56 protein-coding genes and 2 rRNA genes (2 of these 58 only partly in view) are annotated in these 57,671 nt (G+C 50.4%); 50 read left to right on the plus strand and 8 right to left on the minus strand.

Annotated elements, in window-relative coordinates; translation table 11 throughout:
* The 3 genes from SNR34_RS03195 to ybaK all read left to right on the plus strand — a co-directional run.
* Window positions 1-2,539 (plus strand): 23S ribosomal RNA (locus SNR34_RS03195) (it extends 387 nt beyond the left edge of the window).
* Between the two features lie 122 nt (window positions 2,540-2,661).
* Window positions 2,662-2,778, plus strand: a 5S ribosomal RNA gene (gene rrf, locus SNR34_RS03200).
* Between the two features lie 197 nt (window positions 2,779-2,975).
* Window positions 2,976-3,458, plus strand: coding sequence for a Cys-tRNA(Pro) deacylase (gene ybaK, locus SNR34_RS03205; protein WP_486181122.1), 483 nt, complete (start codon window positions 2,976-2,978; stop codon window positions 3,456-3,458).
* A 112-nt stretch (window positions 3,459-3,570) separates the two neighbouring features.
* On the opposite strand, the gene SNR34_RS03210 is transcribed toward ybaK, so the two are convergent.
* A complete protein-coding gene (locus SNR34_RS03210) occupies window positions 3,571-3,756 on the minus strand; it encodes a hypothetical protein (protein WP_486181123.1) in 186 nt (61 codons plus the stop codon).
* Between the two features lie 78 nt (window positions 3,757-3,834).
* On the opposite strand from SNR34_RS03210, the gene SNR34_RS03215 reads away from it, so the two are divergent.
* The 18 genes from SNR34_RS03215 to SNR34_RS03300 all read left to right on the plus strand — a co-directional run bounded on the left by SNR34_RS03215 (window position 3,835) and on the right by SNR34_RS03300 (window position 24,477).
* Window positions 3,835-4,824: a LacI family DNA-binding transcriptional regulator gene (locus SNR34_RS03215; protein ID WP_339275930.1), complete on the plus strand. Its 990-nt coding sequence runs from the start codon at window positions 3,835-3,837 to the stop codon at window positions 4,822-4,824.
* The gene (rbsK, locus tag SNR34_RS03220; RefSeq protein ID WP_486181124.1) at window positions 4,817-5,698 is read left to right on the plus strand and encodes a ribokinase; all 882 of its coding nucleotides are present in this window, start codon (window positions 4,817-4,819) and stop codon (window positions 5,696-5,698) included. The genes SNR34_RS03215 and rbsK overlap by 8 nt, the downstream gene beginning before the upstream one ends.
* On the plus strand, window positions 5,695-6,096 hold the full coding sequence (gene rbsD, locus SNR34_RS03225; protein WP_236420729.1) for a D-ribose pyranase: 402 nt from the start codon (window positions 5,695-5,697) through the stop codon (window positions 6,094-6,096). Before rbsK ends, rbsD begins: the two co-directional genes overlap by 4 nt.
* Window positions 6,097-6,110: 14 nt before the next feature.
* A complete protein-coding gene (locus tag SNR34_RS03230) occupies window positions 6,111-7,592 on the plus strand; it encodes a sugar ABC transporter ATP-binding protein (RefSeq protein ID WP_236420730.1) in 1,482 nt (493 codons plus the stop codon).
* Between the two features lie 10 nt (window positions 7,593-7,602).
* Entirely contained in the window at window positions 7,603-8,565 is a 963-nt protein-coding gene (locus tag SNR34_RS03235) for an ABC transporter permease subunit (RefSeq protein WP_438286900.1), read from the plus strand.
* Between the two features lie 14 nt (window positions 8,566-8,579).
* A complete protein-coding gene (rbsB, locus tag SNR34_RS03240) occupies window positions 8,580-9,509 on the plus strand; it encodes a ribose ABC transporter substrate-binding protein RbsB (RefSeq protein WP_486181125.1) in 930 nt (309 codons plus the stop codon).
* Between the two features lie 176 nt (window positions 9,510-9,685).
* Window positions 9,686-11,194 carry a spore germination protein gene (locus tag SNR34_RS03245; protein WP_486181126.1) on the plus strand — a complete coding sequence of 503 codons (1,509 nt, stop codon included), beginning with the start codon at window positions 9,686-9,688 and terminating at the stop codon, window positions 11,192-11,194.
* Between the two features lie 64 nt (window positions 11,195-11,258).
* A complete protein-coding gene (locus SNR34_RS03250; RefSeq protein ID WP_339275935.1) occupies window positions 11,259-12,374 on the plus strand; it encodes a GerAB/ArcD/ProY family transporter in 1,116 nt (371 codons plus the stop codon).
* Window positions 12,371-13,570, plus strand: coding sequence for a Ger(x)C family spore germination protein (locus SNR34_RS03255; protein WP_339275936.1), 1,200 nt, complete (start codon window positions 12,371-12,373; stop codon window positions 13,568-13,570). Before SNR34_RS03250 ends, SNR34_RS03255 begins: the two co-directional genes overlap by 4 nt.
* 35 nt (window positions 13,571-13,605) lie before the next feature.
* Window positions 13,606-13,824, plus strand: a complete 219-nt coding sequence (locus SNR34_RS03260; protein ID WP_486181127.1) for a hypothetical protein — start codon at window positions 13,606-13,608, stop codon at window positions 13,822-13,824.
* A gap of 609 nt (window positions 13,825-14,433) precedes the next feature.
* Window positions 14,434-15,672, plus strand: a complete 1,239-nt coding sequence (locus tag SNR34_RS03265) for a saccharopine dehydrogenase family protein (RefSeq protein WP_236420737.1) — start codon at window positions 14,434-14,436, stop codon at window positions 15,670-15,672.
* 1 nt (window position 15,673) lies between these two features.
* Window positions 15,674-16,801, plus strand: coding sequence for a carboxynorspermidine decarboxylase (gene nspC / locus SNR34_RS03270; protein WP_486182389.1), 1,128 nt, complete (start codon window positions 15,674-15,676; stop codon window positions 16,799-16,801).
* Between the two features lie 335 nt (window positions 16,802-17,136).
* Window positions 17,137-20,256, plus strand: a complete 3,120-nt coding sequence (locus SNR34_RS03275; RefSeq protein WP_486181128.1) for a GNAT family N-acetyltransferase — start codon at window positions 17,137-17,139, stop codon at window positions 20,254-20,256.
* Window positions 20,257-20,271: 15 nt separating this feature from the next.
* Window positions 20,272-21,141 (plus strand): amidohydrolase family protein, encoded by an 870-nt coding sequence (locus SNR34_RS03280; RefSeq protein ID WP_486181129.1) that lies wholly within the window; start codon window positions 20,272-20,274, stop codon window positions 21,139-21,141.
* A gap of 157 nt (window positions 21,142-21,298) precedes the next feature.
* Window positions 21,299-22,138 carry a helix-turn-helix domain-containing protein gene (locus tag SNR34_RS03285; protein WP_486181130.1) on the plus strand — a complete coding sequence of 280 codons (840 nt, stop codon included), beginning with the start codon at window positions 21,299-21,301 and terminating at the stop codon, window positions 22,136-22,138.
* A gap of 45 nt (window positions 22,139-22,183) precedes the next feature.
* Window positions 22,184-22,315 (plus strand): hypothetical protein, encoded by a 132-nt coding sequence (locus SNR34_RS03290; protein WP_486181131.1) that lies wholly within the window; start codon window positions 22,184-22,186, stop codon window positions 22,313-22,315.
* 43 nt (window positions 22,316-22,358) lie between these two features.
* Window positions 22,359-23,447 (plus strand): DUF418 domain-containing protein, encoded by a 1,089-nt coding sequence (locus SNR34_RS03295; protein ID WP_486181132.1) that lies wholly within the window; start codon window positions 22,359-22,361, stop codon window positions 23,445-23,447.
* A 178-nt stretch (window positions 23,448-23,625) separates the two neighbouring features.
* Complete coding sequence (locus SNR34_RS03300; protein WP_486181133.1) at window positions 23,626-24,477, plus strand: Cof-type HAD-IIB family hydrolase; 852 nt, start codon at window positions 23,626-23,628, stop codon at window positions 24,475-24,477.
* Between the two features lie 89 nt (window positions 24,478-24,566).
* Here the strand turns inward: SNR34_RS03300 and SNR34_RS03305 are convergent, their stop codons facing one another.
* Window positions 24,567-25,925: an MATE family efflux transporter gene (locus SNR34_RS03305; RefSeq protein WP_343262432.1), complete on the minus strand. Its 1,359-nt coding sequence runs from the start codon at window positions 25,923-25,925 to the stop codon at window positions 24,567-24,569.
* Between the two features lie 167 nt (window positions 25,926-26,092).
* Here SNR34_RS03305 and SNR34_RS03310 point away from each other — a divergent pair, with 167 nt between their 5' ends.
* From SNR34_RS03310 to SNR34_RS03370, 13 genes are all read left to right on the plus strand, one after another.
* Complete coding sequence (locus SNR34_RS03310) at window positions 26,093-26,827, plus strand: class I SAM-dependent methyltransferase (RefSeq protein ID WP_486181134.1); 735 nt, start codon at window positions 26,093-26,095, stop codon at window positions 26,825-26,827.
* A gap of 334 nt (window positions 26,828-27,161) precedes the next feature.
* A complete protein-coding gene (locus tag SNR34_RS03315) occupies window positions 27,162-27,836 on the plus strand; it encodes a response regulator transcription factor (protein ID WP_236420744.1) in 675 nt (224 codons plus the stop codon).
* Window positions 27,824-29,008 carry a HAMP domain-containing sensor histidine kinase gene (locus SNR34_RS03320; RefSeq protein WP_486181135.1) on the plus strand — a complete coding sequence of 395 codons (1,185 nt, stop codon included), beginning with the start codon at window positions 27,824-27,826 and terminating at the stop codon, window positions 29,006-29,008. Before SNR34_RS03315 ends, SNR34_RS03320 begins: the two co-directional genes overlap by 13 nt.
* 82 nt (window positions 29,009-29,090) lie before the next feature.
* Window positions 29,091-29,759, plus strand: a complete 669-nt coding sequence (locus tag SNR34_RS03325; protein WP_438286897.1) for an ABC transporter ATP-binding protein — start codon at window positions 29,091-29,093, stop codon at window positions 29,757-29,759.
* A 1-nt stretch (window position 29,760) separates the two neighbouring features.
* Window positions 29,761-32,187, plus strand: a complete 2,427-nt coding sequence (locus SNR34_RS03330; protein ID WP_486181136.1) for an ABC transporter permease — start codon at window positions 29,761-29,763, stop codon at window positions 32,185-32,187.
* A gap of 35 nt (window positions 32,188-32,222) precedes the next feature.
* Window positions 32,223-32,669, plus strand: a complete 447-nt coding sequence (locus tag SNR34_RS03335; protein ID WP_486181137.1) for a hypothetical protein — start codon at window positions 32,223-32,225, stop codon at window positions 32,667-32,669.
* A 130-nt stretch (window positions 32,670-32,799) separates the two neighbouring features.
* A complete protein-coding gene (locus SNR34_RS03340; protein WP_486181138.1) occupies window positions 32,800-33,378 on the plus strand; it encodes an RNA polymerase sigma factor in 579 nt (192 codons plus the stop codon).
* Window positions 33,375-34,673 carry a hypothetical protein gene (locus SNR34_RS03345; protein WP_486181139.1) on the plus strand — a complete coding sequence of 433 codons (1,299 nt, stop codon included), beginning with the start codon at window positions 33,375-33,377 and terminating at the stop codon, window positions 34,671-34,673. The genes SNR34_RS03340 and SNR34_RS03345 overlap by 4 nt, the downstream gene beginning before the upstream one ends.
* Before the next feature lie 66 nt (window positions 34,674-34,739).
* The gene (locus SNR34_RS03350) at window positions 34,740-35,198 is read left to right on the plus strand and encodes a 2-thiouracil desulfurase family protein (protein ID WP_486181140.1); all 459 of its coding nucleotides are present in this window, start codon (window positions 34,740-34,742) and stop codon (window positions 35,196-35,198) included.
* A 106-nt stretch (window positions 35,199-35,304) separates the two neighbouring features.
* On the plus strand, window positions 35,305-36,021 hold the full coding sequence (locus SNR34_RS03355) for an NAD(P)H-dependent oxidoreductase (protein ID WP_486181141.1): 717 nt from the start codon (window positions 35,305-35,307) through the stop codon (window positions 36,019-36,021).
* 131 nt (window positions 36,022-36,152) lie between these two features.
* A complete protein-coding gene (locus tag SNR34_RS03360) occupies window positions 36,153-36,575 on the plus strand; it encodes a MarR family winged helix-turn-helix transcriptional regulator (protein ID WP_236420752.1) in 423 nt (140 codons plus the stop codon).
* A gap of 137 nt (window positions 36,576-36,712) precedes the next feature.
* Window positions 36,713-37,294, plus strand: coding sequence for an NAD(P)H-dependent oxidoreductase (locus tag SNR34_RS03365; RefSeq protein ID WP_343262425.1), 582 nt, complete (start codon window positions 36,713-36,715; stop codon window positions 37,292-37,294).
* A gap of 946 nt (window positions 37,295-38,240) precedes the next feature.
* Complete coding sequence (locus SNR34_RS03370) at window positions 38,241-38,624, plus strand: hypothetical protein (RefSeq protein ID WP_486181142.1); 384 nt, start codon at window positions 38,241-38,243, stop codon at window positions 38,622-38,624.
* 45 nt (window positions 38,625-38,669) lie between these two features.
* Here the strand turns inward: SNR34_RS03370 and SNR34_RS03375 are convergent, their stop codons facing one another.
* On the minus strand, window positions 38,670-39,470 hold the full coding sequence (locus SNR34_RS03375) for a hypothetical protein (RefSeq protein ID WP_486181143.1): 801 nt from the start codon (window positions 39,468-39,470) through the stop codon (window positions 38,670-38,672).
* Window positions 39,471-39,581: 111 nt separating this feature from the next.
* Between SNR34_RS03375 and SNR34_RS03380 the strand changes: the two genes are divergently transcribed.
* The 3 genes from SNR34_RS03380 to SNR34_RS03390 all read left to right on the plus strand — a co-directional run bounded on the left by SNR34_RS03380 (window position 39,582) and on the right by SNR34_RS03390 (window position 40,874).
* Window positions 39,582-39,923, plus strand: a complete 342-nt coding sequence (locus SNR34_RS03380; RefSeq protein ID WP_486181144.1) for a hypothetical protein — start codon at window positions 39,582-39,584, stop codon at window positions 39,921-39,923.
* A 330-nt stretch (window positions 39,924-40,253) separates the two neighbouring features.
* Window positions 40,254-40,508, plus strand: coding sequence for a transposase (locus tag SNR34_RS03385; protein WP_486181145.1), 255 nt, complete (start codon window positions 40,254-40,256; stop codon window positions 40,506-40,508).
* Window positions 40,509-40,625: 117 nt separating this feature from the next.
* The gene (locus SNR34_RS03390) at window positions 40,626-40,874 is read left to right on the plus strand and encodes an IS3 family transposase (RefSeq protein WP_486181146.1); all 249 of its coding nucleotides are present in this window, start codon (window positions 40,626-40,628) and stop codon (window positions 40,872-40,874) included.
* 507 nt (window positions 40,875-41,381) lie between these two features.
* Here the strand turns inward: SNR34_RS03390 and SNR34_RS03395 are convergent.
* Window positions 41,382-41,636, minus strand: a complete 255-nt coding sequence (locus SNR34_RS03395) for a hypothetical protein (protein WP_486181147.1) — start codon at window positions 41,634-41,636, stop codon at window positions 41,382-41,384.
* 370 nt (window positions 41,637-42,006) lie between these two features.
* Here SNR34_RS03395 and SNR34_RS03400 point away from each other — a divergent pair, with 370 nt between their 5' ends.
* The 3 genes from SNR34_RS03400 (at window position 42,007) to SNR34_RS03410 (ending at window position 44,973) form a co-directional block, all read left to right on the plus strand.
* On the plus strand, window positions 42,007-42,318 hold the full coding sequence (locus SNR34_RS03400) for an ArsR/SmtB family transcription factor (protein ID WP_236420754.1): 312 nt from the start codon (window positions 42,007-42,009) through the stop codon (window positions 42,316-42,318).
* A gap of 168 nt (window positions 42,319-42,486) precedes the next feature.
* Window positions 42,487-43,521 carry an LLM class flavin-dependent oxidoreductase gene (locus SNR34_RS03405; protein WP_236420755.1) on the plus strand — a complete coding sequence of 345 codons (1,035 nt, stop codon included), beginning with the start codon at window positions 42,487-42,489 and terminating at the stop codon, window positions 43,519-43,521.
* Window positions 43,522-43,821: 300 nt separating this feature from the next.
* On the plus strand, window positions 43,822-44,973 hold the full coding sequence (locus SNR34_RS03410; RefSeq protein ID WP_339275960.1) for an AI-2E family transporter: 1,152 nt from the start codon (window positions 43,822-43,824) through the stop codon (window positions 44,971-44,973).
* A 94-nt stretch (window positions 44,974-45,067) separates the two neighbouring features.
* Here SNR34_RS03410 and SNR34_RS03415 read toward each other — a convergent pair whose 3' ends face one another.
* Window positions 45,068-45,439, minus strand: coding sequence for an ArsR/SmtB family transcription factor (locus tag SNR34_RS03415; protein ID WP_236420757.1), 372 nt, complete (start codon window positions 45,437-45,439; stop codon window positions 45,068-45,070).
* A gap of 226 nt (window positions 45,440-45,665) precedes the next feature.
* Here SNR34_RS03415 and SNR34_RS03420 point away from each other — a divergent pair, with 226 nt between their 5' ends.
* Both SNR34_RS03420 and SNR34_RS03425 read left to right on the plus strand, forming a co-directional pair.
* Window positions 45,666-48,002, plus strand: coding sequence for a heavy metal translocating P-type ATPase (locus tag SNR34_RS03420; RefSeq protein ID WP_486181148.1), 2,337 nt, complete (start codon window positions 45,666-45,668; stop codon window positions 48,000-48,002).
* 159 nt (window positions 48,003-48,161) lie between these two features.
* Window positions 48,162-48,452, plus strand: coding sequence for an SdpI family protein (locus SNR34_RS03425; protein WP_486182390.1), 291 nt, complete (start codon window positions 48,162-48,164; stop codon window positions 48,450-48,452).
* 65 nt (window positions 48,453-48,517) lie between these two features.
* On the opposite strand, the gene SNR34_RS03430 is transcribed toward SNR34_RS03425, so the two are convergent.
* Window positions 48,518-48,895, minus strand: coding sequence for a VOC family protein (locus SNR34_RS03430; RefSeq protein ID WP_486181149.1), 378 nt, complete (start codon window positions 48,893-48,895; stop codon window positions 48,518-48,520).
* A gap of 324 nt (window positions 48,896-49,219) precedes the next feature.
* Between SNR34_RS03430 and SNR34_RS03435 the strand changes: the two genes are divergently transcribed.
* The 4 genes from SNR34_RS03435 (at window position 49,220) to SNR34_RS03450 (ending at window position 52,952) form a co-directional block, all read left to right on the plus strand.
* Window positions 49,220-49,669, plus strand: coding sequence for a MerR family transcriptional regulator (locus tag SNR34_RS03435; RefSeq protein WP_486181150.1), 450 nt, complete (start codon window positions 49,220-49,222; stop codon window positions 49,667-49,669).
* Between the two features lie 117 nt (window positions 49,670-49,786).
* Window positions 49,787-51,007, plus strand: a complete 1,221-nt coding sequence (locus SNR34_RS03440) for an MFS transporter (RefSeq protein ID WP_236420762.1) — start codon at window positions 49,787-49,789, stop codon at window positions 51,005-51,007.
* Between the two features lie 18 nt (window positions 51,008-51,025).
* Window positions 51,026-51,448, plus strand: a complete 423-nt coding sequence (locus SNR34_RS03445) for a universal stress protein (protein WP_486181151.1) — start codon at window positions 51,026-51,028, stop codon at window positions 51,446-51,448.
* Between the two features lie 79 nt (window positions 51,449-51,527).
* A complete protein-coding gene (locus tag SNR34_RS03450; RefSeq protein WP_486181152.1) occupies window positions 51,528-52,952 on the plus strand; it encodes an aldehyde dehydrogenase family protein in 1,425 nt (474 codons plus the stop codon).
* Between the two features lie 197 nt (window positions 52,953-53,149).
* Here the strand turns inward: SNR34_RS03450 and SNR34_RS03455 are convergent, their stop codons facing one another.
* Entirely contained in the window at window positions 53,150-53,632 is a 483-nt protein-coding gene (locus SNR34_RS03455; protein WP_236420765.1) for a GAF domain-containing protein, read from the minus strand.
* Window positions 53,633-53,823: 191 nt separating this feature from the next.
* Here SNR34_RS03455 and SNR34_RS03460 point away from each other — a divergent pair, with 191 nt between their 5' ends.
* From SNR34_RS03460 to SNR34_RS03470, 3 genes are all read left to right on the plus strand, one after another.
* Entirely contained in the window at window positions 53,824-54,120 is a 297-nt protein-coding gene (locus SNR34_RS03460; protein WP_339275966.1) for a hypothetical protein, read from the plus strand.
* A 184-nt stretch (window positions 54,121-54,304) separates the two neighbouring features.
* Window positions 54,305-54,880, plus strand: a complete 576-nt coding sequence (locus SNR34_RS03465; protein ID WP_343262420.1) for a GNAT family N-acetyltransferase — start codon at window positions 54,305-54,307, stop codon at window positions 54,878-54,880.
* Window positions 54,881-54,929: 49 nt separating this feature from the next.
* On the plus strand, window positions 54,930-56,441 hold the full coding sequence (locus SNR34_RS03470) for an MDR family MFS transporter (protein ID WP_339278315.1): 1,512 nt from the start codon (window positions 54,930-54,932) through the stop codon (window positions 56,439-56,441).
* A gap of 165 nt (window positions 56,442-56,606) precedes the next feature.
* Here SNR34_RS03470 and SNR34_RS03475 read toward each other — a convergent pair whose 3' ends face one another.
* Window positions 56,607-57,074, minus strand: coding sequence for a MarR family winged helix-turn-helix transcriptional regulator (locus SNR34_RS03475; RefSeq protein WP_339275969.1), 468 nt, complete (start codon window positions 57,072-57,074; stop codon window positions 56,607-56,609).
* Between the two features lie 341 nt (window positions 57,075-57,415).
* Here SNR34_RS03475 and SNR34_RS03480 point away from each other — a divergent pair, with 341 nt between their 5' ends.
* Window positions 57,416-57,671 carry the beginning of an ABC transporter ATP-binding protein gene (locus SNR34_RS03480; protein WP_486181153.1) on the plus strand. Its footprint extends 473 nt past the window's final position, so 256 of the gene's 729 nt are visible here — the first part of the coding sequence; the start codon lies at window positions 57,416-57,418; the stop codon falls past the right edge of the window.

A 57,671-nucleotide genomic window follows, 5' to 3' on the forward strand; every position in this document is an offset into this window, starting at 1 on the left:
GAAAGTCGGCTCTCTCCGAGACGGATCCCGAGTAGTGCGGGGCACGTGAAACCCCGTATGAATCCGGCAGGACCATCTGCCAAGGCTAAATACTTCCTAGCGACCGATAGTGAAGCAGTACCGTGAGGGAAAGGTGAAAAGCACCCCGGAAGGGGAGTGAAATAGAACCTGAAACCGTGTGCTTACAAGAAGTCAGAGCCCATTTTAGGGGTGATGGCGTGCCTTTTGTAGAATGAACCGGCGAGTTACGTTCCCGTGCAAGGTTAAGGTGAGAAGCCGGAGCCGCAGCGAAAGCGAGTCTGAATAGGGCGACATAGTACGTGGACGTAGACCCGAAACCGGGTGATCTACCCCTGTCCAGGGTGAAGGTGCGGTAACACGCACTGGAGGCCCGAACCCACGCACGTTGAAAAGTGCGGGGATGAGGTGGGGGTAGCGGAGAAATTCCAATCGAACTCGGAGATAGCTGGTTCTCCCCGAAATAGCTTTAGGGCTAGCCTCGGAAAACAGAGTCGTGGAGGTAGAGCACTGATTGGGTGCGGGGCCCGCAAGGGTTACCAAGCTCAGTCAAACTCCGAATGCCATAGACTTACTTCCGGGAGTCAGACAGTGAGTGCTAAGATCCATTGTCAAAAGGGAAACAGCCCAGACCATCAGCTAAGGTCCCCAAGTGTGTGTTAAGTGGGAAAGGATGTGGAGTTGCACAGACAACCAGGATGTTGGCTTAGAAGCAGCCACCATTGAAAGAGTGCGTAATAGCTCACTGGTCGAGTGACTCTGCGCCGAAAATGTAACGGGGCTAAACACACCACCGAAGCTATGGCTTGATCTTATGATCAGGGGTAGGGGAGCGTTGTATAAGGGTTGAAGGTGTACCGTAAGGAGCGCTGGACATTATACAAGTGAGAATGCCGGTATGAGTAACGAAAAGATCAGTGAGAATCTGATCCGCCGAAAGCCTAAGGGTTCCTGAGGAAGGCTCGTCCGCTCAGGGTAAGTCGGGACCTAAGGCGAGGCCGAAAGGCGTAGTCGAAGGACAACAGGTCGAAATTCCTGTACCACCGTAAATCGTTATGAGCGATGGGGGGACGCAGTAGGGTAGTGACGCAGGCTGATGGATGCCTGTCCAAGCAGTGAGGCTGGTTAGTAGGCAAATCCGCTAACCATAAGGCTGAGCTGTGATGGGGAGTGAAAATTACAGTAGCGAAGGTCATGATCTCACACTGCCAAGAAAAGCCTCTAGCCAGATGAAGGTGCCCGTACCGCAAACCGACACAGGTAGGCGAGAAGAGAATTCTAAGGCGCGCGGAAGAACTCTCGTTAAGGAACTCGGCAAAATGACCCCGTAACTTCGGGAGAAGGGGTGCCCCGGTAGTGTGAATAGCACGAGGGGGCCGCAGTGAAAAGGCCCAAGCGACTGTTTAGCAAAAACACAGGTCTGTGCGAAGCCGTAAGGCGAAGTATACGGGCTGACGCCTGCCCGGTGCTGGAAGGTTAAGGGGAGCGGTTAGGGATTTATCCCGAAGCTGTGAACCGAAGCCCCAGTAAACGGCGGCCGTAACTATAACGGTCCTAAGGTAGCGAAATTCCTTGTCAGGTAAATTCTGACCCGCACGAATGGCGTAACGACTTGGGCGCTGTCTCAACGAGAGATCCGGTGAAATTTTAATACCTGTGAAGATGCAGGTTACCCGCGACAAGACGGAAAGACCCCATGGAGCTTTACTGCAGCTTGATATTGAATTTGGGTACGATCTGTACAGGATAGGTGGGAGCCTGAGAAGCATGAGCGCCAGCTTGTGTGGAGGCACCGTTGGGATACCACCCTGATCGTATCTAGGTTCTAACCTGGTGCCCTAATCGGGTACGGGGACAGTGTCAGGTGGGCAGTTTGACTGGGGCGGTCGCCTCCTAAAGAGTAACGGAGGCGCCCAAAGGTTCCCTCAGAATGGTTGGAAATCATTCGAAGAGTGCAAAGGCATAAGGGAGCTTGACTGCGAGACCTACAAGTCGAGCAGGGACGAAAGTCGGGCTTAGTGATCCGGTGGTACCGCATGGAAGGGCCATCGCTCAACGGATAAAAGCTACCCTGGGGATAACAGGCTTATCTCCCCCAAGAGTCCACATCGACGGGGAGGTTTGGCACCTCGATGTCGGCTCATCGCATCCTGGGGCTGAAGTAGGTCCCAAGGGTTGGGCTGTTCGCCCATTAAAGCGGTACGCGAGCTGGGTTCAGAACGTCGTGAGACAGTTCGGTCCCTATCTGTCGTGGGCGTAGGAAATTTGAGAGGAGCTGTCCTTAGTACGAGAGGACCGGGATGGACGTACCGCTGGTGTACCAGTTGTTCCGCCAGGAGCACCGCTGGGTAGCTATGTACGGACGGGATAAGCGCTGAAAGCATCTAAGCGTGAAGCCCCCCTCAAGATGAGATTTCCCAGTATGTAAGACCCCTTGAAGACGACGAGGTAGATAGGCTGGGGGTGGAAGTGCAGCAATGCATGGAGCTGACCAGTACTAATCGGTCGAGGGCTTATCCAAAAAAATGCAGGTTCTAAGATCGCAAGTTTCGTTTCGAATCCAGTTTTCAGAGAGCAATCTCTGAGTGAAAAACGGGTACATCACTTGATGTGCGGATCGTTTTTCAATCCAAAGCAAAATCGTTTGGTGGCGATGGCGGAGGGGTTCCACACGTTCCCATCCCGAACACGACCGTTAAGCCCTCTAGCGCCGATGGTACTTGGACCGCAGGGTCCTGGGAGAGTAGGAAGCCGCCAAGCACTTCAAAAACACACTCGAATAATTTCGAGTGTGTTTTTTTATGTTCATTTGAGCGTGTTCATTTCCATACGATGAGGACAGCGATGTGGAGACCTGCTTCAAATTGGTCTAGATTTGTCTGGGTCCGTGAATTTTGAATGCCGGGGATGTGGAATACCGACGGCGATGTCCTATATAATAGGCTTTGGTGATGAAAATGGCTAAAAAAACGGACAAAACGAACGTAATGCGTATCCTCGACCAAATGAAGATCCCATACGAATATAACGTCTTCGACAACGAAACGCAGGATGTCTTTGAAGTGTCCCAATCTCTCGGTAGAGATCCTGCTTGCGTATTCAAAACGCTCGTGACCTCCAATCGTTCGAAGGAATACTATGTCTTCATGGTACCAATTGAGAAGGAACTGGATCTGAAGAAGGCCGCCAAAGTGGCCGGGGAGAAGGCTTTGGAGATGATTGCCCAGAAGGAACTGCTGCCTCTCACGGGTTATGTACACGGCGGCTGCTCGCCGATCGGCATGAAGAAGCCGTTCAAGACATATATCGACCAGACCGCAGCAGACGCGGAGCGCATTTATTTTTCGGGTGGGCGGGTTGGATATCAGCTTGGATTGCCGTTAGGCGACCTGCAAAAGGTCATCGACGTGTTTCCAGCCGATATTACTAAGGACTCCTAAACGCTGGCCTTAAGAAGATCTCCTTTTCACGTATAAGTTTCTGCAATCTCATAAAAGTCTTGTTTTGCTCAAGCGGCCACGATCAGTACTTCATTGAACAGTGGCCGCTTATTTATGATGAATAGTTTTCAGCCAGAAGGCTTCCAGTTGTTTCATACCTTAGAGGCCAGGTGATGAGGTGTACCCCTTCATTTAATCGTGGTTTATTCGGCTTTTCAGCTAATATTCTTACGCCGGTCATTCCTTCTGCATTTCCTATTTCAGGGAAAGGATTAGTGTTATCAATCGGTTTCTTCAAAAAAGGGGTTGTCACAGTAAACAAAGTGTGATATTTTTATGTCTGTAACCGGTTACACATTCAGAGGTGAAAAGTTCAATGACAACGATCAAAGACGTAGCGAATTTGGCTGGCGTTTCGGTAGCCACCGTATCAAGGGTCATTAATGAAAGAGGTTATGTTCATGCGGACACTCGCAAGAAAGTGGAGGATGCCATCAAGCAGCTTAACTTTTCTCCAAACGAGGTGGCCCGTTCTTTATACAAGCGCAAGTCCAAACTGATTGGCCTGCTGCTTCCGGATATTGCAAACCCTTACTTTCCGCAGCTTGCACGCGGGGTGGAGGACCGGATGCAGGAACAGGAATTCAGATTGATTTTCGGAAATAGCGATGAGGATGAACAGAAGGAGCAGGATTACATCCAAACCTTTATTCAGAATAACGTCGTCGGCGTCATTTCTTCAACGAATTATCCTCATTCTCACATATATGAAAGCTTGAAGATCCCTGTTGTCTTCCTGGACAGGACGCCGTTGGACAGTCCGTCCGTATTTGCAGATGGCAGAGAGGGCGGCCGGCTGGCCGCCAGGGAAATCATCAAGCGAGGAAGCCGCCGAATCACGGTCATGCAGGGACCGGCACATATCAAACCTGCACAGGACCGCTTCAAGGGCGCGATCGAGAGCATCCGCGAAGCCGGTTTGGATTATCGTGTAGTCCAGACCACCTCCTTTTCGATTAACGATGTGGGATTATGGGCGGAAGAGCTTTTTAGCAAGCATGGCGATACGGACGGGGTCATTGCCAGCAATGACATCGCGGCGATGGCAGTACTTCATGAGGCGCTGCGAATCGGAAAAAAAGTACCGGAAGACTTGCAGATTATCGGCTTCGACGATATCCCGATGAGCAGCCTGCTGTCACCGGCTCTATCGACCATTCGCCAACCGGCGTACGAGATGGGAAGGGAAGCGGCCGGTCTGCTGATCAATCTGGTAGAACAAGCGCCCATCGATACAAAACATATACAGCTGCCCGTCAGCTTCATTGAGCGGGGCACGACAAGAAAGGTGAATTCAAATGGCTAAAGTATGCGTAATCGGAAGCAGCTCCATGGATCTGGTCGTTACTTCCTCAAGACGGCCGGGGGCGGGGGAAACCGTCCTTGGCGACAGCTTCAAAACCGTCCCTGGCGGCAAAGGTGCTAACCAAGCGGTTGCTGCGGCAAGGCTGGGTGCCGAAGTGTCCATGATCGGCCGGGTAGGCGATGATGCGTTTGGTACAGACATTTTGAACAACTTCAAAGGAAACGGTGTCGATGTGCAAAATGTGAAACCGGTTACACATATGGAGAGCGGAACGGCTCATATCATATTGGCCGAAGGTGATAATAGTATCGTGTTCGTGGAGGCGGCAAATCGCGAAGTGACGCCAGAATATGTCGATGAAGCTGCGGACGTGATCCGCAATGCCGATATCGTGCTCATCCAACAGGAGATCCCGGAAGAAACCGTTGTTCGGGTCAGCAAGATTTGTGCGGAAAGCGGGACTCCGCTGCTGCTTAATCCGGCCCCGGCGAGACCATTACCCGATGAGGTCATCAACAATGCAGCTTACATCACGCCGAATGAGCATGAAGCCGAAATCCTGTTTAAGGGCATGACGCCTGCGGAAGCGCTGCGGAAATATCCGAACAAATTGTTTATTACGGAAGGCAGCAACGGGGTTCGCTACTTTGACGGGGAACAAGAAATCGTCGTGCCGACGTACAAGGTGGAGGCAGTCGATACGACGGGGGCAGGCGATACGTTCAATGCCGCATTTGCGGTCGCTTTGGCGGAAGGCAAGCCGCTCCAAGACAGCGTTAGATTCGCGAACCGGGCTGCATCGCTATCCGTGACAAAGTTCGGGGCACAAGGCGGCATGCCGATGCGACACGAAGTGGAGGAAGGCCTGAAATGAAAAAGCAAGGAATGCTGAACAGCCATATTTCCAAAATACTGTCGGATTTGGGCCATACGGACATGATTGTGATCGCGGATGCGGGCCTTCCGGTTCCTGAGGGGGTTGCCAAAATCGATTTGGCGCTCAAGCTCGGAACGCCGAGCTTTCGGGAGGTCGTCGAATTGATCGCAGACGATATGGTCGTTGAAAAAGTGGTTTTGGCGCAAGAAATCAAGGAGGGCAACCCGGCGGCATTGCAGCTCGTTACGGAGACGTTCGGAAGCGAAGCCGTCGACGTGTCGGTCAGCCATGAACAATTCAAAGCGCTGACCAGGCAAGCCAAAGCGGTCATCCGCACGGGTGAAGCCACGCCGTATGCCAATTGCATTTTGCAATCGGGCGTCATATTCGGTTAAAGGGGGACGGCATCATGCATATTCGGATGCAAGGCATATATAAGGCGTTCGGCACCAATCAGGTGCTGAGCGGAGTGGATTTCGAACTGAAGGAAGGCGAGGTTCATGCTCTTATGGGCGAGAACGGGGCCGGCAAATCCACGTTAATGAACATTCTGATCGGCCTTCATCAACGGGATCAGGGAACGATCGCCATCGACGGCAAGGAAACGTATTTTTCCAGCCCGAAGGAGGCCGAGAAAGCGGGAGTTGCTTTTATTCATCAGGAGTTGAACGTTTGGCCGGAAATGACGGTGCTCGATAATCTTTTCATCGGCAAGGAGCTTACATCGTCAATGGGATTGCTGAATACGCGACAAATGAAAGCGCTTGCCAATGAGCAGTTTGCCAAACTGTCCGTGCAAATCCCATTGGAGCGTCCGGCAGGAGAGTGCTCTGTAGGTCAGCAGCAAATGATTGAAATCGCCAAAGCGCTAATGACCGACGCCAAAGTCATCATTATGGACGAGCCGACGGCGGCGCTTACGGAGCGCGAAATCCAGAAGCTGTTCGGCGTGATCGCTTCGTTGAAGAAAAACGGGGTGTCTATCGTTTACATCTCGCACCGGATGGAGGAGATTTTCACGATCTGCGACCGAATTACGGTGATGCGGGACGGCAAAACGGTCGATACCAAGCCGATCCCGGAGACGAGCTTTGACGAGGTGGTCCGGAAGATGGTTGGCCGGGAGCTTACCGAGCGATATCCGTCCCGTCATCCTTCGTACGGCGAAGTGGTCCTCGAAGTGCGGAATGCCAGCAGTAAAGGTTTGTTCCAAAACATCAGCTTTACGGTGAGAGCAGGAGAGATCCTTGGATTTTCGGGGCTGATGGGCTCAGGGCGAACCGAAATCATGCGGGCGATCTTCGGACTGGACGGGATGGACAGCGGAGACATCATGATGCGCGGCAAAAAAGTGAACATCCGGAAGCCGGCAGACGCAGTCAAACACGGCATCGGTTTTATTACGGAAGACCGGAAGGACGAAGGTTTAGTGCTTGATTTCTCCATCCGCGAAAATATGGCCTTGCCGAACTTGTTCAGCTTCTCGAGCAAAGGATTCATTTCCGGGCAAAAGGAACAGGATTTCGTCGACACGCTGATCAAGCGTTTGCAAATCAAGACACAATCTTCGGAGACGGCAGCACGTAACCTGTCCGGGGGCAACCAGCAAAAGGTGGTCATCGCCAAATGGGTCGGCATCGGGCCGAGCGTACTGATTCTGGATGAGCCGACGCGCGGGGTTGATGTGGGCGCGAAACGCGAAATTTATCAGCTGATGAACGAGCTGACGGATCGCGGCGTCGCCATCATCATGGTATCGTCAGAGTTGCCCGAGGTGCTGGGCATGAGCGACCGGATTGCGGTCGTGCATGAAGGACGCATCAGCGGCGAGCTGGCAAGGGAAGAGGCAACGCAGGAAAGCATTATGACATTGGCTACAGGGGGAAAGTAACATGACAACCATGCAAGAAAACCAACCCGCCAAAAGCGGTTTCCGCTTGACGAATGTGACACAGAAACTGGGTCCGCTGCTCGGACTGATCATTCTTATTTTTATCGTATCGGTATTGAATCCAAGCTTTTTGGAACCGCTTAACATTTTGAACCTGCTGCGTCAAGTCTCGATCAACGCGCTGATTGCCTTTGGCATGACGTTCGTCATCCTGACCGGCGGCATCGACTTGTCGGTAGGCTCTATTCTGGCTTTATCCAGCGCGTTCGTGGCCAACTTGATGTTGTCCGGTCTTGATCCGATCCTGTCGATCATTATCGGGGTAGCGCTCGGCGGCGTGATGGGTATGGTGAACGGGCTGATGATTACGAAAGGCAAGATGGCTCCGTTTATCGCCACATTGGCAACGATGACGGTATTCCGCGGATTGACGCTGGTGTACACGGACGGAAACCCGATCACGGGATTGGGCGACAGCATGCTGTTCCAACTGTTCGGCCGGGGTTATATGTTCGGTATTCCCGTACCGGCCATTACGATGCTGATTACGTTTGTCATTCTGTGGACGATTTTGCACAAAACGGCCTTTGGCCGCAAAACGTACGCCATCGGCGGCAACGAGAAAGCGTCCATCATTTCAGGCATCAAAGTGCATCGCGTGAAAATCATGATTTATTCGTTGGCAGGCATGCTGTCCGCACTGGCAGGCGCAATCCTGACTTCCCGCCTGAATTCCGCGCAGCCGACGGCCGGCACATCGTATGAGCTGGACGCCATCGCTGCCGTCGTTCTCGGCGGAACAAGCCTCTCGGGCGGCAGAGGACGGATCGTCGGCACATTGATCGGGGTACTGATCATCGGCGTGTTGAACAACGGTTTGAACTTGCTCGGCGTCAACTCGTTTTATCAAATGGTTGTCAAAGGCGTCGTCATTGCCATTGCCGTCCTGCTGGATCGCAAGAAAACGGCTTAAGGAGAGAAACGAACATGAAAAAATTGACCATATTGCTTGTAAGCGTAATGATGATCGTTCTGGCAGGATGCTCCCTGGAGCCTCCGGGTTGGGCCAAGCCTGATGCTGCCGGGGGCAATGATCAGAAAAAAATCGGACTGTCCATTTCCACCTTGAACAACCCGTTCTTCGTTTCCCTGAAGGACGGCGTGGTAGCGGAGGCGGCAAAGCAGGGGATTCAAGTCATCGTAGTTGACGCACAGAACGATTCGGCCAAACAAACCAATGACGTCGATGATCTGATTCAACAGGGCGTAGATGCCTTGCTGATTAACCCTGCGGACTCCGCGGCAATCTCCACGGCGGTGCAATCGGCCAATAGTGTCGGCATTCCCGTAATTACGCTGGACCGTTCCGCAGACAAAGGCGACGTAGCAGCACTCGTTGCGTCCGATAACGTCAAAGGTGGACGAATGGCCGCAGAGTATTTTGTGGAGAACTTGGGCGAGGGTGCAAAAGTTATCGAGCTTGAAGGTGTACCGGGAGCTTCGGCAACGAGAGAACGCGGAAAAGGGTTCCATGAAGTGGCCGACCAGAAGCTTAATGTAATCGCCAAACAGTCTGCCGACTTTGACCGCTCCAAAGGGTTGAATGTCATGGAGAACCTGCTGCAAGGAAATCCGGACGTACAGGCGGTATTTGCCCACAACGACGAGATGGCGCTTGGTGCCATTGAAGCGATCCAAAGCTCGGGCAAGGATATTCCGGTCATCGGGTTCGACGGCAACGATGACGCGATCAAGTCCATCAAGGACGGCAAGCTGACCGCAACGGTTGCCCAACAGCCTGCACTGATCGGCCAATTGTCGGTACAGGCAGCGATGGATGTGTTGAACGGCAAACAGGTGGAGAAATCCATCCCTGCCGAATTGAAGCTGGTAACCAGAGAAAACGCAGGCGAATAACAGCCCGACGATCCCGTTTTGGACCCCGTGTCCGAAACGGGATTTTTGCATTTCGTGAGTGAGAAGCTATTCCTTTCATTCCCTGAAATGAATAATTCGTGGATGGAACGCAAAAGATAGCGACACCTATAAATATCTCAACGACATCAGATAATGCATAACAGGGGGGCATGAGGATGAGCACAACCATGGATTTGCTGTTGAATGAACCGTTTACGGGCAGCATGTCGGCCGACGAGGCGAGGCTAAGATCCATTTTCACAGGCTGTTCGGACATGGTGTTTCATGCGTTTACAACGGCAGCTCACACTTCTGTGTTATGCATTTATTGCGTTGGGCTGTGCGATACGGAAAGGCTCGAGCGCCAGGTATTGGCTCCGCTGCAGCAATCGGCGGCAAATGTCAGGATCACGGTTGGTGCTTCACATGAAACGACACATGGCACGACACATGGAACGCCCTCCGCTCTGGAGCATGATGAGACGATGAGGGGCACCAGCACTTCCGAAGCACCCATGTCGTCCGTGGAAATGGTGCATACCATGGGTCAGGCGGTACAGGCTCTTATGGACGGAGGGGTATTGCTTCTCATGGATGGGGAAACCTCGGGAACCGTATATCCGCTATACAAAACACCGAATCGAACGCCGCAGGAACCTGCCGCCGAATCGACGGTTCGCGGAGCACGGGATGGATTCACGGAATCGTTGGACGTAAACTTGTCTTTGGTGCGGAAACGAATCAAAACACCTTCGCTAAAGCTGAAAAAAATGACAGTGGGGGAATATACGAGTACGCAGGCAGCCTTGGTGTACGTGGAAGGCATTATCGATCCTTCCTTATTGAAGGAAGCGGAGTCCAGATTAAATCGCCTGAATCTCAAGGAGGTTCTTGAGAGCCAGTACATCGAAGAGGCGATCATTGACCAGAAACACTCGCCTTTTCCCCAAATGATGTCCACGGAACGTCCGGATGTGGTTGCATCGAATGTGCTGGAAGGCCGCTTTGCGCTGATTGTGGACGGCACGCCCTTCAGCCTGATCGCACCTGTCACATTATTCTCCATGCTGCAATCTCCGGAGGACTATTATCAAGATCAGTACATGAGCGTGTTTATCCGCTGGCTGCGGTATTTATTTTATGTCCTGTCGCTGCTGCTGCCCTCGGCGTACGTGGCCATCACGACCTTCCATCAAGAGATGATTCCAACGGTATTGATGCTGAGCATCGCAAAGGCAAGGGAGGAGATTCCATTTCCGGCACTGGTGGAGGCATTCATTATGGAAATTTCCTTCGAAGCTTTGCGCGAGGCAGGCGTCAGGCTGCCCAAACAGGTCGGTTCCGCAGTCAGCATCGTCGGGGCGCTGATCATCGGTCAGGCTGCGACGTCAGCAGGCATCGTGTCCGCCCCCATGATCATTATCGTAGCCATAACGGGCATCGCGTCCTTCATGATTCCGCGATATGCGGCCAGCATCGTTACGCGTCTGCTTCGTTTTCCGATGATGCTGCTGGCGGGCACACTGGGCCTTACGGGTGTGATGCTCGGCCTGATCCTCATCGTTATCCATTTAAGCAGTCTGCGTTCCTTCGGTGTGCCATATCTGTCTCCAGCAACGCCGACCTCAGTCCGCAGCCTCAAGGATGTCTGGTGGCGCCCTTCGCCCAAAGGTAGTCCGAAATGAATCGGCAGTCGCAGCGGTTTATACAGTTTAATTGCATACAGCATTCATGAAAGGGGCATTTGTTATGCTGACAGACAAAGGCAAAATATCGTCGGCACAATTGGCTTTCATGATTTTCCCGGCGATTCTGGCGACATCCATTTTGTCCGTGCCAAGCATGACGATGCATTTTGCCGGGCATGACATGTGGATTTCCCCGCTGATCGGAGCTGTGGTCGGACTTGCCGTCATCGGCATTTCCTTTGGTCTTCACCGGCTCTATCCCGGGCAAACCATCATGCGGTCAAGCACGCAAATTGCAGGATGGTGGGGCGGTAAAGCAATAGGCTTTATTTTTCTGCTCTATTTGCCGCACTTGACCGGCTTGATCATTCGCGAATACGGCGAGTTCATAGCAAGCAATGCGCTTCCTCGAACTCCGCTGTTTGTCGTGATGGGCACGATGGTTCTGGTGTGCGCGATCAATGTGCGGCTGGGCATCGAAGTGGTTGGGCGAACTTCGCAGGTGTTTGTGTCGATTCTGGTTATTCTGATGTGCCTGATCTTCATCTTGTTAATTGGAGAGCTTCATCTGGGCGAATTGCTGCCTTTCCTGGAGAACGGGATTGTTCCCATATTTAAAGGAGCCGTTGCTCCGGCCGCCTGGTTTAGCGAGTACATCGTGCTTGCCTTCCTGCTTCCCTATCTTGACGGGAAGAAGAATCCGGCCAGAACGATGATGTTTTCGCTTGTTTTGACAACAGGGGCCATGATTGTTACCAATTTGTTCTGCTTGTTCCTGTTGGGGGATTTGACGGACAGCTTTGCCTTTCCGTTTATGATTGCTGCGCGTTACATCACGATTGCCGATTTCCTGCAGCATATCGAGGCGGTTGTCATCGGCATTTGGATTTTCGGCATCTTCGTTAAAATCTCCGTGTTTCTGTACATATTCGCGACGTCCACGGCGGAATGGTTCGGCTTGGATAATTACAAACCGCTCGTATTCCCTCTTGCATTTTTATGCATGGTATTTGCATACTGGTTAGCCTCGGATGGCCTTGGAGTCGCTGGCCTCGTAAGCGCATCGGCCAATGTGTACACGATGTCTGTCCTATTGGTCCTCCCGGCCATGATTTACGGACTTGCACTGCTAAAGAACATGTTCAAGCGGACTCCAAGGGATGGCAAAAAAGCATGAAAAATAACGGGAGATTAAAACGATATGCAATCGTTCTAGTCGGTTTAGGCCTGTTGTTGGCCGGTTGCTGGGACCGGAAGGAGATCAACGATTTGGCGATCGTTCTTGCCACAGGCATTGACTATGAAGATGGCAGAGTGGAGCTGACGGCCCAGATTTTCATTCCCCGCAAAGCGAGTGGAGGAGCGGGCGGAGGCACAGGCGGAGCTGGAGAGAGCAGCCCGAGCGGGGTTACCATGGTGCGGACAGCCGAAGGAAGCACCATTGCCGAAGCATTGAACCGGCTGCAGCGAAAGGTCCCCCGAAACATGTTTTGGGGCCACTGCGAGGTTGTTGTCATCAGCGAAGAGGCTGGAAAACAGGGACTGCGGGAATATATCGATTTTTTGCTGCGATATCCGCAGTTCCGCGAGCACGCTTACGTTTTTTCCAGCGCAGAGCCGACCAAGGAATTGCTGGCCCTGCTGGACCCGCTCGAAAGAAGCTCTGCCGAATCCTTGCGGGAGATGGCAAACATGGGGCTGGGCACGCGAGTGACCGTGCTGGATTTGGCCCAGTCCATCGAGGGCCCGAGCCGGTCAGCCATTTTGTCCCGGATGCTCATTCTTCCACCTGATCCGGGGCAAAGCAAACAAACGACGACGCCTTACATCAAAGGCCTGAGCATATACAAGAACGGCCGCTATGTCCGGACCGCCAAAGAGCCGCTTAGCATAGGGATGCTGCTGCTGTCCAACGAATTGAATAATATCATCATGCCGGTTGAATTGGAGCGGGAGAAGGGGGCATTTTCCATCCGTCCTTTCGAAATGAAAACAGAACTGATCCCGCACGTCAAGGGAAAGGACTGGTCCATGGAGATCAAAGTCCGGTCAAAAGGAGAAGTCGTATTGAACACGACCAACGCCAACTTGACCGACCCTTCCAAGATGAAGGAACTCGAAAAGGCTTGGTCAGACAGGCTGAAGGCATTGGCGGAGGAAGCGCTTGAACTTGCCCAGCACGAGCTGCAAGCCGATCTGTATAAATTTTCGGTCGAATTTCGCAGGCACTATCCCGAGCAATGGAAAGAACGACATCGGCAATGGGACGCCGTTTTCTCGAATCTTGACGTGAAGGTCGACGTCCGCGCTCGCATTGCCCGCACCGGGAAATCGACCGATCCTCAAGGAATTACGGAACAAAGTGCCGACTGAGCACATATCCATATTGGGATGAAGGAGAAGATGCAATGAAATCAGCCTCGATAGTCGGCATCGTGCTGCTGGCAGCGGCCATAGTATATGGGGAGTGGAAAAACACCCCGCAGCGGCGGGAGAGATGGGTGGTTGCAGGCATTATGGCCGGAGCCGTAATTCTGTCCATCGTGCTTCTGCTGCTGCCGGGCATTCCCGGTCCCAGCCAGTTCGTAAAGTTGGTGTTCGGGCAAGTGGACCAATACATGAAATGAACATCGGTGCTACATTCGGCGTGATTATGTCATATGCGTCTAAGAATGACGTCTTCGCTGGATAAAAATGTTTTTATAAAAATGACTTGTTTTTTTCTTCAGCGTCTGATATTGTATAACCTGTGATTTTGGAAAGCGGATATATCAACATTGAATCGGAACTTTCCAGCAGATAATTTTTGACCACTCCTCAAGAGTCAAGGCCATACGGACAGCCGGGTCAAATGCCGATTGGCAACGAAATGTTGCCTTATTGATTGAGTTAAAAGCTCAAATTTTATAAGTTGGTTACTTTACAACCAGTGCATCTGCACATCAACTTGTGAAACGGTCAATAAGAGTGGTAAAGGCGAATTATTTGCTATATAGACTCTGATCCAATATTGATATACATGAAGGAGCTTTCCGCCAGGAACATTCTACGGAATTTCTGTGGTCATGGAACGTGACGCCTTTTTAATGATGTATATCGACAAGCAAGTGTGATGATGCGCGATTAGGCCATTTTGCACTTGCTTTTTTTGTTGTGTTAGAAACGGAACTGGGAAAGCTAAATGAACTGAGTTCAAAACAAATCAAAAAAATTCACTTGGGTTAGGAGAATGGAAAATGGGTAAAGCACTAATCATCGGCGCGGGCGGCGTAGCTTCCGTAGCAGTTCACAAATGCGTTCAAAACAGCGAAGTTTTCGAGGAAATCTGCATCGCAAGCCGCACGAAATCCAAATGCGACGATCTTAAAGCCAAACTGGATGGCGGCAAAACAAAAATCACGACTGCACAAGTGGATGCAGACAACGTTGAAGAGCTGATCGCCCTGATCAATGAATTCAAACCGGATATCGTCATGAACCTGGCTTTGCCTTACCAGGATTTGACGATCATGGATGCATGCTTGGCAACCAAAACACATTACATGGATACAGCCAACTACGAGCCGGAAGATACGGCGAAATTCGAATACAAATGGCAATGGGAATACAAGGAGCGTTTCGAAAAAGCCGGCATCACGGCACTGCTGGGCAGCGGCTTTGACCCAGGCGTAACTGGCGTATTCTCCGCATACGCGCTGAAACACTACTTCGACGAAATCGAGTACATCGACATTCTCGACTGCAACGGCGGCGACCACGGTTACCCGTTTGCGACCAATTTCAACCCTGAGATTAACATTCGCGAGGTTTCGGCGAACGGAAGATATTGGGAGAACGGCGAATGGATCGAGACCAAACCTATGGAAATCAAACGTGTCTACGACTTCAAAGAAGTGGGCGAAAAAGACATGTACCTGCTGTACCATGAGGAGCTCGAGTCCCTGGCGAAAAACATTCCTGGCCTGAAACGCATCCGTTTCTTCATGACTTTTGGCCAAAGTTACCTGACTCACCTCAAAGCTTTGGAAAACGTGGGCATGACTTCGATCGAACCGATCGAGTTCGAAGGCAAACAAATCATTCCTTTGCAATTCCTGAAGGCGGTACTGCCTGATCCTGCGTCCCTCGGTCCTCGCACCGTGGGCAAAACGAACATCGGCTGCATTTTCAAAGGCAAAAAAGACGGCAAAGACAAAACGTACTACGTGTACAACGTATGTGATCACCAAGAGTGCTACAAAGAGGTTGGCTCCCAAGCGATTTCTTATACAACTGGCGTTCCGGCCATGATCGGTGCTGCCATGGTCATCACTGGCAAATGGAATAAACCGGGCGTATACAACGTGGAAGAGTTCAACCCGGATCCATTCATGGAAGAACTGAACAAATGGGGCCTTCCTTGGGTAGAAGACTTCAACCCGGTTCTCGTTGACGAACTGCCGGAAGAAGCAAAAGAATCGGAGCTTGTACGTTAAGATGCGGTTCGAGCAATTACCGACACCATGTTTTGTTGTTGACGAAGCACTGATTGAGAAAAACCTGAAAATCCTGAACGGTGTCATGCAGCGTACTGGCGCGAAAATCGTGCTGGCTCAGAAGGCCTTCTCCATGACGGCGATGTATCCGCTCATCGGAGAATACCTGAGCGGCGCAACCGCAAGCGGGCTGTACGAAGCCCGTTTGGGCCATGAGGAAATGGGCAAAGAGAATCATGTCTTCGCCCCGGCCTATCGCGAGGACGAGATCGATGAGATCATCTCGATCTGTGACCACATTATTTTCAATTCGTTTTCGCAGCTGGCGAAGTTCAAAGATAAGGCGCTTCAGGCTGGCAGAAAAGTAGGGCTGCGCATTAACCCGGAATGCTCGACCCAGGTCGGCCACGAAATCTACGATCCTTGTTCCCCGGGTTCCCGTTTCGGGGCCAAACACGAAGATTTCCGCGCCGAGCTGCTGGACGGCGTCTCCGGACTGCACTTCCACACCTTGTGCCAGCAAAATTCCGACGATCTGGAGACGACGCTGAACGCGGTGGAAGAGAAGTTCGGACAATGGCTGCCGCAAATGGAATGGATCAACTTCGGCGGAGGGCATCACATCACGCGCGAAGATTACGACATTCCGAGATTGGAAGCCTGCATCAAACGTATGCAGGAGAAATACAACCTGGAAGTGTATCTGGAGCCGGGTGAAGCTGTTGCGCTGAACGCGGGTTTCCTGGTCACTTCCGTATTGGATTTCCACAAAAATGGCATGGACATCGCCATTCTCGACACATCGGCGACATGTCATATGCCGGACGTACTGGAAATGCCGTACCGCCCACCGCTTGTCGGTTCGGGAGAAGCAGGCGAGAAGCCGTACCTGTACCGTTTGGGCGGGCAAACTTGCCTGTCTGGCGACGTGATCGGCGATTATTCGTTCGATCAGCCGCTGAAAGAAGGCGACCGTCTGGTATTCGAAGACATGGCGATCTATTCCATGGTCAAAACGAATACGTTCAACGGCATGCCGCTGCCAGCTATCGCTGTTCGCCGAAAAGACGGCGATTGCGAAGTGGTTCGCCAATTTGGCTATGAAGATTTCAAAACGAGATTGGCCTGATTTATTTTTTTCATTATACGACTCAGCGCTGCTCAGGCAGAACGGTGGATCAATGATCTCCGACAGCCTGCTTGAGCGCGATCGCATACCAACCGGATTCCTATATAGGGGTCCGGTTTTTTGTTGCAGGTCCATTTTTTCCAGAATTAACAAAAAGTTCACATAGAAGACACATGGCTCCTGTATAATTTTGTATGATAAAGGAATCAAGCTTCCATTCGAAGCTGCTCCATATATACGGGGACAAGCTTTAGAAGGATGGTTTGATTTTTTTACATACCGAACTTTCAGTCCGTATTTAAGCAAAAGCCATTTTTCTGGAGGTGAACGTTTGAATGATCAGTGCAAAAGAAGTGGAAATCGTTGAATATGAGCCAGCCTTCGCTGCTTCCGTCGCAAAAATGTGGAATATGAGCCAGGACAGCTGGGGAGGCGACAGCACGGTCCGGACGGAGGAACAAATCATCAAAGAACACCAAAATAGCCCGTACCTCCACGTTTTTTTGGCCATGGTTGACGACGAGGTCGTCGGATACTGCAGTTTCTCCCATTATAAAGAAGACCAAGGAGCGCTTTATATTCCATTGTTGAACGTGCGCCCGGATTATCACGGCCGCAAAGTCGGAAAACGGCTTATATTGCGCGCGTTGGACGAAACGATCAAACGAGGTTGGCCGCGATTGGATTTATATACTTGGGCTGGAAACACCAAAGCCGTGCCTGCGTACAAAAAATGCGGATTTTTCTGGGAGCGGCGGGATGACACGACGCATCTCATGAACCTGATCCCTTCGGTGCTCCAGACCGAGGCCGTGAAGCATTATTTCGATGAACTGGATTGGTATGCCGATAGCCTGCGGGAGATCGTCATCAGCCCGGATGGCCGCCAAGAACGCGGATTCGATTACTTCACTTACGAATGGAGCAAAGGCTCCACTTACCTCAAAATGGAGTACGAGCGCACGGGGCGCGGACTGCGCCTCATTGAAACCGAGGACTATTTAATTGAAGCAAGCATTCCCGAGCAGCATGAGCTTCCGTTCGGCGCCCATTATCCCATCATGTACAAAGCCGTAAACAAAAGCGGCAAACCGCTCACTGTAGATGTGCAAAGCGTTAGCAATGCCGGGATCAGCTTTGACTTGCAGGAGAGCATGAACGTTGAGCAAACCGGAACCATTGAGGGTACTTTTTTCGTGCAGCCTGTGGAGGAAGACCAGAATCCCTTCGAAACGCATCCGGTGGTGGAAGCCGAACTTCGGATCAATGGCAAACAAGCGACGTTCAAAATCGGAATTGAGCCCAAGTATCCGGTAAAAATCAAGTTTCATGCCCCCCAACTGCCCCTGCATGCAGGCCAAACGTACAACCTTGACCTGACCGTGGAGAACGAATACGCGGCGGATGGCGTGTTTGAATTCGAGCTGCCTTCGGATGGTATTCTCGCCTTCGTGCAGCCGACCGTTCGGATCGCAGTTCCGGCCAAAGGCAGACAGTCGATCGCGGTGAAGGCCGAGCTGCTCGAATATGGTATATGGCATCATAAGGTAGGCATTTACAGTATAACGGACAGCGAAAAGAAACGGGTTCATCAGCAAAAAACAAGCATCGTTTTTCAGGGGATCCATGCGGCCTTTGGCGGAGAAACGGAACAGGAATGGATGATTTCCAATGGCCCTTATTCGGTCCGGTTAGGAAAATCCCAGCCGATGATCTCGATTTATGGGGGGAACAAAGATGTCATTTCGCTTAGTTTCCCAAGCTTTGGTTTGCCGTATAGCGATGCTTTTGAGAAGAAACGGGCAGCGCGTGTTGCTTGGCGGCATGAAGGTGCCATGATCATGGAAGCCGATTATGAGATTGCTTCATTTCATCTAAATCTCACCCTCGTTGTGCAGCTGCATAATAACGGCGTGATCAGCCGTCATTTTATCGTTCGTAACAGTGATGCTGCACCTGAGCGTACGGAACCATTATATATGAAGGAAAAATTTCATTTTGGCTTGGAAGGCGCGATTATTCCGTATCAGGGACAATATGTGGATGCAGGTCAAAGCCCGGATGCCGCCGACAAAGATTATTGGGAACTGACCCAATTCACCGAGAATTGGCTGTATGCTAAACAAGGAGACCATACAAGAGGCATCACATGGCCTGAAGGCAGACAGCTCACCAGAGAAAATTGGCTTTATGGACTTGAACACGAATTGGGACCGCTCCCTGCGGAGAGCGTTGCTCAGACCGAACCGATTCGGATCGCCGTGGGGACATGGCAAGATTGGCGCGATTTCCGTGCGTTTGCGTTGAAGGGCGAGAAGGGCACCGATCTGCATACAACGGCACATCTGGAGCTGATCGTTAACGATCGCAATCCGTTCATACATGGAGAGGCTGCCGCCCGTATTGTAGAACGGAAAAATACGCTGTTGGCCGGCGAAATTCACGTTTCGTCCGTAAAGGAAGGCATTGTCCCGGCATCGCAACTCGTGTATGAAGAGGAACAACGCACCGTTGTGGCTTTGCCGTTAAACGCGAAGCCTGCACTGGAGGCCGATATCGTATCCGTCCGGCTTGATATGGAAGATTACGAAGTGAAACGGCATCGTGCGGTATTTCCGGTCACGGGAGACGGCGTAATCCTCCAGACAGAGCCATCGGAGCATGGCGATCTATGCATGGCCGACAATGGCGTTCTGCGGATTAAAGCCAGTTCCGTGTATGCACCGGCGCTCTTCTCTCTGCAATATCACGGGCAAGAATGGCTGGAGTCTTCCTACCCGCAGGCCGGGCCGAAGTCGTGGTGGAATCCATGGACCGGGGGAATTACGGCCGGAATCATCGGCATGTCCGAATCGAGCCTGATGAAGGAACCTCGCGAGGTTTCGTTTGCGGAAATGAAGGATTCGGCGGGCAATGCTTGGTCAGGTATCCGAATGACGGTGAAGGTTACTCATCATGCCAAATATAAGGGGATCACGATGCACCATTACTTCCTTATGCTTCCCGGCGCGCCTGTGCTGGCATCGGTCGTTGGCATCGTTCAGCATACGGGGGCTCCGCTGCATCCGCTGCACCTGATTCATTATACCTCCTGCCAGGCAAGCCGGGATATTAAGGATTGCCGCGTATACGTTCAGGATCAGTCCGGGGAAGGGGTCGTATACAAGGCTGGCCGGGTTCAATTGGAAGCGAAGAGCGCCAGCGGCATCATTCAATATGGATCACGGGAAAGGGAGCAGCGCTTGATGACCGTTTCCCATCCCGGATTGGAATCGGTGGAAACCGTAATCAATAACGAGTTATCCTTTTCCGTGAATATCGAAAAATTGTTCGTTCCGGATCGTCAAGGAAAAATGGGCAAACCCCATTTTTGCATCATTTCGGATCTGCCCGCGATGCAGGACGCCTACGCGGATTTGCAGGCCCTTCGTTTTGACGATGCCAACCTGAAATAGAAAGGACTGCTTGGGATGAAAATCATTGATGCGCACATTCACTACTCCAACATCGCGGCGTTCAAAGAGACTGCACAGACGCAGGCATCCATCGAATATACTTCGAAAGGCCTGCTGGAGGAGTTCAGGAACGCCGGCGTAATCGCCGGGGTAGGCATGGGTGTGACGGAAACGGAAGAAGGTCTGTTTCCGGACGCTGCCGCCCTTAATCCGATGCTTCTTGATCTGGAGCCGTTGTTGCCGGATAACATATACACATGCGTCGGCATTAATCCGCTAACCTTGCATCAGGATGGTCAAATTGAAGCGCTGGAGCAATCCCTGCGTTCCGAACGCGTGGTGGGGATCAAGTTATATGCGGGATATTACCATTTTAACGTCGGCGACGAGATTTACGATCCGGTATATCGCTTGGCTTCCGCTTATGAGCTTCCCATCGTCATTCATGGAGGGCTGACGTATTCGGATCACGGGTTGTTGAAATACTCCCATCCGCTCTCGATGGAAGAGACGTTCATGAAACACCGCAACCTGACCTTTATGATATGCCATCTCGGTGATCCGTGGGTGATGGATACGGCGGCTTTGCTCGAGAAAAATCCGAATCTTTATGCCGATCTGTCCGGCTGGATTGTCGGGGATGCGGCAAAGGTGCAACGATTGCAGCGCGAGCAGACGTACGTGGACCATTTCAAACGCGCCATTGTCTTTGCCGAGAAGTATGACCGTCTCGTGTTTGGCACGGACTGGCCGCTGGTACCGCTTGAACCATATATTCGGTTCGTACAGAACCTGATTCCCGAGCAGCACTGGGAAGATGTATTTTATAACAATGCACTGCGCGTGTTTCCAAGACTGCAGCAGGCACTAGCGTCTAATGTATAGGCAGGGCAGGGGTAACTAAAGATCATACCAACGAAACCGGACTCTAGCTTGTGAATGTCCGGTTTCGTTTTTTTTGTGTTTCATAACTTGACCTTAGGTCAGACCTAAGGTATATGCTTGAGTCAAATCCAAGGAAAAAGAACAGGAGGGACAAACAGTGAAAAAGGAGATTACCATTAGCGAGCTTGCAAAACTGATGCGCGTGTCCGTCCATCAGATTCGTTATTTCGAGGAAAAGGGCGTGTTGTTTCCGGCTTACATGGACGACAATCAATATCGCATGTATGGCATGGACGAAATTTATCGGCTCGCACATATTTTGCTGCTGCGCAAAACGGGTTTGTCCGTGCAAGCGATCCGGGATTGGAGCGAAGAAGGAACCCCGGACGATATGCGGCGGTTGCTTCGGCAGTCTCTTTCCAGGATGGAAGCCGAGATGGAGCGATTGCGAACATTAAGCGGTTTTATCCACAAATTGTTGGACGAGAACGAGCGTTATGGGCAGGAGGCTTCTTTCTTCGAAGTTGTTCAGCGTGATCCATCTGTTCTGTCCTCGTGGTTCGAAACAGACATCGAGGCGGATGTCGATGCGCGCATGTTAGCCCAGCGGGCCGATCCGCTGCCAGAGCTGTTTGAAACGGACATTCATTACGTATATGAGGGAGGCCATCGCGTACGGCTGTGCACGGAAGTGCAAGACACGGACGGGGACGTGGTTCTCCCGGCTGGCGAATATTTGTCCTACAGGTTCTCGATTCATGACGAAGAAGGCCTGCAGCAACATTTTGACCAATTTCAGGACTTCGCTGACCGCAGCTCCCTTGTTCTAACCGGGCCGCAAATCCTTGTGGAGAGGTCGTATCTGTCACTGTTCACCCAAGAAAGCATACATTACGAGCTGCTAGCGCGAGTTGATCGCAGCGGCGGTGACGTTATGGAGCCCGGCACAGCACATTCATGGCGTGGTTGTTCGGCGAACGAGAATGGAATGAGATGATACATGAAGGTCTGGATTACTCGCAAGAAAGGAATGCAAAGACACATGAAAAAGAAATGGGGAATCGCGTTGTTGAACAGCTTATTTGTGCCAAGGAACATCACGCCAAAGGGGTACATGGATGAAATCGCAGATTTCCTGCAAAACCTTCATCCACACCAGAAAGTGCAGCCGTGAAACCGGATGTTCCGGGAACTTTTGATACGGGGAGGGATAGGATTTGAAACCGAAGCCGCCGAACGGAAGGATTGTCGGTCTGGATTTGGCGAGAGCCATTGCCATCATCGGCATGATCATCGTCAATTATAAACTGGCCATGGGAGCACAGGATGCAGGCCCGAATTGGTTGAGGATATCAACAGGGCTATTTGAGGGCAGGGCTTCCGCGCTGTTCGTGATCCTCGCCGGAATCGGGGTGTCGCTTATGACGGCCCGGGCGAGGACTTCCGGAAATGAGGAGCTGTTGAAGGCAAGCCGGAAGACGTTATACCGCAGGGCATCCTTTCTTTTCGTTGCTGGAATCAGCCTGCTGGGAATCGGCTGGAGCGCGGACATTCTGCACTACTACGCCTTATTTATTACCCTGTCGGCGCACTTTCTCCGATTATCGGACAAAAAGCTGCTTGGATGGATGGTTTTTGTTCTTATAACAACGTGTTTTCAATTATTATATTTCGATTACAGTTACGGCTGGTCAGCGGATTACCATGAATATGCCGGGCTGTGGACATGGCCTGGATTCGTTCGCAACCTGCTGTTTAACGGATTCCATCCGTTATTTCCGTGGTTGGCGTTTTTTCTGCTCGGGTTGTGGCTCGGCCGGAAGGACTGGCTTATAAGGAAAGAGCCAAGAGGCCGCTTGCTCACAATTGCCGCGAGTACTGCGGTAGTGACTGAGTTCTGCTCCGGCTTTCTCGTTCGGAAATTGTCATCTGGTTTGGGAGCTGAAGCGGCTCAGGCGCTGTTCGGCAGCAAACCAATGCCGCCAAACCTGATCTATGTCTTTGCCGCGGCCGCATGGGCACTGACTGTGCTTGCATTATGCATTCAATTGGCCGAGCAATGGAAGGACAGGAAGTCGCTCCAAGTATTGGCCAGCACGGGGCAGCTCTCCCTTACACATTATGTGGCCCACGTCGTGATCGGACTTGCCCCGCTTCAACTGCTGGGCATATTGGAGAATGGCAGCGTCATATTGTCGACCATTCATGCTTGCCTCTTTTACGCTGCCGCTGTCGCCTTTTCGGTGTATTGGAACAAACGCCATAGTCGCGGTCCGCTGGAGCTCTTGATGCGGAAATGGGAGTGACGGCAAAGAAGGGCACAGGGCTAACAAGACTATCCTTGACAATCCGTGGACAAACGGCTTGACTTGGAACGCGTTCCAGCCTGTACACTGGCCTTATGGAGCGTAATCGTCTGGTCGTCTTTTGGATCATGGAGACACTATGCTGCCATATCGCGTCTCAGAAGGGGGAAGTGCATTCATGAGTCAGGACAAGCGCAAAATCGTATTTATCGATATCGACGGCACCTTGGTCGGGGATGACGGCATCGTGCCGGAGTCGGCACAGCAGGCTTGCCGTGCCGCGCGGGAGAATGGGCATTTATTATATTTGTGCACAGGGCGTTCCAAAGCCGAAATTTACGACGCCATATGGGACATCGGGTTCGATGGACTGATCGGCGCAGGCGGGGGATATGTCGAGATCGGCGGTACGCCGCTGTATCATAAAAAAGTGCAGCCGGAAGACGTACGCCGGATGGTGGATTTTTTCAACGAACACGATGTGGACTTTTATTTGGAATCCAACTCGGCCTTATATGCGAGCCGCAACCTCAAGGCCCGGCTGGAAAAGCTGATCTACGGCGATGTCGAGAACGATCCGGCGGCCCGCGAAAAAATGGAAAAAACGCCGCACCCGTTCATCGCGGGCTTGACGTATGGCGAAAGCGACTTGTACAAGGATGACGTCAACAAGGTGTCTTTCTTGGAAAGCCGGGTACCTTTCGAGCAAATTAAGAAACAATTTGCGGGTCAATTCGAGGTCATCCAATGCACGGTGCCGATCTTTGGCAAAGACAGCGGGGAGATGATGATTCCCGGCATTCACAAGGCGGTGGCCATCGCCGATTTGCTGGAGCACCATGGTTGGTCCGTGGAGGACACAATGGCGATCGGAGACGGCATGAACGATGCCGAGATGCTCGAATTTTGCAGCGTGGGCATCGCCATGGGCAATGCCAAGCCGGGGCTCAAGGAAATTGCCGACGATATTACGGACACGTTGGATAATGACGGGCTGTACAACAGTTTTGCGAAGTATGGCCTGATCTAGTCTGAAATTGACATCTCAAAGAACCGTGACGGACGCGATGGTCATTGTCACGGTTTTTGGGACTTTGCCCCAGGCAGGGGATAAACCTCTTAATCGCTCATCGTTAATCCCGTTAATCTTTCATGAATTGAACGTTTGCGGTAATAGATGCCGATGGTCAGCAGGACAAGCATTTCGGACAGCGGTACTGCCAGCCATACGCCGGTAACCCCGGAAAATGCGGGCAGGATCGCGATCAGCGCAACCATGATGATCATTTCGCGCGCTGCCGTAATCCAGATGGCCATTTTGGCGTTGCCGACGGATTGGAAGTATGTGCTCATAACGAAGTTAATGCCCATGAACAGGTAAGCAAAGGTAAAGATACGCAGTCCATAAACCGCGTTGTCCATCACGCTCGCGCTGAAGTTGCCGAAGATTTGCACAAAAAAGGATGCGCCGATCTGTACGACGACGAGCAGCAATACGCCGAACCCCAGCGCCGTGCCGGACGCGATCCGCAGCGTCAGCTTGACCCGGTCCAACTGTTTGGCACCATAATAATAACTGACCAGCGGCTGCGCCGCCGAAGCCAAACCGAGGAAGGCCAGAAGCACGACGCCATGGATGTAGTTCAGCACCGTAAAAGAGGCGACGCCGTCCGTGCCGGCCAGCCGATCGAGCGAAATGTTATGGGCGACGGAAAAGACGGACATGCCCAATTCCGCCAAAAAGCTCGGGAACCCGATCAGCACGATGGCCATCAGCCATTTTTTGCTCCATTTGAAGCGAGTGAACTTGAGATGATTGTTTTTTCCGAGAAAATGGGTCAACAACACGAGCAGCGCCAAGGACGCGGAAATGATCGTACCCAGCGCAACGCCGCGTACACCCCATTCCAATACGTACAGCATGAGGTAATTGATGGCGATGTTTGCCGCGGCAAAGGTTATCTGCGCGTACATCGATGTTCGCGGACCTCCGTCGTTGCGCACGAAAATGGTCAATGCGTTTTCGATGGTGAACACGAATCCGAACAACAGGATGACGTTCATGTAATCGGCCGCATACGGGAACGTTTCCGCATTGGCGCCAAGCGCGTAGACCAGCTGCTCCCTCAACGAGAAGGCGGTCAGCCCGATCGCTGCCGTGGCGATCAGAATGATCAGAATGGATTTCGTGAAAATCCGTCTGGCGGAGAGAAGCTCTTTCTCTCCCATATAGTTGGAGTACAGCGTTGCGCCGCCCATCCCGATCCATAGCGACATGGCTACGAACAGCGTATAGACGGGCGAGGCGATGCCGATGCCTGCAAGCGCGGTGGAGCCAAGTTTGTGCCCAACCATGATGCCGTCGATAATAAAGTTGAATGCGATGACCAGCATGCCCAGGATAGAAGGCACGAGGTAGCTCAGGAAAGCTTTCTGTACCGATTGTTTTTCCAAGGGATGCGTCCATGTCGTGTTCATGATGACCTCCATTATTAAACTGAATGTTCATTCTGTTTATATTTATACTGAACGTTCGTTCTGTATTTTAGCATATTCAAATTTGAAGTGCAATTGTTCGAAATGTCTGCATTTTTTGTGGTAGAGTCAGGATAGAGTCCAAATGGTTGGAAAGGAACGAAACGATTATGAAAGAAAACAAGTATGATGAACCTTCCTTCTTCGCGAGTTATAGTGAAATGCCTCGTTCCAAGGAAGGATTGGAGGCAGCGGGTGAATGGCATGAGTTGCGCACCATGCTGCCCGTGCTGGCCGGGAAAAAAGTGCTGGATCTCGGCTGCGGTTTTGGCTGGCACTGCCGTTATGCCTGGGAGCAAGGGGCAGCCTCAGTGGTCGGCGTTGATTTGTCTGAAAACATGCTGCGGCGTGCACGCGAATTAAGCGGTGATTCCGGGATTGAATACCGACGGATGGCTATTGAAGACGTAGGTCCAGAACTAGGGACGTTTGATGTAGTGATCAGTTCTCTTGCCTTGCATTATGTACAGCACCTGGCCCCCGTGTATGCTCGCATTAGGGAGTGCCTTCATCCCGGCGGGTGGTTGGTGTTATCTACCGAACATCCAATCTTCACTGCTCGCGCGGAGCAGGATTGGCATTACGGTCCACAAGGAGAACTGCAGCATTGGCCTGTCGATCACTATCAGGATGAAGGGGTGCGTGAAACTCATTTTTTGAGCGAACCGGTCCTGAAATATCACCGTACGCTAGCGACACAGTTGAATGAACTGATTCAGGCTGGCTTTGAGATTCGTCGGGTAGAAGAGTCCAAACCTTCGGCTGAAATGATGGAGCGTGTACCTGGCATGCGAGACGAGAATCGTCGTCCGATGTTTCTGATGATTGCTGCGACCAAATCATGAATTGTGTTTTGGTATATGGATGGATAATATTAAAAGAAGATCTATGAAATTACCAAAAAGAAAGAAACATGATATATATACCGCAAAAAACATAACACGTTAACGGAGAGGCAGAACCAATCTGGAGAAGCAAAGCGGTCGCTTAAAAGCTTTCTGAAAGAAAGCTGCTTCGGAAGCATAGGCTGTTCACCGGATTTTACCCTTAGACAAGGGGGTTCAAAAAAATCTGGGGATAACAGCGATCGGAAGATGGTACTGCACTCGCAGTGGCCTTGTGTGATTGATTAATGCGGTTTCTATAACATAATAAGTTTTTTGAAAAAGAGGTACAACGATGACGAAACGAATCCTGGTCGTTGACGATGAACAGGACATTGTCTGTTTGTTACAAGATTATTTAACCATGAATGGATATATGGTAATGACGGCCATAAACGGTGATCAGGCTCTTCAACAAGCTTCAAAAGGGCCTGATCTTATTTTGCTGGATATCAACATGCCTGATATGGACGGTCTGCAAGTATGCAGCTTAATCCGTAATCATGTGAGCTGCCCGATCATTTTTTTGACGGCAAGAGTGGAGGAGCGCGATAAAATCGTTGGATTTCAAGCCGGGGCTGACGATTATATCGTTAAACCGTTCAGTATCGATGAACTGGGAGCGAGAATTGAGGCGCACTTGCGGCGCGAGGAGCGATTGCAAGCCAAACATCAAACCAAATTCATCGGAGAGTTGGTTGTCGACTACACTTCCAGAGAAATTCGTTTTCAGGACGAAATCATTCACTTTTCTAAAAAGGAATTCGAAATCATTGAATTGCTTTCAATGAACCAGGGACAAGTTTTCGATAAGGAACGAATCTATGAACTGATTTGGGGTTACGAGCGCGATGGGGACAGTGCCGTGGTTGCGGAACATGTTCGACGGATCAGGCAGAAGTTTGCGGCATGTTCTAAACAGAAGTACATATCAACCGTTTGGGGTGTGGGATACAAATGGGAAGGCTGATGCAGGGACTGCGTAATCTTTCGATTCGGAAAACCTTTATATTATACATGTTTGTTTTTATCATGGCCGCAGCCTTGGTAAGCGTAATCACCGTTGGACAGGCTGGTGAAATGATGAATCGGCTCTTTTTGAAATATAATCCCTCATATACGGTGGAGGATATCAATAACCCGGCAGTGATTTATAATATTGAAAAGATTAATACGGATTATTCACCCAGGGATCAACGCTGGGCTGATTTTCTCCGATTCCTTGATAGCTGGAGTGTCCCCATATATTTCGCAGGAAGCATCATAAGCGCAGCTCTTTTGTTTTATCGCAACAAATTAGAGAAGCCGATCAAGTTAATTCGCAACGCATCCGAAAACATAACGAATCATAATCTGGATTTCCATATTCATTATGACTGTCAGGATGAAATGGGGAAACTGTGCGAATCCCTGGAGCGAATGAGAGCGGCATTGGACCAAAACAACAAAATGTTGTGGCAGGCTGTTGAAGAGCGCAAAAGACTCAATGCTGCGTTTTCCCACGATTTACGAACCCCGCTTACCGTGCTTACCGGGTATACCGATTTTATGAAGAACTATATACCTTCCGGTAAAATGCCTACCGACCAAATTGTCTCTACGCTCGATAAGATGTCGAATCAAATCATGCGCCTGAAACAGGATGTAGATGCGATGAGTGCTGCGCAGCGCCTTGAAGATGTTCAGTACAAGCTAGATCACGTGGAGATGGCATCTCTAACGGAACAATTGCAAAGCATTTGCGATATGTTTACGCAGGGGAAACGTTTCGCGGTCGTGTGGGATATCGATCTAACGGTACTTCATGCTAAAGTGGATGCAAATCTTATCATTCGAGTATTCGAAAATTTGATGGGAAATGCGGCTCGCTATGCCCGGAACCATCTGGAAATTGAATTACGCTTTATTCCTGAATACCTAATTTTGGCTGTTCATGACGACGGCTACGGATTTTCTCCAGCGGATCGCAAGAAAGCATTTGTCCCTTTTTACAGGGGCGAACATACAAATAGTCAGGATAGACATTCCGGCCTTGGGCTCTACATATGCAAAACTCTGGTTGAAAAGCATGGAGGAACGATAGATATATCCAATAACGAGACTGGAGGAGCTACGGTTCAGGCTATGTTCAGATTAGGTTGAAATTAATGGTTAAAGTTGATAAAAAGTTGAAAATGTTACGTTATGATTCGCTTGTGACCAAATTACGGGCGGAGGGATAACAATGATTTTAGAAGGAAATCATCTCCATAAAGTATACGGACAGGGCGAAAATCAGGTTAGCGTGATCAATGACGTTCATTTTGGCGCAAAACAGGGGGAATTCGTAGCGATTGTAGGGAAATCGGGAGCAGGGAAAAGCACATTAATGCATATTATTGGCGGTCTGGAGCCGCCCACAAAAGGAGAGGTCCTTATTAAAGGGACTTCGGTATATGACCTCAAAGCCGATGAACGCGCGATATTCAGGAGACGCGAGATCGGTTTCGTATTCCAGGCTTTTAACCTGGTCCCCTCCTTGAATGTTTGGGAAAATACATTGCTGCCGATCGGACTGGATGGGAAAGAACCGGATCTTCCGTTCGTGGAAGATGTACTTGCTACACTTGGCGTGGAAACGAAAAAAACGAGTCTCCCGGCTTCGCTTTCGGGCGGCCAACAACAGCGGGTTGCCATTGCGCGGGCGCTTGCCCCAAAACCAGCCATTATTTTGGCAGACGAACCGACAGGCAACTTGGATAGCCGAACCAGTAAGGACGTGCTTGAACTTCTTCGCGTATCTGTGTCCAAATATGGCCAAACGATCATCATGGTAACCCATAACGAAGAAATCGCCGGATTGGCCGATCGAATTGTCAAAGTAGAAGATGGCCAAGTCATGACGGAGAGCTGACATGAAGCAGAACAAGATCGTAAAAGAAATGGCGATCCGTCACCTTGTTTTCTATAAGGGGCGCACACTGGTGACTGTCGCTACAATTGCTCTTTCCGTAGCATTGATGGTTGTCGTCCTCATGTTTTTCCATTCCGATCAAGAGAGAAATCGCAGGGCAGCCATAAATGAAATCGGGGCTTATCATGCTCAATATGATCATCTGACGGAGGAACAGCTGCGCCATTTGCAAAAAAATCAAAAATTTAAAAAGGTTTATGCTGCATATAACATCAAAAATGTAAGCTTTGAACCCTTTGTAGAGAAAAAAATAGATATGGCTATGGTGTATACAGAAGGGATCGAAGACGGCCTGATCGCTCTGAAAAAAGGGAGGGCTCCTCGCACGCCGAACGAAATCGTTTTGGATGAATGGGTAATAGAGGAACTGGGCTATGCGCCTACTCTTGGACAGGAAATAAAGATGAAGGCACGGTTTGAAGAAAAGGCAAGCCCTAGCTCCAAGGTTATCTCTTTTAAACTCGTGGGCATTACCGAGGATATTGCTGTAAGGAAAGTTGCGCGAGCGGGATTAATGCTGGTATCGGAACCCTTCTTAAATCAGAACGCCATCAAGCCGGATATCAGCTTGTTTGTTTTGTTAAACTCCGATTTTAATGCAACTTCCGTAGCGAGGAACATTGGAATCGCAGAAGGGCTGAATGATGCCCAAATCGTTATCAATGAACGATATACGGGTGCCTACGAATGGAGTCCTGTGTCCATTTTTCAAATGATCATCCTCGTCATGATTGTAGTGTTATGTGCAGGAATGGTCATTTACAATATATTCAATATTCATGTGTCCCAAAAGATCCGTTTGTTCGGAATGTTGCGTGCTATCGGCATGAGTGCTGCACAAATAAGGCGCATGATTGTATTGGAAGGACTCGTTCTGGGCGTTTGGGGAAGTACGATTGGCGTCATTCTAGGAATCGCAGGGAGTTTTGTTGTGCTGCCTTGGGTCGGGGAGCGAATCAGCGGTTCAACTTTAGAGGTACAACTCTCATGGGTAATCATTGCGGTTTCATGGATCAGCGGAATTGCATTGGTACGGTTATGTATCGAACATCCCATTCGAAAAAGCACAGCGGGGTCAGAAATTGAAGCTATGAAATACAAGCTGACTGGAGAAACGGATTATGCGGGCGGGACATCATCCAGACCATTGAACTCGAAAATAGGCATTTGGGGTCTCTCGCTTCTGCAGCAATTCAGATCCAAAAAAAGAACGATCATTACGGTAGCTTCCATCACGTTTACGGGGCTGATATTCATGACGTCTGCAAGCATTTTATACAGCATGAATATAAACAATCTAGCCGGAAGCATGGTGCCCGGCGATTTCAAAATCAGTTTGGCCGGATCTTCAGGCAGCGCTGCCAGCCATAGTTATATCCAAGAAAAAACAATGAACCAAGTGAAGCAAATCGAAGGTGTCCGTGAAGTACTTACGGAAAAATACGACGGCCTGATCTACAATAAAACGGATGCACGTAAACACCTTAATCATTGGGAGGAAATAAAGGGTTCACGGATTATTGCGGATATTTACGGGTATGATCCGAATCTGCTTCAAAAGGCCATTGACCGAACCGGAGGCAGCTCCGAAATGTTGCAGCAGATGAAGGAAGGGAACTACCTGATTGCCATCTCCGAAGACGGAACATACCAATCTGGCGATAAAGTTCGGATGGCGAGTCTGGATGATCAGGGAAAGGAAGAAGAGTACACCATTATAGCCGTCTTGCCCACATACATGACTTATAGAGGCAGCGCGAGCGAAGGAGGCATCTTTGTTGCGCACGAGGACCTGTTTGAACGAGTAGGACTTGATCCGACCATGAAGCAATTCAGCGTGACGGTTGATCCATCCAGACAACGAGACGTGGAGCAACAACTTAAAAGGGTCATTGGAGAAGAGCCTGATTTGATCCTTACATCCTTTCAGGACATTTATCAGGAATACAGCGAGTCCAAACGACTGATGGAGGTCGCTGCATACGGGTTCATTTCGATGTTAATGGTCATTAGTGTGTTTAATCTGATCAATTCCAATTTGAGCAGTTTCCTGGCGAGAAAAAGGGAAATCAGCATGATCGAGGCCATCGGCCTGTCCCGGAAGCAATTGCGAATACTGATTGGAAGCGAGGGACTTGTGATTGTGGTCAGCAGCATACTATTAACCATTTTGCTAGGGACTCCCTTAGGATATTACAGCGTTCGTTTATTTGCCGTTGAGGCTTCTTATGCCATTTATCAGTTCCCTTATCTAGCGCTCACGGTGCTTGTTATCTTTTATTTGGCCGTGCAGTGGGTGGCAATATGGTACATGGAGCGATATCTGCATAGAAGCAATTTGATGGAACGCCTCCGTTTGGATGGATGACCAGGACTTCAATAAGATAGGAGGTGGGAATAAAGATGATTTCGAATTATCGGCTGTTTAGCGCGATTGCTGTAGTATCCCTATTCTTATTGGCGTTAACGGGGTGCGGATCAGGTAAAAGCGAAAGTTTGGCACCTGAATACAAGGGCATCAAGTTTATCGGTCAGGGAGAAGAGACGACGGATATCAACGTAGCCATTTTCAATGATCTGGAAGAAGTCGTATTCATTCAAACCGTTAGAGTGATCGATAACCAACCAAGCGCAGAGAAAGTATTTCAGGCCATAACGGCGAATAAGGATCTGGGGATGAATGTCACTCAAAATAAGGAAGGTCATGTTGAAGGCGTAGAAGGTCTTAATAGCAACAAGGAGTATGAGTGGAGGTTGTACGTAGATAATCAAGAGGATAACCGGAGATTGAGTGATATTACGTTGGATGAAGGGCAGCCGCTAACGTTACGATACGAATCGGTACATTAGTTCAATTGCAACAGCATTGCTCATTTTATGAGACATGCTGTTTTTTTCGTATACAGTAGTAAGGAAAATTTTCACCAAACGGGAACCGGAAGAGCTGCGCTGCAGTCTTATTGAATGAGGTGAATGCCAGTTGGATTTTCAATTTTTGGAGCAGGCCAGAGAGATCGACAACCACACGCTCAGCCAGATCATGGACGAGTACGGGAAGGACGTGTGGAACTATGCCTACTTTCTGACGAGGAGTGCCGAACAGGCAGATGAGCTTTCGCAGGAAGTGTTTATTCGGGCTTACTTGGGCATCTCCCAATTTCGCGGGCAATGCTCGTTGAAGACATGGCTGCTGACCATAACCAGAAACACGACCTTTACATACCGAAAATCGAAGTTTTTTCGCAGCAGCCAGTGGGGAGGCATTTTGCCGATGGAAAACGGAGAAGCGGAAAGGGGCGGATTAATGTCTATTCCCGAAATGCAGGCGCATCCGTCCGCAGAAGCTGAAGCCATTCGGCGGGAGCATGTGCATGAAATCTGGGATGTGGTCATGTCTTTGCCGGACAAATTCAGGGAGCTGCTGCTGCTCCATCTGAAGTATGAACTGACGCTGGCCGAAATTGCGGAAATGCTGGATATCAGCATCGGGACGGCCAAATCAAGATTATCGCGTGCAAAAGCGAAAGTACGGAAACGATGGGAGGAGCGAGGCGAATGACGACAGGGAAGCGGGAAGAATGGGAAGAGGTGCTGAAGGGTGAGCCATTTGCAGGATCAGCGTTTACGGAACGCCACAAGCAGAGCGTGCTGCAGCGGGTAGCGGGAACGAAAGCAATTCAGGGACAAAGCGATGTCGAGTCACCGTTTACCAAAAGCATGGAGAAGCTGAATTTGCCTGGTCAACGCAAAAGTCGCAAAAAAGGGTGGGTCGCAGCCATAACCGCAGCTGCCGCGGCGGCAGGGATTTTATTATGGAACGGACAGTACATGGAGTCTGTCGTTGAACGCCTTTATCCCGCTTCAGCCCTTTTATTGGCAGATGACGTGAATAAGGAGCTCCTGACCGAACCGATGAAAAGAACGATTGCCGTTACAATGAGGGATCATTTGGGCAAACAATTGGAAGTGACTATGGTAAGGGACGATACGGCATTTCCGAATGACTCGCATACCATTTACGTGCAGGCCGGGCAAAAAACAGATCACAATTATGCGGAGTTCTCAATTGATGCGGCTACCGGGGAAATGCAAAGTTGGACCCTAAGGGGGCAAATGGATGTCAGCCAGCTCGAACCCCGTTATTTGAGCGAGATTCCAGCCCTTCTCGAGGGCATTGGCAGTGACGGAACGATGAAGCCTTTGCAGGTGGACCGCTCGGCGCATATGTCCCCAAGCGAGGATGATGGGCAGCCGGAAGTGATGACTCTCGTAAAACTCGGAAATGAAAATGGTAAAGTCGAGGGGAGCATCATCTGGCAGCAGGATGAGGTGATATATGTTTCCGGGTCCATTGATCTTGAGAGAGCACCCAAAGAAGCCGTGGTTCGTGCCGAGCAAGCCGTTGAGGCGTACTGTGGTTACTCGGCGTTGCCATTAACAAGTATTGCGTACAATAAAAATATGCAGGACCATTGGAGCAAATGGGATCTAACCTTTGGGGAACGCTATCTTGTAACCTTGTTTGACGGAAAGTATGGTAAAGATGCTGAAGTCTCCATCTATGATATGGCATTGCATCCTGCGTTCAATAGCGATGCAAGGGAAGAAGCAAAGACCGACCAAGGCAAACAACGACTTATGGATGTCCCTGAATCTGCGATCAGGGAAGCCGCCGAGCCGATCATAAAAAACATGTTTCATGCGCCTTTGGAAGAATACAGCTTTTCTCAGGATGCGGACCATCCGGGACAAGGCACCTTTAAACTAGAGAAGAATAACCAAGTTAAAGATGTAATCGATGTAAGTTACGATGCCGAAGGCCGAATCACTTCACTCTCACGAAGCCGCGAATGAACCTGATCCTGTGGTACAATTTTCTTAACAGGTTGGAAGTGAGTGCAATAAGGAGAGATTGGATCGATGAAGTTTTTAGTGAGCTCTTGTCTCGCGGGCGTTGCTTGTCGTTACAATGGTACGGCGAGTCTGGACGAAAAAATTCAAGAACTGGTGGAACGGGAAGAGGCTAAGATGCTGTGTCCTGAATTGCTTGGCGGTTTTTCGACCCCGCGGGAACCGGCTGAAATTATCGGCGGGAACGGCAGGGACGTGCTGGCAGGCACGGCCAAGGTGCTTGAGAAGAGCGGCACCGACGTCACGGAGCTTTACGTCAAAGGCGCTTACGAAACGTTGGACTGGGCCCGGAAGCTCGGCGTGACCTGCGTGGTTCTGAAAGAGTTCAGTCCGTCTTGCGGCTCGCAGATGATCTATGACGGCACGTTCGGCAACGAAAAGATTCCGGGCGAAGGCGTGACAGCTGCTTTGCTTCGTCAGGAAGGGTATACTGTCATTTCCGAAAATGAATTTATGGCTGACCTATGAGCCAGTCGGTTTCAAAGGCCGTAAAGTATCAAAACATATACCTGGTAACATCAATGTGCGTACTTTCAATAAGGCATGATTCATTTTAGAATGATACTGTATCCCAATGAAACTGTACCCCAATAGATTAAAGGATGTGGAGAAAGTGGAATCGACGACACCATTAAATAGAAAAGAAGAAATTTTGAAGGCGTACCATTTCCGGCACGCGACCAAACGTTTTGACCCGAATCGCAAAATTTCGAAAGAAGATTTCGAATTCATTTTGGAAACGGGGAGGTTATCCCCAAGCTCCGTCGGCTCAGAGCCATGGAAATTCGTCATCGTGCAGAATCCGGCGCTGCGCGAGCGGATGGTCGAGTTTTCGAGCGGCGGCAAAGGGCAATTCCCGACTGCGAGCCATCTCGTCGTTTTCCTGGCGCGTACGGACGTGCGTTATGACTCGGCGCATCTGGAATACATTTGCAAGGAAATCAAAGGCATGGACCAGGAAACCTATGAGCGCATTCCGGCAGCATACCGCACGTTCCAGCAAAACAAAGGCATTCTGGACAGCGAGCGGACATTGTTCGACTGGGCGTCCAAACAGACGTATATTGCGCTGGGCAACATGATGACCGCAGCAGCCCTCATCGGCATCGATTCCTGCCCCATCGAAGGATTCAATCAGGAGGAGACCCGCCGCATCTTCGCCGAGGAAGGTTTGCTGGAAGACGGCGTCTGGGACGTTTCCGTCATAGCGGCCTTCGGGTATCGTGCAGAGGAGCCGAAATACGGCAAAACGAGACAGTCGCTGGAGCAGGTTACGCACTGGATCGAATAAGCACCAGCATTCAGCATTCTTTATGTTTATGGAAGATAACAATACCTCCCAATCGTCCGCATCAAGATGGTTGGGAGATTTATATGAATAAGCTGCTTGAAAATGAATAGATATCTATGTATAATGAGGGCATGCCAAAATATAATGCAATCTCAATGATATCCCGGATCAGGGACCACGTGAACAAACGCATCGTGCAAGAACTGGAGCAGCAGGGCGTGAATGGCATAGTGCCATCCCATGGAGATATTCTGATCTTCCTTTATCGGGAAGAGGCCCTGTCCATCAAAATGCTGGCCGAGCGGGTTCATCGTACGCAGCCCACCGTGACCGTGCTTGTCAACAAGCTGGAGAAGCTGGGTTTCGTGGAGCGCAGCAAGAGTGCCGAGGACAGCCGGGTGACGATGATCCGACTGACTGAACAAGGAAGAAGGCTGGAGCCGATCTTCGTGCAAATTTCCGAACAGATTAAAGAGATGGTATACGGCGGTTTGACGGAAGAGCAAGCGGAACAGCTGGAAAACTTGCTCGGCAGCATCCTTCGAGAGATGTAATTTTTTTTGGTTATAAACATAGATGTCTATGTTTTGTAGGTGCAGATTTGAAACAAAGGCATGCTTTGCGGGGATTCATCCCGAAGAAGATGCGCACGCTATATGATAAATCATTTGAACTAATGGAGGGAATACTCATGAAACATCTGATCGTATATGCACACCCGCACACGGACAGCTTCAATAAAGCCATTCTGAATACTACGGTAGACGTATTGGAATCCAAGGGGCACGAGGTCGTCGTGCGCGATCTGTACGCGCTGAACTTCCAACCTGTATTGAAAGCCGAAGATACCCTAGCCATGCGTGCGGGACAGACACCCGAGGATATCGCTGCCGAGCAAAAATACATCACGGATGCAGACGTCATCACAATGATCTATCCTATATGGTGGACAGGGCTTCCGGCTATCATCAAAGGGTACATTGACCGCGTGTTTGCTTTTGGTTTCGCGTATGGAGCAAATGAGACGGGTATCGTCAAACTGTTGACAGGCAAAAAAGGGTTCATCATCAACACGCACGGTACACCGAAGGAAATTTATGACCAGATCGGCATGACAGACGCCTTGAATATGACTTCCGATACAGGCATCTACGACTTTGTCGGTATCGAACCTGTTGGGCATATCCTTTTGGGCGGGGTCGGCAACGTGGACGAAGCGGCTCATGCAGCCATGCTGGAAGAGGTAAAACAAACCATTCAGGCTGCCTTCTAATCGAGGAGCAATACCTGTACAATAAAGAGATCAAAACATTGGGGCTATCCTGCGGAGGGTAGCCTGTTTGCCATAAAAGTTTGCAAATTAATCGAAAGGGGGTATAATCGTACCCATGGGAACCCATTATACTCAAAAAATCGCGTAACCCTAATGCTATAGGGTTATTTTTGTGTCTATGATAAGCAGAAAATTGCATTCCCTGCAAAAAGTTATATTTGGAGGATGTCAGAGAATTCTTTTATGATCCGTTCCGTAGCGTTTTTTTTCATATTTTTCGTAACATGAGTATATATCTTCAGAGTAGTTTTCGCATCTTCTCGGTCAGCAGATGGAAGAACTCACCGGGGAACCGAACGGTCAAGAAATAGCAGTGTATGGGGTGTTACTTGATCTTCAGGCAAGCATTCAATCGGGGAGAATCTGCTGATGGATTACGATTATCGTAGAGTGAAGATGGAAACGTGGAGCAAGGAACAGATTATCTAGCATTTGAAGGCAATTGGGGTCGGGAAACCACCTGAGCGCCCGGATAAGCGGTAAAAGGCTGTTACGGCTCCAAAGCAATTAAACGGCAGCGGGAAGTATTACAAACGGGGAGGCGAGTGGTAGGTTTCTAAAGAGATCATAGAGCATTGTTGTTGAATTACGGCTATCCAGAAGAATTGGTAAACGGATGGAGCGCTGAAAACTGCGAAGCGGAGTGGGAAGAATTCTGCAGTGAAGTCATTCCAGAATAAAAAAACATCCCCCCGCGAGCTTGGCGGCCAGGCGGGGGATAGGATGGACTTTACTTCCTCATTCCTCTTGACATTATATCATAAAGGGAAATGAGGGGAATGGCGATGGCATGGGGACAAGGGGAACTCTTCGCTAAAGCGAATAAACAGGAAATCCAGCATAAACGAAATTCCTGCTTGAAAAATATACAGAAATGCTTGCTTTGATGAGAGACTTTGAAGAATACGAGCAGGAAATGCAACAGGTGGGCATTGATGGCGAAACAGCTCGCCGCATCGATCAAACAGATTTGCATGCGGACAAGACGGCAAACGCCACGATCCTTATTGAAAAGCAACGCTGGGTGTATCAGCAATACAAATTTTATACTCAGCAACTATGGAGAGCTTTTACTTTAATCCGGGATGCTGATTCCAAAAAGGCGATAGAATACAGATATATTCAGGGCTTCATTCGTAAAGAAACAATGTTATTTTTTCGACGTTCTCTTAGTGATAGCACGATAAAGCACAAAATTGATGAGAGTATTACAAGTATAGCCAACTCATTAAAATTGATGGGGATATTTGATAATGACCTTATTCTATAATTATAAAAATGGTGAGCAAGGATAATCCCTGCTCACACATAGTAACTAAGGCGTTATTCTTCCTTGAATCAACGAATTTAGATCTAGATTAAACAAAAGCTTCGAGTTTGGATCGTACCATCTGGATTGAGTTTTAACTCCCATTTCTGTAAGTAATCCACCTACAAGAACTTCATCCGTATTAGGAAACGGCTGTCTCAAATAGGTCTGGCCCAAGGTGATTTTTTCAATAACATAAACGAGTGGTTCTCTTTCGTAAACAGCATGATCATTTATCCCAGGTCCTGTTTGAATCACTTCACCACCATAGCGATTACCATAAAAAACTATAGAACTATTGTATTTGCTTCCTTTATCATATCTATAATAAACTTTATCTAAACCTATATAAGTTTGCTGATTTTTGGTAACTTCATGATAAAATACAGTGACCGTAACTTTTATTAAATCTCTTGAGTCAGAAAGATTACCTCCCATTTGGCGATTAACTGCAGCTAGAGTGACATCAGTTCTGTATTGTGATAGAAGATCGTTTGTTTTGGTGTTTATTGAATCTTGGTAATGCAGAGTTGTATTTTCTAAAATTTCATAATCATATTCTTCTGAGTCAGTAGATTGGATTCCGAAGGTCATTGGCGATGCAGAGACTTCAGCTTCAATTTGCAGATCGCCCTCTCCCTTTTCCTGTTTAGGTTCGAAATCTTGAATAATTTCATATCCTTCTGGCACTGGTAGTTTATCTGGGATGGATTGCACTTCAGAAGATGAAGCAAATGCTCCAGTAACTGAACTGAAAAATAAAAGTGTTGTCAAAGAAAAACCGAGAAATATTTTGCCTTTTTTCATTTTCTGTCCTCCTAGATTTGTTTTTTATTTCCATTTCTATAGTAACACAATCATAAATGTGTTAATATAGTAAAAATTTATTAAAAAACTCATTGTTACGGAGGTAATTTTATGAAAAAAGTGAAATTTAGTATTATTTTTCTGCTACTTTTTTCCTTAGTAGCTTGTGCTGGTGATGAAACAGTTCGTTATGAAAAAAGTGAGCATTGGAATCTTGCGCTTCAGAAATCTACAGGAATGTTTACTCTCACGTATATAGGCGATGAATCGCTTATAAAAGACTTTAGAGCTAATATAAAAAGCGAGAAAACAGATCAATATGTAAAATCCTTAGATGAGGAAACAACTCCTTTTTCAACTTCTGCAACAATATCTGGATCAGAGGAAACAGACGGTCCAATCACATTTGATATTAGTTGGAATGGTCAGAGTGAGACAATTATATTTGAATGATACAAGTAGCCAAAAAAATCTGATTATCTTATGAACCAAAGTGGACCCACTTATGAACCAATCTTGAGCCTAAGTTGAACCCCATATGAACCATTTACCATGATACTATGTAAACGTGGAAATCGAGCGAGAATGAAACGCACAGCCGCAAATTGCGCATATGACTGGGGCGTTCCTCTTCTCGTTTTTTCCTATTCCAATATGTTTCCTCTAAGTAAGTATATCTGGAGTTAAACGACTATTAAATTTTGAAATGAAGGACAGGAACCTCGTGATGCTATTTAGCTTCGAGGTTCCTTCTTCTTATATATTAAGGAGCGGATCTCTACAATGCCTAGACAACAACGACGCACATTCACAACCGAGTTCAAAAAACAAATGGTAGAGCTCTATGAACAATGGCAAGTCCAGAGCTGCAATTGTGGAGGAATACGACCTTACTGCTTCGGCTCTCTAGACCGCTGGATCAAGCAATCGCAGGACACCGGTTCTTTCAAAGAGAAGGACAACCGTTCACCTGAAGAAAACGAATTAATGGCTATGCGTAAAGACTCCAACGTCTACGGATGGAGAACGACATTTTAAAGCAAGCCGCGCTGATCATGGGACGAAAGTAGCTATCATCCAGAATAACCGTGATATAACGTCCTCGAAATCGCCGAAAGCTCCCTCTATCATGAAGCGAAGGAAAACCCAATGAAGATGAGCTCACGGAAGCTATTGGGAGATATCCCACAACAATCGAAAAAGTCTACGGTTACACGAAAGATAAAAGCCAAGCTTCAGGAACGAGGACTCATCGTCTCTAGACGTCGTATTGGTCGAATCATGCAAGAGCAAGGCCTCGTCTCCGCGTACACCGTTGCCCAGTTTAAGCCTCACAAAACGGCCTATAATGAGGCGACAACGGCGAATGAACTGGTCGTGAGTTTAAAGCGAAGCGTTTCGTAGTAAGTGATCTCTGAAACTCTGATCATTAATGAAATGAGTGTTAGTCAAGGATTATCGAGAGTTGATGTAGGTTATGAAATTAAAAGCGAAAGGGACAAGCTAGTTAGGTTGTCAATGCAGGTAAACGAGAACAATAAAGTTTTTAAGAGAATGACAATAGTTACAGCTGACAATTACTTAGAAGACGTAAAAAAATTGTTCCACCGTGGTGGGGGATAATAAAGGTCACCAATAAGAAAGGGATTGCTACATTACGAACCGTAAAAAAGGGAAAGTGAACCCGTCATTGGATTCATTAGCCTTGGCACAATTATTATGGAGAGGTGAAGCGATTGAGCTCCTTAAAAAAGAGGGCTGGAAAAAGGGATTCTTTCCAAGCCCAAAAGAGATATTTATAAAAGGATTGCTGAGTCCATTAAGGCTGAGGAACTAAAGTTCGGGGGTAACCCAGTTTTTGAAGTCGAGGGAAGGTTGGCGAGGTCATCAGCTACCTTGGTCAAGTGATGATTAATACCTGCAACCAGCCACGATTCGAGATTTCCTGTAGTGCCGATGAAGGATCAAGAACGCCGAGGCAAGCCGGTTCTTGATGAACAGACAATTAATTGAGGAAGCAATCTTGGAATCATACAAGGAATGCCGATCTGTCACATTGACCGTCAGCCCCTTGGATGATGAGGTTTTGCGGGGAGGCGTCTCATCTGTCGACAAGCCAAGCAGGCGAATCAACTTGTTCGTGGCGATGAGGATTAAATTTTTCATTAAAATAGAAGGAATCATTTCTGCGAGCATATAAAAAGGTGACCTGGTCATTACGTCCGGGGCACCTTTTGTTGTTCGGGAAGAGATCCTTTAAGCGCAAAAACAGTCATACTCATTATTTAGTACTCCACCCAAAAATAGCGCCCTAGAAGGTTGGGACGCTATTTGATATAATTAATAGATATTGGCGAAGTTATGGCTGCTGCACAGCAGATAATACATCACCATAAATCACATAAAAAATCACAATCTCTGCGAACGCGTGCGAATATGTGCGAATGGAAGTGTAAAATTTAAACAGGAAAGGGCTATGATTATAGGAAAACGAACATATGCGAACGCAGGCGAATGGAGATGGAACATCGTACCCATGGAACCAATACTCATTTACAAAGCATTGTCGAACGAAACGCGCAGACAAATTTTGGAGTGGCTCAAGCAACCGGAAGAGCATTTCTCACCAGCGGAGCTGTCTACGCATCCCGATGGAGGGAAGAACGGAATCTGTGTGGGGACCATTCAGATGAAGGCCGGTTTGGCCCAGTCCGTCATATCCAGCTATCTGCTTACCATGCTCAAGGCTGGGTTGCTGTTGTCGGAGCGAAGAGGCCAATGGACCTACTATCGCCGCAACGAGGAGACCATCCGCGAATTTGCCGAATATGTGCAGCACAAGCTGTAAGCCGTATGCCGGAACGGAAGCACCCATGCTGGTGCGTAAGGGATTTCCGTCCGGATGCAGACGGCAGCGTGAGGAACATCAACTGCACTGGAAAGTTGTTTTTTTGCACAAATATATCTATATATCTGAATATACGAAATAACAATTCGGAAAAGGAGATTCGATATAATGACTACCGAAACCAATGGTTCGTTCAATAGAAAAACGATTCATGACGTTAAACTGTCCATTCTGGACCTTGCCCCGGTTACCGAGGGAGCGACGCCCGCAGATGCGCTGCGGAACAGCCTTGATCTGGCGCAGCACGCCGAACGCTGGGGTTATCACCGCTATTGGGTGGCAGAACATCACAACATGCCGGGCATTGCCTCTTCCGCGACTTCGGTCGTCATCGGTTACCTCGCCGGCGGCACCAAGAGCATCCGTCTCGGATCAGGCGGCATCATGCTGCCGAACCATGCTCCGCTCGTCATCGCCGAGCAATTCGGCACGCTGGAATCGTTGTATCCGGGCCGGATTGACCTTGGCCTGGGACGCGCCCCGGGAAGCGACCGCCGCACAACGCTGGCGCTGCGCAGAGAGCTGAACAGCGGAGAAGATTTCCCGGAACTGCTCGCTGAACTTAGAGCTTATTTCGATGCATCGGCCACTTCCTATCATGCCCCGGTACGTGCCGTTCCTGGCGAAGGGCTGAACATTCCGATTTATTTGCTGGGTTCCAGCGATTTCAGCGCACGCCTGGCCGGAAGACTCGGATTGCCGTTTGCGTTTGCGAGCCACTTCTCCCCGGATTATACCCGGGTAGCGATTGAAGCATACCGCAGCAGCTTCCAACCTTCGGACGTCTTGGCGAAGCCTTACGTGATCGCAGGCGTAAATGCCGTGCTGGCCGATACGGACGAAGAGGCGGAATGGCTCAGCACCACGCTGCTGCAGCAGTTTCTGAACATCATCCGCGGCACCACGGGTCTGGTCAAACCGCCAGCCGACATGGAGGGCAAATGGACGGATCGCGAGCAAGCGGCGGTAGCGCAAACGCTGAAAGCCGCGGTCAAAGGAGCGCCGGACACCGCGCGCGGCCAATTGGAACAGTTCATCGCCCAGACTCAGGCGGACGAACTGATCGTGACGTCGATGATCTATGATCATCAGGCACGACTTCGTTCCTACGAACTGCTGGCCGGGCTGGCAGGCAAAATCTGATGGATTCTGCATTACGCGGCCCGTCTCTTTGGAGGCGGGTCTTTTTGATGCTTCTTTATGTCCGGCTGGCAGCTGCCCGGGAGGTATTTTTTTCAAAAGAGGAGAATGGGCACAAGACGCATTATGGGGTAAACTGGTAAGGGACGTTTCTTTTTGAAACGATCGAACGGCTGCCTTCGTATATACAGAAAGGTTTTTTGCATATGTTGGTTCGGACAACGTCTTCTTTGCGGGAACGATGTGAAGAAGCCTTTTTCGGCCTGAATTATGGGAGGATACATAAGAAAGGAAGACTTGCCTATGGAGCAACCACGCGTGTGGCCTGACCGATTCAAGCGATTTTTTCTGAATAACAAGTTTGTCCTGTTTCTGCTGGTTTTGTTGCTGATCGGACTGAATGTGATGGTGCTGAACAAAGTATCCTTCGTCCTTCATCCGTTTGCGGTACTTCTCAAAACGATCGTGCTGCCCATTATTTTGTCGGGAATTCTGTATTATCTGCTGAACCCGATCGTGGATCTGATGGAACGCTGGAAGATCGGTCGGGGATGGAGTATCCTGATTCTTTATCTGGCCATTGCGGGCGTGCTCACGGTCATCATTTTGGCCGTCATTCCGGTGCTGCGCAATCAGATCATGGGGTTGATCGCCAACTTTCCGACGTACAGCGAGAACGTGCGCGTACAATTCGAGGAATTGACGGGCAGCCAGCTCTTTTACCAGCTGCAGGATGCCGTCAATTGGAATTCGACGGACTGGTGGAGCACCGTAACGAAGAAGGCAACCGAGATTCTGAACCATACCTGGACGCGTATTGGCGGGTTCCTGGGTGCGTTTACCGAAGTGGTGCTGTCCATCGTCACGGTTCCGTTCATCCTGTTTTATCTGCTGAAGGACGGCAAAAAGCTGCCCGGCAAAATTTTGTCCTTCCTGCCTGTCCAAAGCCGCCCCGGCGCGATGCACGTGCTTCATGACATTAACCATCAGATCAGCTCGTTCATTCGCGGACAGATCATCGTCAGCTTCTGCATCGGCGTTCTGCTGTACATCGGTTATATGATCATTGGACTGGATTATGCACTCATTCTGGCCATCATCGCTTCGTTTACGAGCGTGGTGCCTTATCTCGGACCGGCCATCGCGATTACGCCTGCGTTGATCGTCGCCTTGGTGACTTCGCCGGTGATGCTGCTGAAGATGGTGGCGGTATGGACGATCGTGCAGTTGATCGAAGGCAAATTCATCTCGCCGCAAATCATGGGCAAAACGCTCAAAATTCACCCGATCACCATCATTTTCGTGATCCTGACTTCGGGCAACCTGTTCGGCGTCGTCGGCGTACTGCTTGCTGTTCCGGGGTATGCGGTGCTGAAAGTCTGCGTATCGCACGTATTTAACTGGTTCAAGGATAGATCCGGACTGTATGATCCGAAAGACGGCAACCCTGTTTAATCGAACAACGGTGCCCTTATGAAACAAAAGCCCCCGCCAATCGGCTGATAGCCGAAGGGCGAGGGCTTTTGTTTGTTTCGCAGGCCGGCAGAGCCTAGCCGTGCTTGATATGCTGAAGCGTCTGCAGGAAAATCTGCTCGATATGTGTATCGTCCAGAGAATAAAACACGGTTTTGCCTTCTTTACGCCGTTTGACAATCCGCATGTTGCGTAGGGATCGCAGCTGGTGCGAGATGGCCGATTGTCCCATATCGAGCAGTACCGTCAGATCGTGCACACATAATTCCTTCTGCAGCAGTGCATCAATAATACGTAGGCGCGTCGGATCGCTGAACGCCTTGAACCAATCTGCCATTTCGGAAGACGTTTCCCGATCAATCAGCGAGGCACGAATGCCTTGCATATCCGCTTCTGTGCCGAAGCAGGTTGCGTCGCATTCAGCCGGGGCTTTGACTGGTTGTTCCATTTCTATCACCGCCTATGTTAACAACTATACATTCATTATATCCAAAAAACGCCTAAAGCGAAATCATTACTATTAGCATAATTTGGTTGGAAAATCAGCTCTCTTTGGTTGACACATATGAGCACGCGTGCATATAATGGGGTTAATTAAAACATATGAATGATTGCTCATATATAGGCCGGTATACAATAACGATTGTTTTTTGTACAGCAAAGGGGAGATGGAAATGTCGACCGAACAAAGGCTTGTCAAAAGGGAACTGTTGCTGGACGGTTTGGATTGCGCGAATTGTGCGCTCAAGATTGAGAATGGAGTCAAAAAAATTCAGGGCGTCAGCGAATGCTCCGTCAATTTTGTCACGAAAACCCTATCAATGCACACGACGTCCGACATGGATGAGCAGGTGGTTGAAGAAGCGAAACGCAAAGTGCTGAGACTGGAGCCGCACATCCGCATCTCGGAGAAAGGGAAAGCTGCCGGACCGACGGCGGGCGGAGTGAACTCTGACCTTGCCGGCCATTCGCTGTCGAATCAGCATGCTCATGGGCATGAGCACGGGAGCTGCGAGGGACATGATCACGACCATCACCAAGGGCACGCGCATGACCATGGGCAAGGCCAAGCACATCAGCATGATGATTCCGCCGGACACGCTCATGCTCATGCAGGCCATGGCCATGCGGGACATTCTCACGAGCATGGTGCAGGGCAGACCAAGGTGCTGCTGGCTCGCCTAGCAGCTGGTTCCGCGCTGGTTGCCGCCGCCGTTTGGTCTCCGCTGGAGGGGTGGGCACAGCTGGTTTTGTATATTGCGGCCTACCTGATCGCCGGCGGAGATATCGTGCTTCAGGCATTCAAAAACATGGTGCGGGGGCAAGTGTTTGACGAATACTTCCTGATGACCGTAGCGACGCTGGGCGCATTCGCCATCGGGGAATACCCGGAAGGCGTTGCCGTCATGCTGTTTTATCAGCTTGGCGAGCTGTTCCAAGGCATGGCGGTCAATCGTTCCCGCAAATCCATCCAATCGCTGATGGACATCCGGCCTGATTATGCCAACGTGTTGATCGGATCGGGCGATGAAACCAGACGCGTCTCTCCGGAAGACGTACGCATCGGAGACCGGATCGTCGTCAAAGCCGGAGAGAAGGTGCCGCTGGACGGCGTCGTCAAAGCAGGAAGCTCCATGGTAGATACGTCGGCGCTCACGGGGGAATCCGTTCCCCGCGAGTTAGAGCCCGGCAGCGACGTGCTGAGCGGTTTCGTGAACAAAAACGGCATACTGACCATTGAGGTTACAAAGACGTTTGGCGAATCGACGGTATCGAAAATATTGGATTTGGTGCAGAACGCAAGCAGCCGGAAGGCGAAAACGGAGCATTTTATCAGCAAATTCGCCCGGTATTATACACCGGCTGTCGTCATACTCGCTGCCCTGATTGCATTGGTCCCGCCGCTGCTCATTAGCGGAGCGACGTTCGCGGACTGGGTGTACCGCGCTCTGGTCTTCCTGGTTATATCCTGTCCGTGCGCCCTCGTCGTTTCCATTCCGCTCGGATTTTTCGGCGGTATCGGGGCGGCTTCGCGCAACGGCATTCTGGTGAAGGGCAGCAACTATTTGGAAGCCTTGAACGACGTCAAGCTGGTGGTGTTCGACAAGACGGGCACATTGACCAAAGGTGTCTTCAAAGTTACGGACATTCGTCCGGAAGGAGAGCGCACGAAGGATGCCTTGATGGAACTGGCTGCCATTGCCGAAGCTCATTCCAATCATCCGATTGCGGAATCGATCCGCGCTGCATGGGGGCAGGAGATTCGCACTCACGGCGTAGACGGATACGACGAGATTGCCGGACATGGCATCCGCGTTCAGGTCGATGGCCGCGAGATTCTGGCCGGCAACGCCAAGCTAATGAAGCAGGCGGGCATTCCGTATAAGGAACCCCAATCCGTCGGCACCATTGTGCATATTGCCGAAGAGGGGCGGTATGCCGGACATCTGGTGATTGCGGATGAAGTGAAGGACGATGCGGCTGAAGCGATCCGTTCCCTGAAGCAGCTGGGCATTCGCAAAACCGTCATGCTGACCGGTGACGCCAAAGCCGTAGGCGAAGCGGTGGGACGTGAGCTGGGCGTGGATGAAGTTCATGCCGAGCTGCTGCCCCAGCATAAGGTTGAGCGGCTGGAGGAACTTGAGGCGGAGAAACACGCCAAAGAGAAAATGATCTTTGTTGGCGACGGCATCAACGATACGCCCGTTCTGGCCCGGGCTGACGTCGGCGTAGCGATGGGCGGCCTCGGCTCGGATGCAGCCATCGAAGCGGCGGATGTGGTCATTATGACGGATGAGCCGTCCCGACTGGCGAGTGCCATCCGCATCGCCAAGCGCACGCGGATGATCGTGTGGCAGAACATTGCTTTTGCGCTCGGGGTAAAATTGATTTTCCTGCTGCTCGGCGTATTCGGCATTGCCACGATGTGGGAGGCGGTATTCTCCGATGTAGGCGTGACCGTGCTGGCCGTATTAAACGCCATGCGTGTGCTGCGGGTGAAAGACATTTGAAATGATGAAACATACCAGGCGGTTCTTCGTATATACGTAGGGCCGCTTTTTCGTTGATTGCGGCATCGGAACGTGCATGCTTGACGGGAGCAACAAGTCATAAGGGGGAGCAGTGTGGGAGGAATTATTGGAATCATCGTTGGCATCTGTTTTTTTGTGATGGGGCTTATGTTGTACAAAAAACCGCCGAAACAAATCAACGGCATATACGGTTACCGTACGCCTCGTTCCATGAGCGATCTGGAGCTGTGGCATGAGGCGCAGCGATACAGCTCCAATTTGATGATGCAGTTCGGCGTAATCATGGCTGCATTTGGCGTGCTCGGATTTTGGTTTACCGACATGCAGGCTTTGGTGCTGAGTTTGGGTGCGATCATTTTTTATACGGTAAGACTGTTCATGAAGGTCGAAGGCCGCCTGAAAGAAATGCAGCAATCGAATAAGAAATAAGGCCAGGCTTCAGCCTCGCCAAATCAGAAAAAGATCCGCACATAGCGGGTCTTTTTTGCTGCCGATCATGATGAATACTCCATGAATTCGAGCCGATTGCCGAAAGGATCATTCACGTAGAACCGGACTACCCCTTCGTCCGAACGGGCGTCGTCGTCAAGGACGCAAACGTTTTGGTGGACGAGGTGATCACGTAAGGCGTTTAATCCCTTCACATAAAAGGCCGGATGGGCCTTCTTGGCAGGAACAAAGTCATTCTGAACGCCGATGTGCACCTGCTGAACGCCGCATTGGAACCATACCCCGCCGCGCTTCTTTAAAATCTCGGGTTTCGGGATTTCATCCCAGCCCAATATTCCTGTGAAAAAATGGCGTGCTTCGGACTCGCAGCCTGCGGGAGCGGCTAATTGAACATGATCGATTCCTGAAAATAGAAATGACATCGTACGCCTCCTTGTTTTATTTGATGAAACAAAGTTTCATTTCATGGAATCATTATATATCTTTATGGATTATTTTTCCACAGGCCACATTGATTTTTATCGGATAGTGTGGAGTGGCTCGGGTAAAATACGGATGTAAAAGATGAACCAAGATAACAGCGATCGGAAGAGGATTCTAACTGTGCAGTGGATCTGCGTAAAGGTTGCTCATTCAACGTATGCAGATTTCAAACCAAAATCTCACGTTGACGTTAACGTTAGTTTTATATATAATTACATACATAACATTAATGACATATGAAATGGCAAGGTGAGGTGAAGGAAATGGATTTGTATAAGATTGATGAGATTGCGAAGGAATGCGGCCTGACCAAGCGTACGATCCGATATTACGAAGAGATCGGCGTCATGCCTTCACCTCAGCGGACCGAAGGTGGTACGCGGTTATACAGCAGGCAGGATATCGATTATCTCAAAAAAGTCGTGCGTGCCAAAGAGGTGCTTGGCTTCTCGCTTCAAGAGCTGCATGCTTATGTGGCCACGGCGGACGTGCTGAATGAACAGCGTTCTGAATATCGGCAATCGACGGAGGTGCGGGAGCGCATTGACAAGCTGGAACGCATCGAGAATACGCTGAACGACCAGCTGCAATTGATTGAGCAGAAGCTGATCAGCATTCATGCCGTGCAAGGCGAGCTTCAGGAATTGCGCGAACGGGTCCGAAACGGGCTGCATCGACTGCGAGATGAAGAAGCTGCAATGTCGGATTCATAGTTTTTTTCAAAGCACCGGATGATCCGGTGTTGTTTTCGGGTTGACTGTTTCTGAAAATGGCGTGAAATTTTTCGTTTGTTTTCAAACCAATCTTTATCACTCAGGAGGGGTAATTTTATGAAAAGAGAATCTTCACTGCCGGACGAGCTGCCGTCATCGCGCGGAGGCTTGCTGTCCCAGCCGAGAGCGGTCTGGGCCGTTGCGTTTGCCTGTGTCATTTCCTTTATGGGACTTGGTTTGGTGGACCCGATTTTGCCGGCCATCGCCAACCAGCTGCATGCGTCCAAAAGCCAGGTATCGCTGTTGTTTACAAGTTATAACGCGGTGACCGGTATCGCGATGTTAATTACGGGCGTAGTATCCAGCCGGATCGGCGTCAAATGGACGCTGCTGGGCGGCATTCTGCTCATCGTTGCGTTCTCGGCGCTTGGCGGCACGTCGGATACGGTCGCTACGCTGGTTGGGTATCGCGGCGGCTGGGGTCTTGGCAATGCGCTGTTCATCGCGACCGCATTGTCGGCCATCGTAGGGTTGTCCACATCGGGCACGGCCAAGGCCATCATTTTATATGAAGCAGCGCTCGGTCTCGGTATTGCGGTCGGTCCGCTGCTGGGCGGCGAGCTTGGATCGATTTCGTGGCGCGGGCCGTTCTTTGGCGTGGCCGTCCTGATGACGATTGCGTTTATCAGCATTATGTTCATGCTGCCTAAAATGGCGAAGCCCAAAACGCGCAGCTCCTTGTCCGATCCGTTCAAGGCGCTCGGTTATCCGTCGCTCAAAACGTTGGCGATCACCGCGTTTTTGTATAACTTCGGGTTCTTTACATTGATGGCTTATTCACCTTATGTCATGAATTTGGATGAGCATGGTCTCGGTTATGTGTTCTTTGGTTGGGGACTGGCGCTGGCCATAACATCCGTATTCGTCGCACCGCGGGTGCAGCGCCGTTTCGGTTCCGTACCGTCGATGAGCGTAATGCTCACCCTGTTTGCCCTTGATTTGCTGGTTATGGCGATCGGTACGGTTATGGGATCTCCCACTACCGTCATTGTTGCGGTTATCGTTGCGGGTATTTTCCTGGGTATCAATAATACGCTGATCACCACGGCCGTTATGGAAGCTGCACCGGTCGAACGGTCCGTAGCCTCTGCGGCATACAGCTTCGTTCGTTTCATGGGCGGTGCGCTCGCTCCTTGGCTGGCGGGCAAACTGTCCGAGTGGTTCCTGCCGGAAACGCCGTTCTATTTCGGGGCATTGATGGTTCTGGTGGGCGTGGTCGTATTGCTTGTTCGTCGTCGGCATCTGAGCGGCATCGATGATGCCATTACGCATCATTAATCGGGAGGAGCGAACATTATGCTGAAACGGATATTGGTTGCAGTGGACGGATCGGAACATGCACGGCGGGCGCTGGAGGCAGCGGCCGATCTGGCGGAAAGCCTGAAAGAGCCTGCACGGCTCACGCTTCTTCACGTCAATCCATCGGTATCCTTGAACGAGCCGGCGCTAGGCGTCGACCTGGATGCCCGGATTGCGGACGAAGGGCGGCAGGTGGTGGATGCACTTCAAGAACGGTTATCAAAACGGTCGGTGGCATATGAAACGCTTTTGACAGGCGGAGACCCCGTGGCTGAGATTTGCCGTGTTGCCGACGAACAAGGATATGACTTGATCGTGATGGGAACCGGCGGCAAAAAGCGGCTTTCGGAAATGATTATGGGCAGCGTAAGCCATGGCGTGTTGAAGCAGGCGGTTTGCCCGGTGCTTACCGTCAAATAAGGTGGACTGAGTCTATATCGATCATGTAGTGTATAAATGGATGAGAATCGAGATGTGAATGCAGTGGGAGGGAGCAGCCATGAAAAAGCAACACCTTTATATTGGCGGCCAGTCCGTAGAGGCCGCAACGTATGAACCGCTGCACGCGCCATATTCGGGCGAGCAGCTTGCGGAGGTGGCTTCCGCCACGGCAGAGGAAGCCGAGAAGGCCATTGCGGCTGCTGCGCAAGCCAGCGCCGGGATGAGGCGGATGCCTGCGCATCAGCGCTCCGCCATTCTGTACCAGCTTTCCGTCCTGCTTGCGCAGCGGAAAGAAGAAGCAGCGCGCATCATTGCGCTGGAAGCGGCGAAGCCGATCACGGCCGCGCGGGCCGAGGTGGACCGGACCGTGGAGACGTACCGTTTTGCCGCCGAGGAAGCGAAGCGCTTAACGGGAGAAACGGTGCCGATGGATGCAGCTGCCGGCGGGGAAGGGCGCATCGGTTACACGGTGCGCCATCCGCTGGGCGTCATCGGCGCGATCACGCCGTTTAACTTTCCGATGAACCTGGTGGCTCACAAGGTTGGCCCGGCCATTGCGGCAGGCAATGCCATCGTGCTCAAACCGGCGGAACAGACGCCGTTATCCGCGTACTTCATTGCCGATCTGCTGAAAGAAGCCGGACTGCCTGACGGTGTGCTCAACGTCATCAGCGGCGACGGCAAAACGATCGGCGACGTGCTTGTGTCCGATCCAAGGGTGGCCCATATTACGTTTACGGGCAGCCCGGGGGTTGGCAAGAGCATCCGCAGCCAGGCGGGGCTGAAGCGCGTGACGCTCGAACTGGGCTCCAATGCGGCGGTAATCGTGGACCGGGATGCCGATCTGGATAAAGTCATCCCGCGCTGCGTAACCGGTGCCTTCACCAATCAGGGCCAGGTCTGCATCTCGTTGCAGCGCATTTATGTGCACCGTGGCATCGCGGAGGAATTTATCAAACGCTTTGCAGAAGCGGCTAGTCAGGTGATTGTTGGCGATCCGCTGAACCCGGATACCATCGTGTCCGCGCTGATTACGTCCAAAGACGTGCGGCGGGCGCTGGGGTGGATCGATGAAGCGAAGCAGGCAGGAGCCGAGCTGATTGCGGGCGGAACGGCCGAAGGCGGCGTTTTGCGGCCAACCGTGCTCGTCAATGTTCCGCGCGATGCCAAGGTGTCCTGCCAAGAGGTTTTTGCGCCGATCGTGATCATTAACACGATCGATACGGTGGAGGAAGGCATTGCCCATGTGAACGATTCCGTTTACGGGCTTCAAGCCGGGGTGTTCACGAATGACATTCATACGGCGCTGCATGCTGCCGATCATATCGAAGCCGGCGGCGTGATCATCAACGATATTCCGACATTCCGCGTAGACCACATGCCCTACGGCGGCGTGAAGCAGAGCGGCATCGGCCGCGAAGGCGTCAAATACGCGACGGAGGAAATGACCGAGCTGAAATTTGTGGTGTTTAACAAACAATAACGCGGTCTCCCTGATGAAGCGCCAGCCGGAACGGGATCTTCCCGTGCTGCATAGAGTAAGATTGGGCGAGCAAAACATGGATGTGCACAGCAAAGAGCACGGACCTTGGCGGGTCCGTGCTCTTTGCTGTGGTTCGGCAATAAACATGATCATAGCGTTATTGCAAGGAATCTTCGGTCAGGCCGTTTGCAGCCGAATTACTGCAACTGTTCCGAGAGAAGCTTAACGGCTTCCTCCAGAAAGGCTCGGTCTTCGTCATCGAACCGGTTTTTGAGCGGGCTATCGATATCGAGCACGCCGTACAGCTCCCCGTTTTTGAAGATCGGAATCACGATCTCGCTGTTTGAGGCTGCATCACAGGCGATGTGCCCGGGGAAGGCATGAACATCCTCCACGACAACGGTCCGTCGTTCCGAAGCGGCCGTGCCGCATACGCCGCGTCCAAGCGGGATGCGGATGCATGCCGGAAGTCCCTGGAATGGACCGAGTACAAGTTCTTTTCCATCATACAGATAGAAGCCGACCCAGTTGATGTCGGTCAAAAATACATTGAGCAGCGCCGCAGCGTTTGCCAGATTGGCAATGGCGCTAGGTTCATCGCGGATCAGTGCGCTTAACTGCCCTAGGACGGCGGTGTGCTGCTCGCTTCGCGTTCCTTCATAAGAAACGGCTTGAAACATGATGAATCACCCTCCCGAGCAAACATGAATGGACTTTAACTCAAAGATAGTGCAGTGCCTGCCGTTAGTCAAGCGGAGGATTACGGAATGTCAGCCAGGCGGCTTATGGTGCGTGTTTGTTTCTTTGTCATCGGAGCAGGGTAATGAATTTGTAATCACGAAGGGCTGCAACCCGGGAAGGAGCTGGATTGATGCACGCAGAAGTACAGAATTTGTTCGTTCGCATCCAACTATTACATCTGGCCCAGGATCAGAATCTGACCGTCAGCGATACGCTGCCTATGCTGGAAAAGCGGGGTTATCGCATTGCGGAGAGAGAGATCCGGCAGCAGTTGGATTATTTGACGCAGGAGAACTTCCTGACGTCTCATGGGGAACAATGGAGCTTGACGGGAGCAGGCATCGAGGAATTCAAGGAAATCTCGGCGATGCTTCACCGGGTTAACGATGAAGTTCTGGCGAGCGGCAGCAAAGCGTCCGCGACCTGATGTTTATGCGGGAGAAGCAGACAGGCCCTCATTGTAACCGTAACAGCAACAAGACCGGACCGAAGGCGGGCCGGTTTTTTGGCTTGGACGCTTCTTTCTGTATGGATGGTTGCCATTCGGCCCAGGTTATGATTAGATGACTTAAGAATCTCATGGTTTGCAGAGAGGGATCGGAGTGGCTTATATGTACAGATGCAAAGGCAGAATTCCGGAGCTGGAGACCAGGCGGCTCCTTCTGCGCAAGATGCGCCGCCGGGATGCGGCCCAGATGTTTGAATGGTGGTCGGACCGCGAGGTTACCCGTTACATGAATCTTTCCCCCATGCTTGGGACAAGCGAGGCTGCGGACATGATTGCGCTTCTCAATCAGATGGCAGGCGAGGAGGAGGCCATTCGCTGGGGGATCGAACTCAAAGCGACAGGGCGCCTGATCGGCAGCTGCGGGTATAATACGTGGCAGCTTGGAGGCGCGTTCCGCGGCGAGATCGGGTACGAGCTGGGGCGCGAACATTGGCGGCAGGGTTATATGACGGAGGCGTTTTCCGTGCTGCTGCCCTATGGATACGAGACGATGGGCCTTAACCGGATCGAAGCGCTGGTAGATCCGCGGAACGAGGCTTCCGGCCGCTTCCTTTCACATCAGGGATTCACGCGGGAAGGACTGCTGCGGCAGTATCAGCATACGTCTACCGGTTACAAGGACATGGATATGTATTCCCTTTTATACGATGAATGGCTTCGGACCGGAACGACAAAATAAGAAAAACCAAATGTTACGAGAGAGAAGGGTTTAAGTGAGAACCGGAGAGTTGAAACGAAGCTTCATTCTGGCGGGGTTGCTGCTGGCCACGTTTTTGTCGGCCATTGAAGGCACGGTGATCGGTCCGGCGGGACCGACGATCGTTAGCGATCTTGGAAGCGTGCAGCTGCTCAGCTGGATCTTTACCGCCTATTTGCTGACCATGGCCGTCAGTACGCCGATCTTTGGCAAGATCAGTGATCTGTACGGGCGCAAGCTTGTATTTCTGATTGGCTGTACCTTGTTTTTGCTGGGATCGTTGCTTTGCTGCTTATCGCAGAACATGGAACAACTGATCGCTTTTCGAGCCATTCAGGGTCTGGGGGCAGGTGCGGTCGTTCCCGTAACGTTCACGATCATTGGTGACATTTACCGGATTGAGGAGCGGGGCAAAATTCAAGGCTGGATCAGTTCCGTCTGGGGAATATCGTCCCTGGTAGGTCCGCTTCTGGGAGGATACTTTGTCGATAATCTGGGCTGGCAGTGGATCTTTGGCTTCAACGTGCCGTTCGGCTTGCTCGCGATGTGGTTCGTGTTCCGCTATTTGAAGGAAGAGGTAACCCCTCGTTCCGCCAAAATTGACTATGCCGGAGCGGTTACGTTTACCGTTGGCATCACGGCTTTGCTTTTCGTGCTATCGGCAGGGGGGCAATACTATGCATGGGAATCTCCCGTTATTGTTGGTTTGAGCGCAGTCGCCGTCATTTTCTTGATCATGTTCTTCGTCGTGGAAAAGAGGGCTGCGGCCCCGATGGTCCCTTTGCATCTGTTCCGCATTCGGGACATTCGCGTAGCCAATGTTAGCGGCCTTCTGGCCAGCACGCTCATGATTGGCCTGACGAGTTATTTGCCGCTCTGGGTTCAAGGCGTCAGGGGGGGCAATGCGACCGAATCCGGCCTGCTGCTCGCCCCGATGTCGGTGGGCTGGCTGATCGGAAGCGTGATGGCTGGTCGCATGCTGTTGAAAATCGGTTCCCGGATGACCGCGTTGATCGGACTTGCAGGCATTGCGATCGGCTCCGGCGGGTTGTTTCTGGTAGGAGGGACTTCCCCGGATTATGTGTTGTTCGTGCTGACGTTCATCTATGGGCTTGGTTTCGGATTTGCGTTCACGATCTTTACGATCATTGCGCAATCCTCGGTAGGGTACCAGGAGCGCGGATCGTCCACGGCACTGCATACGTTCATGCGGACGTTGGGACAAACGATCGGGGCGGCGGCCTTCGGCACATGGTTGAACTACCGCATTTCCGCGTTATCCGCCGAACAGCATCTCGCCGATGCAGGTATATCGGATAGCGATATTAACCAACTGCTTGCCCCGCATGCGGAAGGAGCATTGTCCGACGAGAAGTGGGCTTTGCTGCGAGGCGTGCTGGAAGGAAGCTTGCATTCGTTATTTGTCATCATGTTTGTCATTGCGCTGATCTCGTGGCTGACCGCGTTTGCCTTGCGCAAACGGCTGGTCGTTCCGGAAGAAGGAGAGTCTTCGTCAAACGCAGCTTCCGGCCAACGTGCTTAAGCAAAAAGTTAAACGCCTTTTGGAACTGCGCCGACGCTGTGGGCTTGACGTGTTCCGAAAGGCGCTTTGATTTTCGGGTGAGATCCACCTTATATGGTAGGCTGCGGCCAATATTAAATGCAAAAACAACCGGCTCTCGGAAACAGGGAGCCGGTTGTTTTGTTTTTATTTCAAATCGTTGCCCATGGTCCGTTCCGAACTTATTGTCAGTCTTTCCAACAGTTCCGAGAGCACCACTTTGTCTTCTTCGCTCAGTCCGCTGACTGCTCTGTTGATTTTATGGGCATAACCCGGAAAAATATCGTCCATGATCCGCTGGCCTTCTTCTGTCAGTTCCACGAAGATGATCCGTCTGTCCTGAGGACAGTGCTTGCGATGCAAAAGCCCTTTTTGTTCCAGTTTGTCGATCACATAGGTAACGTTCCCGCTCTGCAGCAGAAGCTGTGCACCTACTTGTTGAATGGGCTGAGCCCCCTTCATGTACAATACCTCAAGCACGCCGTACGCGGTGGGATTGAAACCATGCACTTTGCTTGTGGCTACCGTATGTTCATTCATGCTTTTGAACGTTTTGGCCAAGGTGCGGTACAGATGAAGAGAACGTTCGGTTCCGATTTCTTGTAATTCCAGCATACTGATCCCGCCTTTTCTAAAATGATTGATCCGTTGGGACGAGTGCCTTATGGATGTAAAATATAATCCCAACTTTGATTGTCTTCACGTTAAACGATGGAGCCATGATTTTATTTTAAGGGTTGGATTCGAACAAAAACATGCGATATGTCACAAGATTTGCATTTTGAGCAATTCAAATTTGAACATTTTATGGAGGGCAAGTCGACGGTGCTCGCGTTTTAACAAAGGACTGAAAAAGATCAAAAAGATCAAAATGATCAAAAAATCCTGCTGCAACTCAGGTACAATTAACAACGTATGATCTTCAAACTGGATTGATCAGACAGGAGTGAGGGGAATTGGAATATCCACTGGAAGATACAACGGCGGCGTCAGTACTGGACGTACATATTGAGGAGGCCGGTTACGCGGAAGGAAAAACGACGATCCGTAACATCCGGCTCAACGTGATGCCCGGCGAACTCGTGGGAATCATCGGGCCCAACGGGGCAGGCAAAAGCACGACCATCAAAACGATGCTTGGCTTGCTGGAGTATGCCGACTATGAGGTAACTATTGGCGGGAAGGGAAGGTATGCTTATATTCCCGAGCAGC

Source organism: Paenibacillus sp. XP01, from assembly GCF_057364885.1.

Excerpts from the sequence above, each read along its gene's own strand:
- ybaK (WP_486181122.1), top strand. The coding sequence starts at position 2,976 with ATGGCTAAAAAAACGGACAAAACGAACGTAATGCGTATCCTCGACCAA.
- SNR34_RS03215 (WP_339275930.1), top strand. The coding sequence starts at position 3,835 with ATGACAACGATCAAAGACGTAGCGAATTTGGCTGGCGTTTCGGTAGCC.
- rbsK (WP_486181124.1), top strand. The coding sequence starts at position 4,817 with ATGGCTAAAGTATGCGTAATCGGAAGCAGCTCCATGGATCTGGTCGTT.
- rbsD (WP_236420729.1), top strand. The coding sequence starts at position 5,695 with ATGAAAAAGCAAGGAATGCTGAACAGCCATATTTCCAAAATACTGTCG.
- SNR34_RS03230 (WP_236420730.1), top strand. The coding sequence starts at position 6,111 with ATGCATATTCGGATGCAAGGCATATATAAGGCGTTCGGCACCAATCAG.
- SNR34_RS03235 (WP_438286900.1), top strand. The coding sequence starts at position 7,603 with ATGCAAGAAAACCAACCCGCCAAAAGCGGTTTCCGCTTGACGAATGTG.
- rbsB (WP_486181125.1), top strand. The coding sequence starts at position 8,580 with ATGAAAAAATTGACCATATTGCTTGTAAGCGTAATGATGATCGTTCTG.
- SNR34_RS03245 (WP_486181126.1), top strand. The coding sequence starts at position 9,686 with ATGAGCACAACCATGGATTTGCTGTTGAATGAACCGTTTACGGGCAGC.
- SNR34_RS03250 (WP_339275935.1), top strand. The coding sequence starts at position 11,259 with ATGCTGACAGACAAAGGCAAAATATCGTCGGCACAATTGGCTTTCATG.
- SNR34_RS03255 (WP_339275936.1), top strand. The coding sequence starts at position 12,371 with ATGAAAAATAACGGGAGATTAAAACGATATGCAATCGTTCTAGTCGGT.
- SNR34_RS03260 (WP_486181127.1), top strand. The coding sequence starts at position 13,606 with ATGAAATCAGCCTCGATAGTCGGCATCGTGCTGCTGGCAGCGGCCATA.
- SNR34_RS03265 (WP_236420737.1), top strand. The coding sequence starts at position 14,434 with ATGGGTAAAGCACTAATCATCGGCGCGGGCGGCGTAGCTTCCGTAGCA.
- nspC (WP_486182389.1), top strand. The coding sequence starts at position 15,674 with ATGCGGTTCGAGCAATTACCGACACCATGTTTTGTTGTTGACGAAGCA.
- SNR34_RS03275 (WP_486181128.1), top strand. The coding sequence starts at position 17,137 with ATGATCAGTGCAAAAGAAGTGGAAATCGTTGAATATGAGCCAGCCTTC.
- SNR34_RS03280 (WP_486181129.1), top strand. The coding sequence starts at position 20,272 with ATGAAAATCATTGATGCGCACATTCACTACTCCAACATCGCGGCGTTC.
- SNR34_RS03290 (WP_486181131.1), top strand. The coding sequence starts at position 22,184 with ATGAAAAAGAAATGGGGAATCGCGTTGTTGAACAGCTTATTTGTGCCA.
- SNR34_RS03300 (WP_486181133.1), top strand. The coding sequence starts at position 23,626 with ATGAGTCAGGACAAGCGCAAAATCGTATTTATCGATATCGACGGCACC.
- SNR34_RS03305 (WP_343262432.1), bottom strand. The coding sequence starts at position 25,925 with ATGAACACGACATGGACGCATCCCTTGGAAAAACAATCGGTACAGAAA.
- SNR34_RS03310 (WP_486181134.1), top strand. The coding sequence starts at position 26,093 with ATGAAAGAAAACAAGTATGATGAACCTTCCTTCTTCGCGAGTTATAGT.
- SNR34_RS03315 (WP_236420744.1), top strand. The coding sequence starts at position 27,162 with ATGACGAAACGAATCCTGGTCGTTGACGATGAACAGGACATTGTCTGT.
- SNR34_RS03320 (WP_486181135.1), top strand. The coding sequence starts at position 27,824 with ATGGGAAGGCTGATGCAGGGACTGCGTAATCTTTCGATTCGGAAAACC.
- SNR34_RS03325 (WP_438286897.1), top strand. The coding sequence starts at position 29,091 with ATGATTTTAGAAGGAAATCATCTCCATAAAGTATACGGACAGGGCGAA.
- SNR34_RS03330 (WP_486181136.1), top strand. The coding sequence starts at position 29,761 with ATGAAGCAGAACAAGATCGTAAAAGAAATGGCGATCCGTCACCTTGTT.
- SNR34_RS03335 (WP_486181137.1), top strand. The coding sequence starts at position 32,223 with ATGATTTCGAATTATCGGCTGTTTAGCGCGATTGCTGTAGTATCCCTA.
- SNR34_RS03345 (WP_486181139.1), top strand. The coding sequence starts at position 33,375 with ATGACGACAGGGAAGCGGGAAGAATGGGAAGAGGTGCTGAAGGGTGAG.
- SNR34_RS03350 (WP_486181140.1), top strand. The coding sequence starts at position 34,740 with ATGAAGTTTTTAGTGAGCTCTTGTCTCGCGGGCGTTGCTTGTCGTTAC.
- SNR34_RS03355 (WP_486181141.1), top strand. The coding sequence starts at position 35,305 with ATGAAACTGTACCCCAATAGATTAAAGGATGTGGAGAAAGTGGAATCG.
- SNR34_RS03360 (WP_236420752.1), top strand. The coding sequence starts at position 36,153 with ATGCCAAAATATAATGCAATCTCAATGATATCCCGGATCAGGGACCAC.
- SNR34_RS03365 (WP_343262425.1), top strand. The coding sequence starts at position 36,713 with ATGAAACATCTGATCGTATATGCACACCCGCACACGGACAGCTTCAAT.
- SNR34_RS03370 (WP_486181142.1), top strand. The coding sequence starts at position 38,241 with ATGAGAGACTTTGAAGAATACGAGCAGGAAATGCAACAGGTGGGCATT.
- SNR34_RS03375 (WP_486181143.1), bottom strand. The coding sequence starts at position 39,470 with ATGAAAAAAGGCAAAATATTTCTCGGTTTTTCTTTGACAACACTTTTA.
- SNR34_RS03380 (WP_486181144.1), top strand. The coding sequence starts at position 39,582 with ATGAAAAAAGTGAAATTTAGTATTATTTTTCTGCTACTTTTTTCCTTA.
- SNR34_RS03385 (WP_486181145.1), top strand. The coding sequence starts at position 40,254 with ATGCCTAGACAACAACGACGCACATTCACAACCGAGTTCAAAAAACAA.
- SNR34_RS03390 (WP_486181146.1), top strand. The coding sequence starts at position 40,626 with ATGAGCTCACGGAAGCTATTGGGAGATATCCCACAACAATCGAAAAAG.
- SNR34_RS03395 (WP_486181147.1), bottom strand. The coding sequence starts at position 41,636 with ATGAAAAATTTAATCCTCATCGCCACGAACAAGTTGATTCGCCTGCTT.
- SNR34_RS03400 (WP_236420754.1), top strand. The coding sequence starts at position 42,007 with ATGGAACCAATACTCATTTACAAAGCATTGTCGAACGAAACGCGCAGA.
- SNR34_RS03405 (WP_236420755.1), top strand. The coding sequence starts at position 42,487 with ATGACTACCGAAACCAATGGTTCGTTCAATAGAAAAACGATTCATGAC.
- SNR34_RS03410 (WP_339275960.1), top strand. The coding sequence starts at position 43,822 with ATGGAGCAACCACGCGTGTGGCCTGACCGATTCAAGCGATTTTTTCTG.
- SNR34_RS03415 (WP_236420757.1), bottom strand. The coding sequence starts at position 45,439 with ATGGAACAACCAGTCAAAGCCCCGGCTGAATGCGACGCAACCTGCTTC.
- SNR34_RS03420 (WP_486181148.1), top strand. The coding sequence starts at position 45,666 with ATGTCGACCGAACAAAGGCTTGTCAAAAGGGAACTGTTGCTGGACGGT.
- SNR34_RS03425 (WP_486182390.1), top strand. The coding sequence starts at position 48,162 with ATGGGGCTTATGTTGTACAAAAAACCGCCGAAACAAATCAACGGCATA.
- SNR34_RS03430 (WP_486181149.1), bottom strand. The coding sequence starts at position 48,895 with ATGTCATTTCTATTTTCAGGAATCGATCATGTTCAATTAGCCGCTCCC.
- SNR34_RS03435 (WP_486181150.1), top strand. The coding sequence starts at position 49,220 with ATGGATTTGTATAAGATTGATGAGATTGCGAAGGAATGCGGCCTGACC.
- SNR34_RS03440 (WP_236420762.1), top strand. The coding sequence starts at position 49,787 with ATGAAAAGAGAATCTTCACTGCCGGACGAGCTGCCGTCATCGCGCGGA.
- SNR34_RS03445 (WP_486181151.1), top strand. The coding sequence starts at position 51,026 with ATGCTGAAACGGATATTGGTTGCAGTGGACGGATCGGAACATGCACGG.
- SNR34_RS03450 (WP_486181152.1), top strand. The coding sequence starts at position 51,528 with ATGAAAAAGCAACACCTTTATATTGGCGGCCAGTCCGTAGAGGCCGCA.
- SNR34_RS03455 (WP_236420765.1), bottom strand. The coding sequence starts at position 53,632 with ATGTTTCAAGCCGTTTCTTATGAAGGAACGCGAAGCGAGCAGCACACC.
- SNR34_RS03460 (WP_339275966.1), top strand. The coding sequence starts at position 53,824 with ATGCACGCAGAAGTACAGAATTTGTTCGTTCGCATCCAACTATTACAT.
- SNR34_RS03465 (WP_343262420.1), top strand. The coding sequence starts at position 54,305 with ATGTACAGATGCAAAGGCAGAATTCCGGAGCTGGAGACCAGGCGGCTC.
- SNR34_RS03475 (WP_339275969.1), bottom strand. The coding sequence starts at position 57,074 with ATGCTGGAATTACAAGAAATCGGAACCGAACGTTCTCTTCATCTGTAC.